The 55538-nt window shown below is 66.8% G+C and carries 53 protein-coding genes, 2 tRNA genes and 1 pseudogene; 15 read left to right on the forward strand and 41 right to left on the reverse strand.

All coding sequences use genetic code 11. The features are described from left to right. From ACK4S9_RS13785 to ACK4S9_RS13825, 9 genes and pseudogenes are all read right to left on the reverse strand, one after another. Window positions 1–362 (reverse strand): annotated as a pseudogene (locus ACK4S9_RS13785) (hypothetical protein); the annotation flags it as partial. A gap of 106 nt (window positions 363–468) precedes the next feature. Further along, entirely contained in the window at window positions 469–1458 is a 990-nt protein-coding gene (locus ACK4S9_RS13790; RefSeq protein ID WP_409726466.1) for an MBL fold metallo-hydrolase, read from the reverse strand. 107 nt (window positions 1459–1565) lie between these two features. Next, window positions 1566–1907, reverse strand: coding sequence for a DUF5710 domain-containing protein (locus ACK4S9_RS13795; RefSeq protein WP_409726468.1), 342 nt, complete (start codon window positions 1905–1907; stop codon window positions 1566–1568). A 30-nt stretch (window positions 1908–1937) separates the two neighbouring features. Further along, window positions 1938–2014 (reverse strand) — tRNA-Arg (locus ACK4S9_RS13800). 69 nt (window positions 2015–2083) lie between these two features. Beyond that, a tRNA-Pro gene (locus ACK4S9_RS13805) sits at window positions 2084–2160 on the reverse strand. A 70-nt stretch (window positions 2161–2230) separates the two neighbouring features. Then, window positions 2231–3571 (reverse strand): phosphoglucosamine mutase, encoded by a 1341-nt coding sequence (gene glmM / locus ACK4S9_RS13810; protein ID WP_409726470.1) that lies wholly within the window; start codon window positions 3569–3571, stop codon window positions 2231–2233. Between the two features lie 33 nt (window positions 3572–3604). Continuing rightward, window positions 3605–4453, reverse strand: coding sequence for a dihydropteroate synthase (gene folP / locus ACK4S9_RS13815; RefSeq protein WP_409726472.1), 849 nt, complete (start codon window positions 4451–4453; stop codon window positions 3605–3607). 76 nt (window positions 4454–4529) lie between these two features. Continuing rightward, window positions 4530–6413, reverse strand: a complete 1884-nt coding sequence (gene ftsH / locus ACK4S9_RS13820) for an ATP-dependent zinc metalloprotease FtsH (RefSeq protein ID WP_409726474.1) — start codon at window positions 6411–6413, stop codon at window positions 4530–4532. A gap of 216 nt (window positions 6414–6629) precedes the next feature. Continuing rightward, on the reverse strand, window positions 6630–7277 hold the full coding sequence (locus ACK4S9_RS13825; RefSeq protein ID WP_409726476.1) for an RlmE family RNA methyltransferase: 648 nt from the start codon (window positions 7275–7277) through the stop codon (window positions 6630–6632). 43 nt (window positions 7278–7320) lie between these two features. Between ACK4S9_RS13825 and yhbY the strand changes: the two genes are divergently transcribed. Further along, on the forward strand, window positions 7321–7791 hold the full coding sequence (yhbY, locus tag ACK4S9_RS13830; protein ID WP_258827947.1) for a ribosome assembly RNA-binding protein YhbY: 471 nt from the start codon (window positions 7321–7323) through the stop codon (window positions 7789–7791). Between the two features lie 64 nt (window positions 7792–7855). Here yhbY and ACK4S9_RS13835 read toward each other — a convergent pair whose 3' ends face one another. The 16 genes from ACK4S9_RS13835 to alr all read right to left on the reverse strand — a co-directional run bounded on the left by ACK4S9_RS13835 (window position 7856) and on the right by alr (window position 25127). Then, the gene (locus ACK4S9_RS13835) at window positions 7856–8338 is read right to left on the reverse strand and encodes a DUF4149 domain-containing protein (RefSeq protein WP_409726478.1); all 483 of its coding nucleotides are present in this window, start codon (window positions 8336–8338) and stop codon (window positions 7856–7858) included. After that, entirely contained in the window at window positions 8338–8817 is a 480-nt protein-coding gene (greA, locus tag ACK4S9_RS13840; protein WP_231057605.1) for a transcription elongation factor GreA, read from the reverse strand. The genes ACK4S9_RS13835 and greA overlap by 1 nt, the downstream gene beginning before the upstream one ends. 102 nt (window positions 8818–8919) lie before the next feature. Then, window positions 8920–12150: a carbamoyl-phosphate synthase large subunit gene (carB, locus tag ACK4S9_RS13845; RefSeq protein ID WP_409726481.1), complete on the reverse strand. Its 3231-nt coding sequence runs from the start codon at window positions 12148–12150 to the stop codon at window positions 8920–8922. Continuing rightward, the gene (carA, locus tag ACK4S9_RS13850; RefSeq protein ID WP_409726483.1) at window positions 12151–13314 is read right to left on the reverse strand and encodes a glutamine-hydrolyzing carbamoyl-phosphate synthase small subunit; all 1164 of its coding nucleotides are present in this window, start codon (window positions 13312–13314) and stop codon (window positions 12151–12153) included. A 329-nt stretch (window positions 13315–13643) separates the two neighbouring features. Next, the gene (locus ACK4S9_RS13855) at window positions 13644–14054 is read right to left on the reverse strand and encodes a GlcG/HbpS family heme-binding protein (RefSeq protein ID WP_409726485.1); all 411 of its coding nucleotides are present in this window, start codon (window positions 14052–14054) and stop codon (window positions 13644–13646) included. Between the two features lie 11 nt (window positions 14055–14065). Continuing rightward, window positions 14066–14983 (reverse strand): patatin-like phospholipase family protein, encoded by a 918-nt coding sequence (locus ACK4S9_RS13860; RefSeq protein WP_409726487.1) that lies wholly within the window; start codon window positions 14981–14983, stop codon window positions 14066–14068. A 94-nt stretch (window positions 14984–15077) separates the two neighbouring features. Beyond that, entirely contained in the window at window positions 15078–16370 is a 1293-nt protein-coding gene (gene phoR / locus ACK4S9_RS13865; RefSeq protein ID WP_409726489.1) for a phosphate regulon sensor histidine kinase PhoR, read from the reverse strand. A 17-nt stretch (window positions 16371–16387) separates the two neighbouring features. After that, window positions 16388–17074, reverse strand: a complete 687-nt coding sequence (locus ACK4S9_RS13870; RefSeq protein WP_409726491.1) for a response regulator — start codon at window positions 17072–17074, stop codon at window positions 16388–16390. Window positions 17075–17076: 2 nt separating this feature from the next. Beyond that, window positions 17077–17778: a phosphate signaling complex protein PhoU gene (gene phoU / locus ACK4S9_RS13875; protein WP_409726493.1), complete on the reverse strand. Its 702-nt coding sequence runs from the start codon at window positions 17776–17778 to the stop codon at window positions 17077–17079. Window positions 17779–17936: 158 nt separating this feature from the next. Then, window positions 17937–18743, reverse strand: a complete 807-nt coding sequence (gene pstB, locus ACK4S9_RS13880; protein ID WP_409726495.1) for a phosphate ABC transporter ATP-binding protein PstB — start codon at window positions 18741–18743, stop codon at window positions 17937–17939. 34 nt (window positions 18744–18777) lie between these two features. Further along, window positions 18778–19638, reverse strand: a complete 861-nt coding sequence (gene pstA, locus ACK4S9_RS13885; protein WP_409726497.1) for a phosphate ABC transporter permease PstA — start codon at window positions 19636–19638, stop codon at window positions 18778–18780. Then, window positions 19638–20570: a phosphate ABC transporter permease subunit PstC gene (gene pstC / locus ACK4S9_RS13890; protein WP_409726599.1), complete on the reverse strand. Its 933-nt coding sequence runs from the start codon at window positions 20568–20570 to the stop codon at window positions 19638–19640. Before pstC ends, pstA begins: the two co-directional genes overlap by 1 nt. A gap of 169 nt (window positions 20571–20739) precedes the next feature. Beyond that, window positions 20740–21777, reverse strand: coding sequence for a phosphate ABC transporter substrate-binding protein PstS (gene pstS, locus ACK4S9_RS13895; protein WP_409726499.1), 1038 nt, complete (start codon window positions 21775–21777; stop codon window positions 20740–20742). Between the two features lie 510 nt (window positions 21778–22287). Then, entirely contained in the window at window positions 22288–22617 is a 330-nt protein-coding gene (locus tag ACK4S9_RS13900; RefSeq protein ID WP_409726501.1) for a PilZ domain-containing protein, read from the reverse strand. Window positions 22618–22651: 34 nt separating this feature from the next. After that, on the reverse strand, window positions 22652–24028 hold the full coding sequence (gene radA / locus ACK4S9_RS13905) for a DNA repair protein RadA (protein ID WP_409726503.1): 1377 nt from the start codon (window positions 24026–24028) through the stop codon (window positions 22652–22654). Further along, the gene (alr, locus tag ACK4S9_RS13910) at window positions 24021–25127 is read right to left on the reverse strand and encodes an alanine racemase (protein WP_409726505.1); all 1107 of its coding nucleotides are present in this window, start codon (window positions 25125–25127) and stop codon (window positions 24021–24023) included. Before alr ends, radA begins: the two co-directional genes overlap by 8 nt. Window positions 25128–25275: 148 nt before the next feature. On the opposite strand from alr, the gene lplT reads away from it, so the two are divergent. Next, on the forward strand, window positions 25276–26526 hold the full coding sequence (lplT, locus tag ACK4S9_RS13915) for a lysophospholipid transporter LplT (protein WP_409726507.1): 1251 nt from the start codon (window positions 25276–25278) through the stop codon (window positions 26524–26526). Window positions 26527–26577: 51 nt separating this feature from the next. On the opposite strand, the gene ACK4S9_RS13920 is transcribed toward lplT, so the two are convergent. The 4 genes from ACK4S9_RS13920 to tsaB are packed head-to-tail and all read right to left on the reverse strand — an operon-like array spanning window position 26578 to window position 29617. Further along, window positions 26578–27534, reverse strand: coding sequence for a DUF1853 family protein (locus tag ACK4S9_RS13920; protein WP_409726509.1), 957 nt, complete (start codon window positions 27532–27534; stop codon window positions 26578–26580). Then, entirely contained in the window at window positions 27518–28423 is a 906-nt protein-coding gene (locus ACK4S9_RS13925) for a uracil-DNA glycosylase family protein (RefSeq protein WP_409726511.1), read from the reverse strand. Before ACK4S9_RS13925 ends, ACK4S9_RS13920 begins: the two co-directional genes overlap by 17 nt. A gap of 10 nt (window positions 28424–28433) precedes the next feature. Continuing rightward, complete coding sequence (rimI, locus tag ACK4S9_RS13930) at window positions 28434–28904, reverse strand: ribosomal protein S18-alanine N-acetyltransferase (protein WP_409726513.1); 471 nt, start codon at window positions 28902–28904, stop codon at window positions 28434–28436. After that, window positions 28901–29617: a tRNA (adenosine(37)-N6)-threonylcarbamoyltransferase complex dimerization subunit type 1 TsaB gene (gene tsaB, locus ACK4S9_RS13935; RefSeq protein ID WP_409726515.1), complete on the reverse strand. Its 717-nt coding sequence runs from the start codon at window positions 29615–29617 to the stop codon at window positions 28901–28903. The genes rimI and tsaB overlap by 4 nt, the downstream gene beginning before the upstream one ends. A gap of 91 nt (window positions 29618–29708) precedes the next feature. Between tsaB and ACK4S9_RS13940 the strand changes: the two genes are divergently transcribed. Further along, on the forward strand, window positions 29709–30128 hold the full coding sequence (locus ACK4S9_RS13940) for a thioredoxin family protein (protein ID WP_409726517.1): 420 nt from the start codon (window positions 29709–29711) through the stop codon (window positions 30126–30128). Between the two features lie 10 nt (window positions 30129–30138). On the opposite strand, the gene ACK4S9_RS13945 is transcribed toward ACK4S9_RS13940, so the two are convergent. Both ACK4S9_RS13945 and ACK4S9_RS13950 read right to left on the reverse strand, forming a co-directional pair. Further along, window positions 30139–32370: a molybdopterin cofactor-binding domain-containing protein gene (locus ACK4S9_RS13945; protein WP_409726601.1), complete on the reverse strand. Its 2232-nt coding sequence runs from the start codon at window positions 32368–32370 to the stop codon at window positions 30139–30141. A gap of 67 nt (window positions 32371–32437) precedes the next feature. Further along, window positions 32438–35629, reverse strand: coding sequence for an EAL domain-containing protein (locus tag ACK4S9_RS13950; RefSeq protein ID WP_409726519.1), 3192 nt, complete (start codon window positions 35627–35629; stop codon window positions 32438–32440). Window positions 35630–35806: 177 nt separating this feature from the next. Here ACK4S9_RS13950 and ACK4S9_RS13955 point away from each other — a divergent pair, with 177 nt between their 5' ends. Then, the gene (locus ACK4S9_RS13955; protein ID WP_409726521.1) at window positions 35807–36313 is read left to right on the forward strand and encodes a DUF1993 family protein; all 507 of its coding nucleotides are present in this window, start codon (window positions 35807–35809) and stop codon (window positions 36311–36313) included. 13 nt (window positions 36314–36326) lie between these two features. On the opposite strand, the gene ACK4S9_RS13960 is transcribed toward ACK4S9_RS13955, so the two are convergent. After that, window positions 36327–36539: a DUF1289 domain-containing protein gene (locus ACK4S9_RS13960; protein WP_409726523.1), complete on the reverse strand. Its 213-nt coding sequence runs from the start codon at window positions 36537–36539 to the stop codon at window positions 36327–36329. Continuing rightward, window positions 36520–37089 carry a DUF1415 domain-containing protein gene (locus ACK4S9_RS13965; RefSeq protein WP_409726525.1) on the reverse strand — a complete coding sequence of 190 codons (570 nt, stop codon included), beginning with the start codon at window positions 37087–37089 and terminating at the stop codon, window positions 36520–36522. Before ACK4S9_RS13965 ends, ACK4S9_RS13960 begins: the two co-directional genes overlap by 20 nt. Window positions 37090–37415: 326 nt before the next feature. Here ACK4S9_RS13965 and ACK4S9_RS13970 point away from each other — a divergent pair, with 326 nt between their 5' ends. Both ACK4S9_RS13970 and ACK4S9_RS13975 read left to right on the forward strand, forming a co-directional pair. Next, a complete protein-coding gene (locus ACK4S9_RS13970; RefSeq protein WP_409726527.1) occupies window positions 37416–38756 on the forward strand; it encodes a transglycosylase SLT domain-containing protein in 1341 nt (446 codons plus the stop codon). Window positions 38757–39148: 392 nt separating this feature from the next. Further along, window positions 39149–40801: a DEAD/DEAH box helicase gene (locus ACK4S9_RS13975; RefSeq protein WP_409726529.1), complete on the forward strand. Its 1653-nt coding sequence runs from the start codon at window positions 39149–39151 to the stop codon at window positions 40799–40801. Window positions 40802–40858: 57 nt separating this feature from the next. On the opposite strand, the gene ACK4S9_RS13980 is transcribed toward ACK4S9_RS13975, so the two are convergent. Next, window positions 40859–41833, reverse strand: a complete 975-nt coding sequence (locus ACK4S9_RS13980; RefSeq protein ID WP_409726603.1) for an IS1595 family transposase — start codon at window positions 41831–41833, stop codon at window positions 40859–40861. Between the two features lie 196 nt (window positions 41834–42029). Between ACK4S9_RS13980 and senB the strand changes: the two genes are divergently transcribed. Together senB and selD are read left to right on the forward strand one after the other, a co-directional pair. Further along, on the forward strand, window positions 42030–43052 hold the full coding sequence (gene senB / locus ACK4S9_RS13985; RefSeq protein ID WP_409726531.1) for a selenoneine biosynthesis selenosugar synthase SenB: 1023 nt from the start codon (window positions 42030–42032) through the stop codon (window positions 43050–43052). Then, window positions 43030–44091 carry a selenide, water dikinase SelD gene (selD, locus tag ACK4S9_RS13990; RefSeq protein ID WP_409726533.1) on the forward strand — a complete coding sequence of 354 codons (1062 nt, stop codon included), beginning with the start codon at window positions 43030–43032 and terminating at the stop codon, window positions 44089–44091. Before senB ends, selD begins: the two co-directional genes overlap by 23 nt. A gap of 20 nt (window positions 44092–44111) precedes the next feature. Here selD and ACK4S9_RS13995 read toward each other — a convergent pair whose 3' ends face one another. The 4 genes from ACK4S9_RS13995 to egtD all read right to left on the reverse strand — a co-directional run bounded on the left by ACK4S9_RS13995 (window position 44112) and on the right by egtD (window position 47583). Then, window positions 44112–44306, reverse strand: coding sequence for a hypothetical protein (locus tag ACK4S9_RS13995; protein WP_409726535.1), 195 nt, complete (start codon window positions 44304–44306; stop codon window positions 44112–44114). A 132-nt stretch (window positions 44307–44438) separates the two neighbouring features. Next, window positions 44439–45374, reverse strand: a complete 936-nt coding sequence (locus tag ACK4S9_RS14000; RefSeq protein ID WP_409726537.1) for a YihY/virulence factor BrkB family protein — start codon at window positions 45372–45374, stop codon at window positions 44439–44441. Then, window positions 45371–46612: an ergothioneine biosynthesis protein EgtB gene (gene egtB / locus ACK4S9_RS14005; protein ID WP_409726539.1), complete on the reverse strand. Its 1242-nt coding sequence runs from the start codon at window positions 46610–46612 to the stop codon at window positions 45371–45373. The genes ACK4S9_RS14000 and egtB overlap by 4 nt, the downstream gene beginning before the upstream one ends. Beyond that, entirely contained in the window at window positions 46612–47583 is a 972-nt protein-coding gene (gene egtD, locus ACK4S9_RS14010) for an L-histidine N(alpha)-methyltransferase (RefSeq protein WP_409726541.1), read from the reverse strand. The genes egtB and egtD overlap by 1 nt, the downstream gene beginning before the upstream one ends. A 164-nt stretch (window positions 47584–47747) precedes the next feature. Between egtD and ACK4S9_RS14015 the strand changes: the two genes are divergently transcribed. The 6 genes from ACK4S9_RS14015 to ACK4S9_RS14040 all read left to right on the forward strand — a co-directional run bounded on the left by ACK4S9_RS14015 (window position 47748) and on the right by ACK4S9_RS14040 (window position 52220). After that, window positions 47748–48635 carry a putative selenate ABC transporter substrate-binding protein gene (locus ACK4S9_RS14015; protein ID WP_409726543.1) on the forward strand — a complete coding sequence of 296 codons (888 nt, stop codon included), beginning with the start codon at window positions 47748–47750 and terminating at the stop codon, window positions 48633–48635. A gap of 31 nt (window positions 48636–48666) precedes the next feature. Further along, complete coding sequence (locus ACK4S9_RS14020; RefSeq protein WP_409726545.1) at window positions 48667–49485, forward strand: phosphonate ABC transporter ATP-binding protein; 819 nt, start codon at window positions 48667–48669, stop codon at window positions 49483–49485. After that, the gene (locus ACK4S9_RS14025; protein WP_409726547.1) at window positions 49485–50306 is read left to right on the forward strand and encodes a PhnE/PtxC family ABC transporter permease; all 822 of its coding nucleotides are present in this window, start codon (window positions 49485–49487) and stop codon (window positions 50304–50306) included. Before ACK4S9_RS14020 ends, ACK4S9_RS14025 begins: the two co-directional genes overlap by 1 nt. Then, window positions 50303–51094, forward strand: coding sequence for a phosphonate ABC transporter, permease protein PhnE (gene phnE, locus ACK4S9_RS14030; protein WP_409726549.1), 792 nt, complete (start codon window positions 50303–50305; stop codon window positions 51092–51094). Before ACK4S9_RS14025 ends, phnE begins: the two co-directional genes overlap by 4 nt. Before the next feature lie 19 nt (window positions 51095–51113). Further along, on the forward strand, window positions 51114–51758 hold the full coding sequence (locus tag ACK4S9_RS14035; protein WP_409726551.1) for an ABC transporter ATP-binding protein: 645 nt from the start codon (window positions 51114–51116) through the stop codon (window positions 51756–51758). 174 nt (window positions 51759–51932) lie between these two features. Continuing rightward, a complete protein-coding gene (locus tag ACK4S9_RS14040; protein ID WP_027864977.1) occupies window positions 51933–52220 on the forward strand; it encodes a hypothetical protein in 288 nt (95 codons plus the stop codon). 47 nt (window positions 52221–52267) lie between these two features. Here the strand turns inward: ACK4S9_RS14040 and ACK4S9_RS14045 are convergent, their stop codons facing one another. The 3 genes from ACK4S9_RS14045 to ACK4S9_RS14055 all read right to left on the reverse strand — a co-directional run bounded on the left by ACK4S9_RS14045 (window position 52268) and on the right by ACK4S9_RS14055 (window position 54604). Beyond that, the gene (locus ACK4S9_RS14045) at window positions 52268–52747 is read right to left on the reverse strand and encodes a hypothetical protein (RefSeq protein ID WP_409726553.1); all 480 of its coding nucleotides are present in this window, start codon (window positions 52745–52747) and stop codon (window positions 52268–52270) included. A 381-nt stretch (window positions 52748–53128) separates the two neighbouring features. Beyond that, window positions 53129–54313: a GGDEF domain-containing protein gene (locus ACK4S9_RS14050; protein ID WP_409726555.1), complete on the reverse strand. Its 1185-nt coding sequence runs from the start codon at window positions 54311–54313 to the stop codon at window positions 53129–53131. A gap of 15 nt (window positions 54314–54328) precedes the next feature. Further along, window positions 54329–54604: a hypothetical protein gene (locus tag ACK4S9_RS14055; protein ID WP_409726557.1), complete on the reverse strand. Its 276-nt coding sequence runs from the start codon at window positions 54602–54604 to the stop codon at window positions 54329–54331. Window positions 54605–54646: 42 nt separating this feature from the next. On the opposite strand from ACK4S9_RS14055, the gene ACK4S9_RS14060 reads away from it, so the two are divergent. Then, window positions 54647–55498 carry a transferase spermidine synthase gene (locus ACK4S9_RS14060; RefSeq protein ID WP_409726559.1) on the forward strand — a complete coding sequence of 284 codons (852 nt, stop codon included), beginning with the start codon at window positions 54647–54649 and terminating at the stop codon, window positions 55496–55498. The last annotated feature ends 40 nt before the right edge of the window (window positions 55499–55538 follow it).

Consider the following 55538-nt stretch of genomic DNA (forward strand, 5'->3'; position numbering starts at 1 on the left):
TGCACCGGCTGCGCGGGCGCGGCCGGCGGGGCCGGCTCGGGGCGCGGATCGAGCAGGCGCAGCCCGCCGGCCGGCGCCGCGGCGACCGGCGGCGCCAATGGCAAGCGTGGTGGCGTGACGCTGGGTTGCGGCAGCGGCGCGGGTAACGTCCGCTCCGACGGTGCGGATGTGGCCGGTGGCGGCGCTGGGGGCGCCAGCGTGACCTGGATCGGCCCGCCCGGACCTGCATCGACGCCGGGAATGCCGAACTGGAGCGACAACAGCAGGCCGTGCAACAGCGCCGAGACGACAATGCCGGTGACGAGCCGCCGGTCGCGCTGCGCGAGGGGATCGTTCGGGCTGGAGTCTTGCGCTCGATGCATGCCGTGGCTGGGAAACGATTATTGTCAGGCTGGCATCATAGCGTTTACTCAGCAGCAAGGCGAGCGCGCACGATTGAAGCAGGTCGGGCCCGTGCGGCCCGCTTTGCTAGCGTCGTACCCGGCTGAAGGTGTAGGTTTCGCCATGCGCGAGGTAGATGACGTCCTTCTCCAGGCCGGCCGCCTTGACTTCCCGCGCGAAGTCCTCGAGCGGCGACTTGAACACGTCGTAGTCATTGTAGTGGATCGGCACGGTCTTCTTCGGGCGCACGACCTGCATCATGCGCACGCCGTCCTTGCCGTCCATCGTCACCTTCAGCACACCCAGGATGCGGGTGCCGCCCAGGTGCAGCAGGGCCAGGTCGATGTTCGGGAAGCGCTGCGGGATGGCGCGGATGTCGTCGTAGACCAGGGTGTCGCCGCTGATGTACATGCGGTAGTCGGGCAGGTCCGGGTTGGGCCCGAAATCGAGCACCGAACCCATCACCTTGGGCAGCAGCACGGCCACGCCCGCCGGGCCATGGCGTCCGGGCGTGGCGGTCACGCGCAGGCGCGAAGCGCCCTTGCCGACTTCCAGCCGGTCCCAGCTGCTCAGGCCGAAGATGCGCGTGAATCCGAGGCGCTTGAGGCGCTCGCCGCCCTCCTTGGTGGTGACGATGGGCGTGGCGCGGTTGAGCTTTTCCTGCACCAATTGGTCGAAATGGTCGCCGTGGAAATGCGAGAGCACAACCAGGTCGATCGGCGGCAGGTCTTCGAAGCGGATTGCCGGGTTGGTCAGGCGCTGCGATTTCAGGCCGTAGCCGAGGTGGACGTGGTCGCCCTTGTGCAGGAAGTTGGGATCGGTGAGGATCGTGAAGCCCTGGTAACGGATGATGACCGTGGCGGTGCCGATGAACTGCACGGTGCCCGTATTCGCATCCGCAGCCTCCGCCACCGCGGCGCCATCCTCCGCCAGCTGCAGCCTGAAGGTCTCGCCCTGGGCCGGCGTGGCGGTCGCGTCGGCCTGGGCGGCCGGGACCATGGCGCATAGCGCGGCAAGCAGGAGCGACAGGCGCAGGCAAAGACGGATGCAGGGCTGGAACAGTCGAGCGAACGGCATGATCGGTCTCCGAAAGCGTGCCCGCCGGGACGGCGCGCACTGCTGCCGGAACGTTAACACGGCAGCGCCGTGGGCGTCGTTCGCTTGCCTGCATGCGGCTGCAGGGATTACAGCTTGGCGACCAGGCCGGCCAGGTGCTGGCGCGCCTTCTGCCATTCGGTGCCAAGCAAGGCCGCCGCGCATTGCGGGCAGGCCTCGAAGGGATTGCAGTCGTGCTCGAGCGCGACGTAGTTGGTGCCCGTTACCGTCTTGCCCTGGTAACTGTCGACGCGCCCGCCTGGCGCGGCTGGGCCGCCGGCAGCAGCATCGGCGCCCTGCCCGGCCCATTTGGCGAAGGCGGCGGTGGCGACGCCGTCGGGCACGTACCAGCGGCGTTTGGTGGGATTCCAGCGGGCGCCAAGGGCTTTCGCTTCATCCTTCTCGGCATAGGGAACATTGAGGAAAAGCATGCGATCAGAAAAAAGTAGTCACGCGACGGATGGCCTGCCCAGCTGGGTTCGAACCAGCGACCCTCAGCTTAGAAGGCTGATGCTCTATCCAACTGAGCTATGGGCAGTTCAGACGGCACGCATGAAACGGCCGGAAATGAAACGGGCTGTCGAACGACAGCCCGCGGAGGAAGCTTTGGTCGGAGTACAAGGATTCGAACCTTGGACCCCCTGGTCCCAAACCAGGTGCGCTACCGGGCTGCGCTACACTCCGATGTGGGCTTGATGATACTCCCGCAACGAAGGCGCGTCAAATTGGCGCGCGCCTCATGGCGCAGCGGCCTTCAGGCGGCCAGCTTGTCGGCGATGCGGCGCGCCATGTTTTCGGCGACATCGGCTTCCTTGGCCTCGACCATGACGCGGATCAAGGGTTCGGTCCCCGAGGCGCGGATCAGCACGCGGCCCGACTCGCCCAGCTCGCGTTCGACCGCTTCCTTCTCGGCCACCACGGCCCCGTTCTGGGTCCAGTCGAAGCCCGGCGTCACCTTCTTGTTGATCAGGGTCTGGGGATAGAGCTGCAGTTCGCTGCAGCATTCGGCCAGCGACTTGCCGCTGCGCTTGAGCGCCGACAGCACCTGCAGCGCCGACACGATGCCGTCGCCGGTGGTGTGCTTGTCCAGCGCCAGCAGGTGGCCCGAGCTCTCGCCGCCGAACAGCCAGCCGCGCTCCTGCATCACTTCCAGCACGTAGCGGTCGCCCACCTTGGCGCGCGCGAAGCCTACCCCCATCTGCTTGAATGCCACTTCCAGCGCCATATTGGTCATCAGGGTGCCGACGGCGCCCGCCACCGGGCCGGTCGACATGCGGTCGCGCACCATCAGGTAGAGCAGCTCGTCGCCGTTGTAGACGCGGCCGGTGGCGTCGACCATGATCAGGCGGTCGGCGTCGCCGTCCAGTGCGATGCCGAGGTCGGCCTTGTTGGCCACCACCGCTTCGGACAGCGCTTTCGGCGCGGTCGCGCCGACGCCGGCGTTGATGTTGAAGCCGTCGGGCGTGGCGCCGATCGACACGACCTCGGCGCCGAGTTCATGGAACACGTGCGGGGCGATGTTATAGGCCGCGCCGTGGGCGCTGTCGACCACGATCTTGAGGCCGCGCAGGTCCAGCTCGTTCGGGAAGGTGCTCTTGCAGAACTCGATATAACGGCCCTGGGCGTCGCGCAGGCGGGTGGCGCGGCCCAGCTTGTCCGAAGGCACGCAGCCCATCGGCTGGTCGATCGCCTCTTCGATCTCCAGCTCCACCGCGTCCGGCAGCTTGGTGCCGTGCTCCGAGAAGAACTTGATGCCGTTGTCCTGGAAGGGATTGTGCGAAGCCGAGATCACGACGCCTGCCTGCAGGCGCAGCGCACGGGTCAAGTAGGCGATCGCCGGGGTCGGCATCGGCCCGGCCAGCATTACGTCGACCCCGGCCGCCGAGAAGCCCGCTTCCAGCGCAGCTTCCAGCATGTAGCCGGAAATACGGGTGTCCTTGCCGATCAGGACGACAGGACGGCCGCTGCTCGACTTCGCCCCCTTGGCCAGCACCGTGCCGGCGGCATAGCCGAGGCGCATGACGAATTCGGGCGTAATTGGCGCTACCCCCACGAGGCCGCGAACACCATCCGTACCAAAATATTTCCGTGCCATTCTTTTACTCTTTCGCGAATTAATCTTGCTGTTTTAGTCTTGGGTGGCGGCGAGCCATACCTTCAAGGCATCGGCCGTCTCGGCTACATCATGCACACGCACAATTTTAGCGCCATGCGCCACCGCAGCCAATGCCCCGCCGATGCTGCCCGCCGCGCGCCCCTCCACCGGCCGGCCCGTAACGGCGCCGATCATGGACTTGCGCGACAGCCCCGCCAGCACCGGTAAACCGAGCTCGTCGCGGATGCGGCCGAGTTGGCGCAGCAGCGCATAGTTGTGCTCGACGGTCTTGCCGAAGCCGAATCCCGGATCGATGCAGATGCGTTCCCGGTCGATGCCGGCGCGCTCCAGGCTATCCACGCGCTCGCGCAGGAAATCGATCACCTCGCCCACGACGTCGAGGTAAGCCGGCGCCTGCTGCATGGTCTGCGGCGTGGCCTGCATGTGCATGACGCACAGCCCGCAGTCGCTGTCGCGCACCGCCTCGATGGCGCCCGGTGCGCGAAAGCCGTTGATGTCGTTGATCATGTCGGCGCCGGCGATGATGGCTTCCACCATGACTTCCGGCTTGCAGGTGTCGACCGACAGTGCGCAGTCGAGGGTACGCAGCGCATACAGGGTCGGTATCACGCGCGCCAGTTCTTCGGCCACCGGCACGCTGGGCGAGCCCGGGCGGGTCGACTCGCCGCCGACATCGATCATGGTGGCGCCGTCGCGGATCATGGCCTCGGCATGTGACAGCGCAAATTCGAGGCCCTGGTAGCGGCCGCCATCGGAGAAGGAATCGGGGGTGACGTTGAGGATGCCCATCACGACCGGGCGGGCGGCATCCGGGCCTTCCAGCGCGAAGCTGTACTGGCCGCATTGCAGATTCTTGGGCATGGAGAGTATGGGATGGCGTTAACGCGCAAAAGGCATCCGGGGATGCCTTTTGCTGGGGTAGAACTAGGCGCTCAAATCAGGCCGGTGCAGTGGCGTTCGGCGCCACGCCGCCGCCACTGTCGCTCGGCGGGTTACGCTTGGTGAGCAGACCGGTCTTCGGCTGGCGCGGCTCGCGGCCGGCCATGATGTCGTTGATCTGGTCGGCATCGATGGTTTCCCAGTCGAGCAGCGCCTTGGTCATCACTTCGACCTTGTCGCGATTCTCCTCCAGCAGGCGGCGCGCCAGCGCGTACTGCGTGTCGAGGATGTTGCGGATCTCGGCGTCGACCTTCTGCTGCGTCGCTTCCGAGATGGTCTTGGTGGCGCCGCCGAAGAAGCCTTCGTTCTCGCTGTCTTCGTAGACCATCACGCCCATGCTCTCGGACATGCCGAAGCGGGTGACCATCGAACGCGCCAGCTTGGTCGCGCGGGCAAAGTCGTTCGAGGCGCCGGTGGACATCTGGCCGACGAAGATCTCTTCGGCGATACGGCCGCCGAACAGGATCGAGATTTCTTCGAGCATCTTGTCCTTGTAGCCAGACAGGTTGTCGTGCTCAGGCAGCTGCCAGGTCAGGCCCAGGGCATAGCCGCGCGGCATGATCGTGACCTTGTGGACCGGGTCGGCCTTCGGCAGCAGCTTGGCGACCACCGCGTGGCCCGACTCGTGGTAGGCCGTGTTGCGGCGCTCTTCCTCGCGCATGACCATCGACTTGCGCTCCGGACCCATGTAGATCTTGTCCTTCGCGTCTTCGAAGTCGATCATCTCGACCAGGCGCTTGCTGCGGCGCGCCGCGAACAGGGCTGCCTCGTTGACCAGGTTGGCCAGGTCGGCGCCCGAGAAGCCCGGGGTGCCGCGCGCCAGGATGTCGGCCTTGACGTCGGTTCCGATCGGCACTTTACGCATGTGCACGTTCAGGATCTGCTCGCGGCCGCGGATGTCCGGCAGGCCCACCATCACCTGGCGGTCGAAACGGCCCGGACGCAGCAGCGCTTTATCGAGCACGTCGGCGCGGTTGGTGGCGGCGATCACGATGACGCCCGAGGAAGCTTCGAAGCCGTCCATCTCGACCAGCAACTGGTTCAGGGTCTGCTCGCGCTCGTCGTTGCCGCCGCCCATGCCGGCGCCACGATGGCGGCCGACGGCGTCGATCTCGTCGATGAAAATGATGCAGGGCGAATGCTTCTTGGCGTTCTCGAACATGTCGCGAACACGCGACGCACCGACGCCGACGAACATCTCGACGAAGTCGGAACCGGAGATCGAGAAGAACGGCACCTTGGCTTCGCCGGCGATGGCGCGCGCCAGCAGGGTTTTACCGGTACCCGGAGGACCGACCATCAGCACGCCGCGCGGAATACGGCCACCCAGCTTCTGGAACTTGGTCGGGTCTTTCAGGAAGTCGACGATTTCCGAGACTTCTTCTTTCGCTTCGTCGCAACCGGCGACGTCGGCGAAGGTGACGGTGTTGTTGGTTTCATCGAGCATGCGCGCCTTCGACTTGCCGAAGGAGAACGCGCCGCCCTTGCCGCCGCCCTGCATCTGACGCATGAAGAAGACCCATACGCCGATGAGCAAGAGCATCGGGAACCAGGAAATGAAGACCTGCTGCAGGAACGAGGGTTCCTCCGGCGGCTTCACGTCGAAGCGCACGCCGGCCTCGCGCAGGTCGCCGATCAGGCCGCGGTCGAGGATGGTCGCGGTGGCGCGGACCTTGGTGCCTTCCTGCGTGGTCGCGGTGATATTCGAACCCTCGATCACGACGTCCTTGATGCGACGCGCCTTCACCTCATCGAGAAGCTCGGAATAAGCGATGGTCTTGCTGCCGCCGGCGACGCTGTGGTTGTCGAACTGCTTGAACAGCATGAACAACAGCAGCGCAACGACCACCCAGATGGCGGATTTGGAAAACATATTATTCACGAAAACTCCTCCGATGCGGATTGCATCTCTACCGATTTCAGTATGACGATTTTAACCGCAATAAGCCGACGCTGCTACGCAAGCGACGCAATAGTGCTGAAATGTCATTTTTTCTTGCCAAACCGGCCACGCATGGCATGCGTAAGCGGCCTCACGCGGCTGATGTGCGGTTGCCGCGCCGAATATCAAGGGCAAAACGCTGGTCTGGATCGCTTTTTACGCTACTGGATTCTTCAGACCGCGCCCAAGCAGGAAAATTTCCGAGGATTTGTCCCGGCTCGCCTTTGGTTTGACCTGCTTGACGGTCTTGAATTCGGTTCGAAACTTTTCCAGTATCTGGGTAAATCCCATATCTTTAAAGCACTTGACCAGTAATGCCCCACCCGGTTTCATGTGCATTTGAGAAAACTCAACGGCCAGGTCGATCAGGTGTTCCATCCGCGCCGCATCCGCGGTCGGGATGCCGGACAGGTTGGGCGCCATGTCGGACAGCACCAGGTCGGCCTTGCGCCCCTGCAGCAATTCGTCGAGCTGGACCAGCACCTCTTCTTCGCGAAAATCGCCCTGGATATACTGGACGTCGGCGATCGGCTCCATCGGCAGCATGTCGAGCCCGATGATGATGCCGTGGATGCCGCCACCGTCGGCGCCGGCCAGCTTGCGCCGGGTGTACTGGGCCCAGCTGCCGGGGGTGCAGCCGAGGTCGACGATGACCTGGCCCGGCTTGATCAGCTTTTCGCTTTCGTCGATTTCCTTGAGCTTGTAGGCCGCGCGCGCACGGTAACCCTCTTTCTGGGCCAGTTTGACGTAGGGGTCGTTAATATGGTCGTGCAACCAGTTTTTGTTTAATTTGTTCTTGGCCATTCGCGTAGAATACTGCTTTTAAAGGTACATCCAAAAAATTATTATGCTTAAACTCACTCCGGCCGAGCGCAGCGCACTGCGCGCCGAAGCCCACGGACTCAACCCAGTCGTCATGATCGGCGAATCCGGCCTGACCGAATCGGTCATGAAGGAAATCGCTTCCAGCCTGGACGCGCACGGCCTGATCAAGGTGCGCGTGTTCGGCGACGACCGCGAAGCCCGCATCGCCATGTATGAACAGATTTGCGCGGAACTCGACGCGGCGCCTGTCCAGCACATCGGCAAGCTGCTGGTGCTCTACCGTCCAAAGAAGGAAGCCGTCAAGGAACGCAGCAGCAAGGCCGGCAAGGGCATGCGCGAGGTCACCATCGTCAAGGCCAGCGCCAGCGGCACCAAGAAGCCGAGCGTCACCAAGGTCATGCTGAAAGGAAACGAGCGCGTGACGGCGGGCGGCAACATCAAGCGCGCCAAGCCGCGCCAGGCTTCCACCAAGAAGAATGCACTGAACAAGTGATCGGCGCGCGCCGCGCGAAAACCGGGGTGACCCGGTTTTTTTTCGTCCACCGGCCGTGGACGGGTCAGCGGCTCTTGAGTACCAGCACGGCCGCCAGTACGCTCTCGATGACATGGAACAGCTGCGACACCCCGTGCATCACGGCGAACTGCGTCCAGTAGGGCGAGGCCCTCACCCCGCCCGGACCCGCCAGTTCGCGCATCTGCGCCATGCCCGGCTGCAGTCCGATCCACATCACCAGCGCGCAGGCCAGCATGGCCAGCACCAGCAAATTCAAAAAACGGCGCCGCCCGGCGTCGAGGTCGCCGGACCAGCGCAGCAACACCAGCATGGCGGCCGCACAGCCGAGCGAGATCCAGCCCAGGCGGTGCAGCAGGACGGCGACGACGTCGCCGGCCACGGTACTTGGCACCGCCGCGAACACCGCCGGCGCCGCGATGTAGCCAAGCACCCACAGCGTCCCCGCCCACAGCACCGCCACCAGGAGCCGTGCGGCCGCGATGCGGGAAACGGAACGGGACGGCACGGGCGTCCGGGCCTCGGTCATCAGACGTAGCGGACTTCGAGGATTTCGTATTCGCGCGGCCCCGACGGCGCCTGCACTTCGACCACGTCGCCGGCATACTTGCCGATCAGGGCGCGGGCGATCGGCGAGGTCACCGACACCTTGTTCAGCTTGATGTCGGCTTCGTCGAGGCCGACGATCTGGTAGCTCACCTTCTGGCCGTTTTCCAGGTCTTCCAGGTCCACGGTCGAGGCGAACACGACGCGGCCTTCCGCATCCAGCGTGGCCGGGTCGATGATCTGGGCGGCGCTCAGCTTGCCCTCGAGTTCCGCGATGCGGCCCTCGACGAAGGCCTGGCGCTCTTTCGCGGCATCGTATTCGGCGTTTTCGGACAGGTCGCCGTGCGAACGCGCTTCGGCGATCGCATCGATCACGATACGGCGCTCCTTGGTCTTGAGCTGGTGCAGCTCTTCCTTCAGGAGTTCGGCGCCGTATTTGGTCAGTGGTACGGTAGTGTTCATGTCGCTCTACGTTGATTCGTGATTGGACGCACCAAACCAAAACCACAGAGGCGCGCGGCGCAGGCCGCGCGAGCTCTGTGGTTGTTTGGTACTACGTGCTGCTTAGTTTAAGGTTTTATGGAGACCTTGTAAATCGTAGACGCGCAGCTCGTCCAGGCAGCGCATGCCCTCGATCGCGGCTTCCGCGCCGGCGATGGTCGTGTAGGTGACCACGCGCGACTGCAGGGCCGAGGTACGGATGGTGCGCGAGTCGGTGATCGCCGAACGCTTCTCTTCCACGGTGTTCACCACCATGACGATCTCGCGGTTCTTGATCATGTCGACCACGTGCGGACGGCCTTCCAGCACCTTGTTCACCTGGCGCACCGGGATGCCGGCCGCTTCGATGACGGCCGCGGTGCCCTTGGTGGCCACCAGCGAGAAGCCCAGCGCCACCAGTTCGCGCGCCACCGAGACGGCGCGCGGCTTGTCCGCACCCTTCACCGACAGGAATACCGTGCCCTTGGTCGGCAGGATGATGCCGGCGGCCAGCTGCGACTTCACGAAGGCTTCGCCGAAGGTCTCGCCCACGCCCATCACTTCGCCGGTCGACTTCATCTCCGGGCCCAGGATGGTGTCGACGCCCGGGAACTTCACGAACGGGAACACGACTTCCTTGACGCTGTAGAACGGCGGGGTCACCTCCTTGGTGACGCCCTGCTGGGCCAGGGTCTGGCCGACCATGCAGCGCGCCGCGATCTTGGCCAACTGCAGGCCGGTCGCCTTCGAGACGAAAGGCACGGTACGCGAAGCGCGCGGGTTCACTTCCAGCACGAACACGGTATCAACCGTCTTGCCGTCGACTTCCGACTGCTGGATCGCGAACTGCACGTTCATCAGGCCGACCACGTTCAGCGCCTTGGCCATCAGCGAAGTCTGGTGCTTCAGCTCGGCGATGGTCTCCGGCGACAGCGAGTACGGCGGCAGCGAGCAGGCCGAGTCGCCCGAGTGCACGCCGGCCTGTTCGATGTGCTCCATCACGCCGCCGATGAAGGTGGCTTCGCCGTCCGAGATGCAGTCGACGTCGACTTCGATGGCGTCGTTCAGGAAGCGGTCCAGCAGCACCGGCGAATCGTGCGAGACCTTGACCGCTTCGCGCATGTAGCGCTCGAGGTCGCGCTGCTCGTGGACGATCTCCATGGCACGGCCGCCCAGCACGTAGGACGGGCGCACCACCAGCGGGTAGCCGATCTCGTCGGCCAGCGCCAGGGCGTCGGTTTCGGTGCGCGCGGTGCGGTTCGGCGGCTGGCGCAGGCCGAGCTTCTGCAGCAGCTGCTGGAAGCGCTCGCGGTCTTCGGCCGCGTCGATCATGTCCGGCGAGGTGCCGATGATCGGCACGCCGTTGGCTTCGAGGTCGAGCGCCAGCTTGAGCGGGGTCTGGCCGCCGTACTGGACGATCACGCCTTCGGGTTTTTCCAGGTCGACGATTTCCAGCACGTCTTCCAGGGTCAGCGATTCGAAGTACAGGCGGTCCGAGGTGTCGTAGTCGGTCGACACGGTCTCCGGGTTGCAGTTGACCATGATGGTCTCGTAGCCGTCTTCGCGCATGGCGAGGGCCGCGTGCACGCAGCAATAGTCGAATTCGATGCCCTGGCCGATACGGTTCGGGCCACCGCCCAGCACCATGATCTTCTTCTTGTCGGTCGGGTTGGACTCGCACTCCTCGTCGTAGGTCGAGTACATGTAGGCCGTATTGGTCGCAAACTCGGCGGCGCAGGTGTCGACGCGCTTGTACACCGGGCGAATGCCCAGCTCGTGGCGGCGCGCGCGCACCGCTTGCGGCGTGGTCTGCATCAGGAAGGCCAGGCGGCGGTCCGAGAAGCCCTTCTGCTTGAGCTTGTAGAGCAGCGGCTTGTCCAGGTTTTCCAGCTTCTGGTGATCCAGCCACAGTTCGATGTCGACGATCTCCTTGATCTGCACCAGGAACCACGGGTCGATCTTGGTCAGGTTGTACACTTCTTCCAGGGTGAAGCCCTGGGCGAACGCGTCGCCCACGTACCAGATGCGCTCCGGGCCCGGCTCGCCGAGTTCCTCTTCGATCTTCTCGCGGTCGCGGGTCTTCTCGTTCAGGCCGTCCACGCCCACTTCCAGGCCGCGCAGGGCTTTCTGGAAGGATTCCTGGAAGGTGCGGCCCATGGCCATCACCTCGCCCACCGACTTCATCTGGGTGGTCAGGTGCTTGTCCGCGGTCGGGAATTTTTCAAACGTGAAGCGCGGGATCTTGGTAACCACGTAGTCGATCGACGGCTCGAAGGATGCCGGGGTCGCGCCGCCGGTGATCTCGTTGCGCAGCTCGTCCAGCGTGAAGCCGACGGCCAGCTTGGCCGCGACCTTGGCGATCGGGAAGCCGGTGGCCTTCGAGGCCAGCGCCGAGGAACGCGACACGCGCGGGTTCATCTCGATGACGATCATGCGGCCGTCCTTCGGATTGATCGCGAACTGCACGTTCGAACCGCCGGTGTCGACGCCGATCTCGCGCAGCACGTTGATCGACGCGTTGCGCATGATCTGGTATTCCTTGTCGGTCAGCGTCTGCGCCGGCGCGACGGTGATCGAGTCGCCCGTGTGGACACCCATCGGATCCAGGTTTTCGATCGAGCAGATGATGATGCAGTTGTCCTTTTTGTCGCGGACCACTTCCATCTCGTACTCTTTCCAGCCGAGCAGCGACTCTTCGATCAGGAGTTCGCTGGTCGGCGAGGCTTCCAGGCCGCGCTTGCAGATCTGCTCGAATTCTTCCTCGTTGTAGGCGATGCCGCCGCCGCTGCCGCCCATGGTGAAGGACGGGCGGATGATGGTCGGGAAGCCCAGCTCGCGCTGCACGCCCCAGGCCTCTTCCATCGAGTGGGCGATGCCCGAACGCGCCGAACCGAGACCGATCTTGGTCATCGCTTCCTTGAACTTGGCGCGGTCTTCGGCCTTGTCGATCGCTTCCGGCGTGGCGCCGATCAGCTCGACATTGTATTTTTCCAGCACGCCGTTGTGGTGCAGGTCGAGCGCGCAGTTCAGCGCGGTCTGGCCGCCCATGGTCGGCAGGATCGCGTCCGGACGCTCCTTGTCGATGATGCGCTCGACGACCTTCCAGGTGATCGGCTCGATGTAGGTGACGTCCGCCGTTTCCGGGTCGGTCATGATGGTCGCCGGGTTCGAGTTGACCAGGATGACCTTATAGCCTTCTTCGCGCAGGGCCTTGCAGGCCTGGGCGCCCGAATAGTCGAATTCGACCGCTTGGCCGATGACGATCGGACCCGCGCCGATGATCAGGATGCTTTTGATATCACTACGTTTTGGCATTTACTTTTTCTCCGCTGCTTGCATCAGGCCGATGAAGCGGTCAAACAGGTAGGCGACGTCGGTCGGGCCGGGCGAGGCTTCCGGGTGGCCCTGGAAGCAGAAGGCTGGCTTGTCGGTACGCTCGAAGCCCTGCAGCGAACCGTCGAACAGCGACACGTGGGTGACGCGGCAGTTGCCAGGGAGCGTCTCCGGATCGACCGCGAAGCCGTGGTTCTGCGAGGTGATCAGGACCTTCTTCGAATCGAGGTCCTGCACCGGGTGGTTGGCGCCGTGGTGGCCGAACTTCATCTTCATGGTCTTGGCGCCGGATGCCAGCGCCATGATCTGGTGGCCGAGGCAGATGCCGAAGGTCGGGATGCCCTTCTCGATCAGCTCCGCGCTTGCCTTGATCGCATAGTCGCACGGCTCCGGGTCGCCCGGGCCGTTGGCCAGGAAGATGCCGTCCGGGTTCAGTGCGAGCGCATCGGCGGCGGTGGCTTGCGCCGGCAGCACGGTCACTTTGCAGCCGCGCTCGGCCAGCATGCGCAGGATGTTGCGCTTGACGCCGTAGTCGAAGGCGACCACGTGGTATTTCGGATTGTCCTGCTTGCCAAAGCCCTCGCCGAGCTTCCACTCGGTTTCGGTAAAGACATAGGGCTCCTTGACGGACACGACCTTGGCCAGGTCCATGCCTGCCAGGCCCGGGAAGGAACGCGCCAGTTCCAGCGCCTGGGTGTCCAGCGGCTCCTTGCCCTGGATGCCGGTCAGGATGGCGCCGGCCTGGGCACCCTTCTCGCGCAGGATGCGGGTCAGCTTGCGGGTGTCGATGCCGGCGATGGCGACCACGTTTTCTTGCTTCAGGTAGTCCGACAGCGACTGAGTGGAACGGAAATTCGATGCCAGCAGCGGCAGGTCACGGATGATCAGGCCGGCGGCGTGGACCTTGGATGCCTCGACGTCGGCCGGGTTGACGCCGTAGTTGCCGATGTGCGGGTACGTCAGGGTAACGATCTGACGCGAGTAGCTGGGGTCGGTGAGGATTTCCTGGTAGCCGGTAATCGCGGTGTTGAACACCACTTCGCCGGTCGTGTGACCGGTGGCACCAATGGAAACTCCTTTGAAAATCGTTCCGTCAGCGAGGGCCAGGATGGCCGGGACGGCTGGGCCAGAAAAAAATGGCGGCAAGGGTAACTCCCAATAAAGTTACCGTAGCTTCGCCACGTCAGACCGGCATCCAACAAACCCGGGCGGAGACTGCTTGCCGGTAGCTGGACATCTAGTTGAATGAGGGATGGTGGGTAGGCGCTACGGCAAATGTGTGAATGGTTAAACTTCCGAATTATAGCGCGGAATGGACCTATTCGGCAATGCAGCAATTCTACAAAAGTGGCGCTGATTTTGCCCAAACGTGTGCGAAAGCGGCGCGCAAAAGGATGTTTTGCTGCTTCTGTGAAATAAAAGAAAAAGGCACCCGCAGGTGCCTTCGACTCACAGCAAGGTGACGAGCCCGGCGCTCAGGCGCCCGTCAAGGCCGCGATGCCGGCCTTGGCGATCTGCGCATCCTCGGTCGACTTTACGCCCGAGACGCCGACGGCGCCGATCACGTGGCCGTCGACCACCACCGGTACGCCGCCTTCCAGCATGCCTTCAAGCTCCGGCGCCGACAGGAAGGACACGCGGCCGTTGTTGATCACGTCTTCGTAGATCTTCGACTCACGGCGGCCAAGGGCCGCGGTCCGGGCCTTGGCCGGCGCGATATGGGACGAGGCCGGCGCGGCGCCGTCGAGACGCTGGAACCACAGAAGGTGGCCGCCGTCGTCCACGATGGCAAACGAGACCGCCCAATTGTTGCGTAGCGCCTCGGCTTCGGCGCCCGCGGCGATCTTCTTGACGTCTTCGAGGGTGAGGAAGGGCTTGGTTTGCATGATGAGTCCGTTCATTGAGGCTGTTGTTTGGCCTTGAGCTTGGCCTTGATCTGGGGCATGACGGCGGCGGCCGCCTGCTCGCCGGCGAGGATCGCCAGGTTGCGGTTGCTGAAGTCGGCACTGCCCATGTTGCCGAGGTTCGGCGTGATCACGACATCGGCTTCCTTCAGCTCGAAGTGATTCAGGCGCTGACCCATGATACTGAAGGTCTGCATCAGGACGTCAAGCGAACTGGCGGTGGCGGCCCCTTCTGTTGCACTCGAAATGTTGACCGCGATAATGAAATCGGCGCCCATGTCCTTGGTGAACTTGACTGGCACCGGGGCCACCAGGCCGCCATCGACATACGAATTAGCGCCGATCTTCACCGGCTGAAACACGCTCGGCACCGCCGAGGAGGCGCGCACGGCCATGCCGGTATTGCCCTTGTTGAAGAGGATCGGCTGGCCGGTCTTGAGGTCGGTGGCGACGGCGCCGAAGCGGATCTTCAAACGCTCCATCGGCACGTTGCCCACGGCCTTGTTGACGTAGTTCTGCAGCGCCTCGCCCTTGAGCACGCCGGTCGACTTGCCGAACAGCGGCAAGGCCCAGTCGGAAATCGTGGCCTCGTCCATGGCCAGCGCGGTCTTTTGCAATGCGAAACCGTTCAGGCCGGAGGCGTACAGGGAGCCGACCACCGAGCCGGCACTGGTGCCGACCACGATCTCGGGCACGATGCCCTGGGCTTCGAGCGCCTTGATCACGCCGATGTGGGCGAAGCCACGGGCGGCGCCGCCGCCGAGGGCGAGGCCGATCCTCACTTTGCGCGGCGGCGCGGGCGGCGTCACCTGCTGGGCGACGGGCGTTGCGGGAGGCTGGGTCGGGGTGCTGCCGCAGGCGGAAAGCAGGAGCGCGGCGCAGGCGATCAGGGAGCTACGACGAGAGAACATAGGGAGTGCCGAAAAGAACGAAACAAGATTGTACCCCGTGCACAGCAATGCGGGGCAAGGCCGCCCGACGGCGTGGTTCCCTTTCCGGGCCGGCTCAGCCCGGCAGCGAGGTATTCGGCAGCACCGCGGTGAAACTGCTCCCCTTCCCCGGCACCGAACTGATCTGCAATCGTCCGCCGTGCCGCAGCAGCACGTGCTTGACGATCGCCAGTCCCAGCCCGGTCCCCTGGGTTTCGCGCGAACGGCTCTTGTCGACCCGGTAGAAACGCTCGGTCAGGCGCGAAAGATGGATCGGCTCGATGCCGATGCCGCTATCCGTCACCGTGAAGCGCAGGGCGTCCGGGCCGCGGCTCCAGGCCAGCCGGATGGTGCCGCCGTCGGGCGAGTAGCGCACCGCATTCGAGGCCAGGTTGGCGAACGCGCTGCGCAGCTCTTCCAGGCTGCCCATCACGTCGGGGCCGTCGAAGGACACCTCGACCTGGTGCCGCCCGCCGGAGAGCGCGCGCGTCTCGGCCGCCACCGAGTCGACCATGGCGCGCATGTCGACCCGCTCGCGCTTGAACGGGAATTCGTCCGACTCCAGGCGCGACAGGGTCAGCATGTCACCGATCAGGCGCTGCATGCGCTGCGCCTGATCGGTCATCAGTTCCAGGTGGGCGGTGCGGGTGGCCACGTCCAGCCCCGGATCGGACATCGCGATCTCGAGGAAGCCGACGATGACGGTAAGCGGCGTGCGCAGCTCGTGCGAGGCGTTGGCGATGAAGTCGCGGCGCATCGCCTCGATGCGTTCGGTATCGGTGGCGTCGTGGGTCACCAGGATCTGGCGCCGGTTTTCGAACGGGATGATGCGGCATTCGAGCTTGCGGCCGCGGAAGGACAGCGTCAGCGGCTGCTCGTAGCGGCCCAGGATCACGTAGTCGATGAATTCCGGATGGCGCACCAGGTTGGTCACGCGCAGGCCCTTGTCGCGCGCCATGGTCAGGCCCAGGTGGCGCTCGGCCGCCTCGTTGCACCATTCCAGGAACAGGACGTCGTCCATGATGACCACGCCCTCCGGCAGCAGCTGCATGGCCTGGCGGAAGCGCGCCAGCCATTCGGCCATCTCGGTCTGGTGGCGCTCGTCCTCGCGCCGCAGGCGGTACAGGCGCGCGAACACGTCGGTCCAGGCGCCCCAGCCGTCCGGCAGCCGGCTCGAGTGCGGGTCGCTCAGCCATTCGTCCAGGTCGTGCAGGTAGCGCAGCTGCAGGAACAGCCCGATCACCAGCGCCGCCACGGAGAAGACCAGGGCCTCGACCAGGCCCGACATCCACCAGACGATGCCGGCGGCGGCGAACATGAGGCCCAGGCGCAGCAGCGCCGGCACCCAGAACAGCAGCTTCGGGTTCATCGAGCGCATCGCCACCTTTACTTCTCGGACAGCATGTAGCCGACGCTGCGCACCGTGCGGATCAGGCCATCGGCACTCTTCAGGGCCTTGCGCAGCCTCAGCACGTGCACGTCCACCGTGCGCTCCTCGATCACGGCATGGTCGCCCCATACCTTGTCGAGCAGCTGGGCGCGCGAGAACACGCGCTCGCGGTGCGCCAGCAGGAACTTGAGCAGCTTGTACTCGGCGTTGCCGATCTCGATCTGCTGGTTCTCGACCGTCACCGTGCAGCTGTTCGGGTCCAGCACCACGCTGCCGGCGCGCAGCGGCGCCTCGGCCAGGTGCGGGCTCTTGCGGCGCAGCAGCGCGCGTGCGCGCGCCAGCAGTTCGCGCGGCGAGAACGGCTTGGTGACGTAATCGTCCGCGCCCGTGTTCAGGCCCGCCAGCTTGTCTTCTTCCATGCTCTTGGCGGTCAGCATGATGACCGGGATTTCCTGGAAGTCGCGGTCGCTGCGCAGGCGCGACAGCAGGCGCAGGCCGCTCTGGTCGGGCAGCATCCAGTCCAGCAGCACCAGGTCGGGCTTGCCGCGCTTGATGCTGTCCCAGGCGTCGTTCACGCTGTCGGCGCTGCGGATGTCCCAGCCCGCTTCGCGCAGCGAGTACTTCACCAGTTCGACGATCGCCGGCTCGTCCTCGACCACCAGGACGCTCGTGTTGTCCGCCATGCCTACAGGCCCGCCTGGTCGATCGCGGGCGGCTTGCTGTGGCGGATGTCGCGCCCTTCCACCACGTAGATGACGTACTCGGCGATGTTCTTGGCGTGGTCGCCGATGCGCTCGATGGCCTTGGCCACCCACAGCGTGTCCAGCGCCGACGAGATCGTGCGCGGGTCTTCCATCATGAAGGTGATCACGTTGCGCATGATGGTGCGGAATTCGTGGTTGATCACTTCGTCGGCCGCGATCAGTTCGAGCGCCTGCTTCCCGTCCAGGCGCGCGAAGGCGTCCAGGGCGCCGTGCAGCATGTCCGAGGCGGCGCGCGAGATGGTGCGCACCGTGTCGTAGTGGGCAAAGGACCCGGCGCCGCGTTCGTGCAGGCTCTTGGTGCTGCGCGCGATCTTGGTGGCTTCGTCGCCGATGCGTTCCAGGTCGGTGATGACCTTGATGGTCGCCATCACGGTGCGCAGGTCGTTCGCGGTCGGCTGGCGGCGCACGATCAGGTGGCTGCAGGCGTCGTCGAGCTGCACTTCGAGCAGGTTGACGTTCTGGTCCTCGGCGATCACGCGCTCGGCGCGCGCCGCGTCGCCCACCCGGAAGCACTCCATCGCTTCGTCGAACTGGGTTTCCACCATACCGCCCATCAAGAGGACCTTGGAGCGGATCGCTTCCAGTTCCTGGTCATACTGCTTGGATGAATGCTCGCCAGTCATGAAACTCTCCTAATACTATTGTGTCTTGTTATCGTCACAGGGCCTCGAGAAACCGTAGCGAGCGGAAGGAGTGGCGTCCGAGAAGCGCAGCCGTACTTAAGGTACGGCGAGCATCGCAGGGCGCCAATCCGACGCGCAGTAGGTTTATCGAGGTCCCCTCATCCAAAACGGCCGGTGATGTAGTCTTGCGTCTCTTTACGTGCCGGATTCATGAAGAGCTGGTCGGTCTCGCCGAATTCGACCAGCTCGCCAAGATACATGTAGGCAGTGTAATCGGAACAACGGGCGGCCTGCTGCATGTTGTGGGTCACGATGGTGATCGTGTAGTCCTGCTTCAGCTCGCTGATCAGTTCCTCGATCTTGGCGGTCGAGATCGGGTCCAGCGCCGAGGTCGGCTCATCGAGCAGCAGCACGTCCGGTTTCACCGCCACGCCGCGCGCGATGCACAGGCGCTGCTGCTGGCCGCCCGATAGCGACAGGCCGCTCTTGTTCAGCTTGTCCTTGGCTTCTTCCCACAGGGCCGCTTTCTTCAGCGCCCATTCCACGCGCTCGTCCATCTCGCCCTTGGACAGGTTCTCATACAGGCGCACGCCGAAGGCGATGTTGTCGTAGATCGACATCGGGAACGGGGTAGGCTTCTGGAACACCATGCCGACCTTGGCGCGCAGCATGTTGACGTCCACGCCCGGCTCGAGGATGTTGCGGCCGCGGTATTGAATCGAGCCTTCGGCGCGCTGGCCCGGATACAGGTCGTACATGCGGTTCAGGGTGCGCAGCAGCGTCGACTTACCGCAGCCCGATGGGCCGATGAAGGCCGTGACCTGCTTGTCGTGGATGTCGAGCGAGACGTTCTTCAGGCTCTGCGTCTTACCGTAGAAGAAGTTCAGGCCGGCGATCTCGATCGTCTTGCCGATCTTCTTGCTGTCAGCAGCGCTCGGCACCTGGGTTTGCATGGCTTGGGTCATCACTTGTTCTCAGAATCGTCGGTTAAGCGTTGGTTCAACGCGGAGTCTTTTGGCTGAACAGGGTCCGCGACAGGATGTTCAGCAGCAGCACGGTAAAGGTCACCAGGAGCGCACCGCCCCAGGCCAGCGAACGCCAGTCGTCGTAGGGGCTCATCGCGAACTGGAAGATCACCACCGGCAGGTTGGCCATCGGCGCGTTCATGTCGTTGCTGTAGAACTGGTTGTTCAGGGCGGTGAACAGCAGCGGCGCGGTTTCGCCCGAGATGCGGGCCACGGCCAGCAGTACGCCGGTGACCACGCCGGCCTTCACGGCGCGCAGGCGCACCGTCATCGCCACCTTCCAGTGCGGCGCGCCGAGGGCGTAGGCCGCTTCCAGCAGGCTGTTGGGCACCAGGCGCAGCATGTTGTCGGTGGTGCGCACCACCACCGGGATCGCGATCAGGGCCAGCGCGATGCTGCCGGCGTAGCCCGAGAAGTGCTGGACCTTGGCGACGTAGATGGCGTAGACGAACAGGCCGATCACGATCGACGGGGCCGACAGCATGATGTCGGTCACGAAGCGCGTCACCTGGGCGAAGCGGTTGTTCTCGCCGTACTCGGCCAGGTAGATGCCGGCCAGGATGCCGATCGGGGTGCTGACCAGGGTCGACAGGCCGACCATCATCAGGCTGCCGACGATGGCGTTGCGCAGGCCGCCGCCTTCGCTGCCGGGGGCCGGGGTGTCGGCCGTGAACAGCAAGGTGGAGATGGCGCCGAAGCCGTTCACCAGCAGGGTGAACAGGATCCAGGCCAGGAAGGCCAGGCCGATGCCCATGGCGACCACGGACATGACGATGCCGACGCGGTGCGCCAGCAGGCGCTTGCGGTAGACCGGGTTTTTCGGAGTAGCTTGCATTATTTGGTCCCCTCGTTGCGGGCCATGCCGACCAGCATCAGTTTTGCGGCAGACAGCACGATGAAGGTGATGGCGAACAGGATCAGGGCCAGCGCGAACAGCGAGGACGAGTGCAGCGTCGTGGCGGCTTCGGCGAATTCATTGGCCAGGGTCGAGGAAATCGAGTTACCGGCCGAGAACAGCGACCAGGACAGGTCGTGCGCATTGCCGATGACGAAGGTAACCGCCATGGTCTCGCCCAGCGCGCGGCCCAGGCCCAGCATCACGCCGCCCACCACGCCGTTGCGGGTGTAAGGCAACACCACCTTGCGCACGACTTCCCATTTGGTGCAGCCGAGGCCGTATGCCGATTCCTTCAGGACGGTCGGCACGATCTCGAACACGTCGCGCATCACCGAGGCGATGAAGGGAATGATCATGATCGCCAGGATCAGGCCGGCGGTCAGGATGCCGATACCCATGGTCGGGCCCTGGAACAGCTGGCCGATCACCGGCAACTGGCCGATGGTGTCCTTCAGCAGCGGCTGGACGTGGTCGGCGAACAGCGGCGCGAACACGAACAGGCCCCACATGCCGTAGATGATCGAGGGCACGCCGGCCAGCAGCTCGACCGCGGTGCCCATCGGGCGGCGCAGCCACACCGGGCAGATCTCGGTCAGGAACAGGGCGATGCCGAAGCTGATCGGGAAGGCCACCGCCAGGGCGATGATCGAGGTAGCGAGCGTGCCCCAGATCGCGATCATGGCGCCGAACTGGTCGCCCACCGGATCCCATTCCACGCGCGTGATGAAGCCGGCGCCGAATTCCTTGAACGCGGGGGCCGCGCCGATCACCAGCGAGACGATGATCCCGACCAGCACCAGCAGCACCGAAGCGGCGAACAGCAGCGTGATCTTGTGGAAGAAGAAGTCCTGGATGCGCTGCTTGCGCATGGTCTTGCGCAGTGCCTCGGACTGGTGGGCTGCGTCGACCGCGGCCGGATCGGCCAGGTCTTGCAGCGTGGGGGATGCTTGTACGCTCATGGGTTTTTGTCAATCTTTTCGGCAAACGGATGGGCCGGAATACGCCGGCCCATCCCTGGCATTTCTTGTCGAGGGTGGTTTACCAGATCGGCTTGCCGGACGCGTCCTTCAGGTTGGCGCGCCAGGCATCCTGCACCAGCTTGCTCACGCTGTCCGGCATCGGCACGTAGTCCAGATCGGCGGCAGCGGCGCCGCCGTGCTTGAAGGCCCAGTCGAAGAACTTCAGCACTTCCTTGCCGGCCGCGGCGTTCGGCTGGGTCTTGTGCATCAGGATGTAGGATGCGCCGGTGATCGGCCAGCTTCCCTTGCCCGCCTGGTTCGTCAGCACCACGGCGAAGCCCGGGGTGCCGGCCCAGTTGGCGCCGCTTGCTGCGGCCTTGAAGCTGTCGTCGCTTGGTTGCAGGAAGACGCCTTCCCTGCTCTGCAGCTGGGTGTGCTGCATGCGGTTCTTCTTGGCATAGGCCCACTCGACGTAGCCGATCGAGCCCTTGATGCGCTGGACGTTGGCGGCCACGCCTTCATTGCCCTTGCCGCCCACGCCCACCGCCCACTTGACGGCGGTACCGGCACCGATCTTCGACTTCCACTCCGGGCTCACTTGCGACAGGTAGTCGGTGAACAGGAAGGAGGTGCCCGAGCTGTCGGCGCGGCGCACCACGGTGATGTCGGTGGCCGGGAGCTTGACGCCCGGATTGAGCGCGGCGATCGGCTGCGCATTCCACTTGGTGATCTTGCCCAGGTAGATGTCGGCCAGCACGGCGCCGGACAGGCGCACCTGGCCCGGGGCCACGCCCGGCACGTTGATGACCGGGACCACCCCGCCCATGATGGCCGGGAACTGGAACAGCCCGGCGGCGTTCAGCTCGGCGGCCGGCAGCGGCATGTCCGAGGCGCCGAAGTTCACCGTCTTGGCCTTGATCTGCTTGATGCCTGCGCCCGAGCCGACCGACTGGTAGTTCAGGCCGGTGCCCGTCGCCTTCTGGTACAGCTCGGCCCATTTCGCGTAGACCGGGTACGGGAAGGTCGCGCCGGCGCCGGTGATGTTGGCGGCCTGGGCGCTGGCAACGATGCTGGTGGCGGCGATGGCGACAGAGACGAACAGATGCTTCATGCGCATGATGAGTCCTTTAGAGAGGTCCGGGACAGGTCCCGTTATTGACGCTGCGAAGTCTACTGGCCGAATATGACAAGTTCATGACAGATGTAATAATCCGGCGGGCGCGCGTATATTGACCCAATTTTCGCCATCTTGTCACACGCTGCTGCGCCTCGGCTCGCCATGCCGGAAGGCGGCCGCGGGCAATACAAAAAAATTCAGGGCCGGAGTTTGCCCTCCCCTTGTAAATACGGCACCCTCTGCTAAGCTGGAAATGTGTTCTTCACAGGGAGGGGATGCTGAAAAGCGTTGGTCCGTATGTTCAGTGTCATGGTGTTTGGCATACTCAGCGGCTTGGCCGGGCTGGTCGCCTTCGAGATCTGGCAAGAGATCCGCGGGGGCTCGGAGAAGTTGCACGATCACTATCACGAATAGTGTGGGTCCGGATCGCCGGACCATGTCATACGACGAAAAAAAGCGGCGAGGCCACATTGGCGCTCGCCGCTTTGCATGCATGCGGTCCGGATCCGATCAACGCAGGAAGCGTGCCACCGCCGTCATGGCCGCCAGCTCCAGGTTCAGGAACTGGAAGCCGACCTTGAATTCGCCGCTGCTGAAGATGCAATACAAGGCTTTGGCGCGCGCGCTGATCGGCACGTTATTGCCGTCGACCAGCAAGTCGAAGCTGACCAGGCCGGTCTGCCCGACCAGCAGCGGGTCCGGCAGGTTGATGCTGACGCCGTTGGCGCCCAGGTCGCTGGTGCGGCCACTGACGGGCGCGCCGCCTTCCATGACGACGCGGGCGCGGGTGCGAAGCACCTTGCGTTCGGATTTTCTTTGTTCTGTAAACACGTGAACCACTGATAACGGATGAGCCAAGCGGTATTATAGATTCTCAGTCCAGTTCGCGCAGCTTGGTGAAGGCCTGATCGATGCGCTCGACCGCGACGATGGTCATGCCCTCGATTTTCTGCTTCGGAGCGTTCCCCTTCGGGATCACCGCGATCGAGAAGCCCAGCTTGGCCGCTTCGCGCAGGCGCTCCTGCCCGCGCGGCGCCGGCCGGATCTCGCCGGCCAGGCCGACTTCGCCGAACACCACCAGCCCGCGCGGCAGCGGCTTGTTGCGCATCGAGGAGTTGATCGCCAGCAGCACCGCCAAGTCGGCCGCCGGTTCCGTGATCTTGACGCCGCCCACCGCATTGATGAAGACGTCCTGGTCGAACGCGGCGATGCCGGCGTGGCGGTGCAGCACGGCCAGCAGCATCGCCAGCCGGTTCTGTTCCAGGCCCACCGACAGGCGCCGCGCATTGGGCAAATGACTGGCGTCGACCAGGGCCTGGATCTCGACCAGCAGCGGGCGCGTGCCTTCCTGGGTCACCATCACGCAGGAACCCGGCACCTGGCTGTCGTGCTGCGACAGGAACAGGGCCGAGGGATTCGAGACGCCCTTCAATCCTTTCTCGGTCATGGCGAACACGCCGAGCTCGTTCACCGCGCCGAAGCGGTTCTTGATCGCCCGCACCAGGCGGAAGCTCGACTGGGTGTCGCCCTCGAAATACAGCACCGTGTCGACGATGTGCTCGAGCACGCGGGGCCCCGCCAACGCGCCCTCTTTCGTCACGTGGCCGACCAGGATGATGGTGACGCCAGTCTGCTTGGCCACCCGGGTGAGCTGGGCCGCGCATTCGCGCACCTGGGCCACTGAGCCCGGGGCCGAGGTGAGCGCATCCGAGTACAGGGTCTGGATCGAGTCGATCACCGCCACTTCGGGCTTCAGGTCGGCCAACGTGCCGAGGATTTTCTCCAGCTGGATCTCGGCCTGCAGTTTCAATTCGGCCGAATCGACCGACAGGCGGCGCGCGCGCAGCGCGATCTGGGCGCCGGATTCCTCGCCGCTGACATATAAAGTGTTACGGGTGGCCGCCAGGTTGGCCAGCGCCTGCAGCAGCAGGGTCGACTTGCCGATGCCGGGGTCGCCGCCGATCAGCACCACGCCGCCGGCCACCAGGCCGCCGCCCAGCACGCGGTCGAACTCGTCGATGCCGGTGCCGAAGCGCGGCACGTCGAGCGCCTCGATGTCCTTCAGGGACAGCACCGGCGCGGTCTGCGCCAGCGCCTTGTGCGCCGTCTGCGACATGCGGTTGACGCCCTGAGGCTCGACCGCGGTCTCGACCATCGTGTTCCAGGCCTTGCAGTCCGGGCACTGGCCGCTCCAGCGGCTGGCGCTGGCGCCGCACTCGCTGCAGACGAAAGAGGTGCGTGTCTTAGCCATCGGTTCCCATTCTTCCTTCCATCACGCGCACCCGCGGGGCGAGTGCGCACATCAGTTCATAGCCGATCGTGCCGGCGGCATGGGCCACCTCGTCGATCGGCAAGCCGTCGCCCCACAGCGTCACCTTGCTGCCGATCCTGGCGTTGGCGACCGGGCTCAGGTCGACCGTCATCATGTCCATCGAGACCCGCCCCACCAGGGTCGTGCGCACGCCGTCGACGATCACCGGGGCGCCGTGCGGCGCGTGGCGCGGGTAGCCGTCGGCATAGCCGCAGGCCACCACGCCGATCGTCATCGGGCCGGTCGCCTCGAAGCGGCTGCCATAGCCGACGGTGTCGCCGGCCTCGATATGCTGGATGCCGATGACCTCGGAGCGCAGGGTCATGGTCGGCAGCAGGTTGTAATCGAAGGCCGAACGCCCGCCCGGGGTGCCGCCGTAGAGCATGATGCCGGGGCGGACCCAGTCGTTCGACAGGGCCTCGCCCAGGTCGCCCTGGTGCAGCACGCCACCGGAATTGGACAGGCTGCGCTCGCCCGGCAACTCGCCCGCGCCATACTTGAAACGGCGCACCTGCTCGGCGATGGTCAGGCGCGGGTGTTCCAGTTCGTCGGCATTGGCGAAGTGGGTCATGTGGGTGATGTGGCGCACGTCGGGAATGGCGCGCAGGCGCCGGTAGGCGGCTTCGTACTCGCCCGGCGTGAAGCCCAGGCGGTTCATCCCCGTGTTCATCTTCAGGTGCACGTCGATCGGGCCGACATGCCGGGTGTATTCCAGCATCTTGATCTGCTCGATGTTGTGGACCGCACTATTGATGTTGTGCTCGGCCAGCATCGGCACGTCGGCGGCATCGAAAATTCCCTCGAGCAGCAGGATCGGCTTGGTCCAGCCGATCTCGCGCAGCCAGAGCGCCCCCTCGGTCTCGACCAGGGCCAGGCCATCGGCCCCGGCGAAGCCGCGCATGCCGCGCTCCAGGCCGTGTCCGTAGGCGTTGGCCTTGACGACCGCCCAGATCCTGGCGTGCGGCGCCTCCATGCGGGCGCGCTGCAGATTGTGCTGCATCGAGTCGAGGTGGATGGTGGCGAAAAGCGGGCGTGGCATGGCAAAAACCGGCGTTTGGGCCGCGGTTCGGGAAAGGGTCTATTCTACCGGACCGGGCGCGGGCGCGCTTTTGACAGGGCTTGTTTTCTTTTAGACCGGTAGGCATTCATGGTATAAAGCAACTCGAACCAGTTTTTACTCTTTTCGAATGAACCGTGGCTTTTATACCATCATGGCGGCGCAGTTCTTCTCGTCGCTGGCAGACAACGCGCTCCTTTTTGTCGCAATCAGTCTGCTGACGTCGATGAACGCCCCGGCTTCACTGACACCCCTGCTGAAGCTGTCATTCGTCCTCTTCTACGTGCTGCTGGCCGCCTTCGTCGGCGCCTTCGCCGATTCGCTGCCCAAGGGCCGCGTCATGTTCATCGCCAACCTGATCAAGATCTTCGGGTGCGCGCTGATGTTCCTGGCCGTGCACCCGCTGCTCGCCTATGCCGTGGTCGGCTTCGGCGCGGCCGTCTACTCGCCCGCCAAGTACGGCATCCTGACCGAACTGCTGCCGCCCGAGAAGCTCGTTCCCGCCAACGGCTGGATCGAGGGCCTGACCGTCATGTCGATCATCCTCGGCACCGTGGCCGGCGGCGCCCTGGTGAGCGAGCGCGGCTCCACCTTCCTCCTTGGCCTGGACCTGCCGGGCGTGAGCACCGGCGCCGAGGCGGCGATGGCGGTGGTGGTCGGCGTCTACATCCTGGCGGCCCTGTTCAACCTGCGCATTCCCGACACCGGCGCCAGATACGAGCACCAGGAGCGCAACCCGGCCAAGCTGATCGCCGACTTCGCCAACTGCTCGGCCACCCTGTGGCGCGACAAGCTGGGCCAGATCTCGCTGGCCGTCACCACCCTGTTCTGGGGCGCCGGCGCCACCCTGCAGTTCATCGTCCTGAAGTGGGCCGAGCGCTCGCTGCACATGCCGCTCGACAAAGCCACCAACCTGATCGGCGTGGTCGCGATCGGCGTGGCACTGGGCGCGGCCCTGGCGGCGCGCATGATCCCGCTGCGCAAGTCGCTCACCGTGATCCCGCTCGGGATCATCATGGGCCTGGTGGTATGCAGCATGGTCTTCGTGACCACGGTGAACCTGGCCTACCCGCTACTGGCCCTGATCGGCTTCCTGTCGGGCTTCTTCGTGGTGCCGATGAACGCGCTGCTGCAGCACCGCGGCCACGTCTTGATGAGCGCCGGCCACTCGATCGCGGTGCAGAACTTCAATGAGAACCTGTCGATCCTGACCATGCTGGCCGTGTACGCCATCATGATCACCTTGAACCTGGACCTGGACATCATCATCGTCCTGTTCGGACTGATGGTGGCGGGCATCATGTTCTTCATCGGGCGCCGCCATGCGGCCAACCAGCGCGAGCACGATTCGCTGGCGCTGATCGGGGAAGAAAAGCACTGATTCATTTTACGTATCACAGATGCGTAAAGCATATGTGATACGTATCACCGTTCAGGGCAATGCCTTGACCATCCTGCGTGCGGCGGCGCGCTCGCGCCAATCGTTCGGCACGATGAAGCCGCGCTCGATTTCCTCGATCTGCCCGGGTGTGTGGCGCACCACCGCGACCAGCACCGGCGTCGACGAGGTCTCGAACTGGGCCGACAGTTCCGCGTGCAGCTGGGCGCGATTGAGCATCCAGGTGGCCGAGGCGGCGCGAAACGGCGCCAGCCACTGCAGGCGCGGCAGCATCAGGAATTCCTCGCCGGCCAGACCCTCAATCTCGTCCAGCGCGCACCAGAAGCCGCGGCAATGGCCGGCGGCGATCCCGCGCATCGCGGGCCAGCTCCCGGACGGATAGAACAGCCAGCCCTTGACCAGTGCCCGCGCCCGCGAGACGGGACGCGGCAGCAGGGCCTGCGCGGCCGGATGATCGCCCAGGCCGAGCTGGCGCTCGAACACCTTGCGCATCTTGAGGCCCAGGCTGTCGGCCAGGTTGGGGCCGACCAGGGCATCGAACTGTTGCCCGCCCTCCCCGTCCAGCAGATAGAATTTGGTGGCGAACTCGATGTGCTCGAGCGCGTCGGGCCCATCCTCCAGCAGGAAGTCGAATTCGCCGACGGTGTCGTTGCGGCTGGCGCGCACCTGCAGGCCATGGGCCACCAGGCGCCCTTGCTGTGCAAAATAGAAGGCCATCAGCTGCTCGGCATACAGGCCCAGGCGCGTGTGCAGCTTTGCGCCGAGCGCCTGGTCCAGCAGGGTGGGACCGTGGTCGAGGCGCGCCAGCCAGCCGGCCAGCTCCGGCCCTACCGGCCCGGTGCTGGCGATGCGGCCGGCCCACAGCGGGTCGTTCGCGTCCAGCAGGTCGGGCGCGTCGAGCAGCCAGGCCAGCGCCCGTACCCGGGCGCGCCGCAGGTGGCCCCAGCGGCGGTGAAAGCCTTGCTGGTAGGTCTCAGCCGGCGCGTCCATCTGATTGCTCGCCGGCGGCGCGCGCCCGGCACAGGTCGGCCCAGGCCAGCGCCTTGTCGGCGCCGCGCCGCAGCAGTTCGCCCGGATGCAGGGTGGCCACCAGCGGTATGTCGCCGAAGCGGTGCACCGCGCCGCGCGAACCGGCCAGCGGTTCGGACAGCGGCTTGCCGAGCAGGCCGTCGGCTGCCACCTGCCCCAGGGTCAGCACCAGGCCGGCCCCGCTCAGTTCGCGTTCGCGCTCCAGGAAGGGGCGGCAGGCTGCGACTTCGTCCAGCGTCGGGGCACGATCGCCACCCTTGACATTGGCGGGACGGCATTTCACCAGGGCGGTCACGTAGACATCGCTTTCGCGCGACATGCCGACCGCCGCCAGCATGTTGTCGAGCAGCTTGCCCGGCTCGCCGGTGAGCGGCTCGCCGGCCTTTTCGTCTGCCGCGCTGGCAGTGCCGGCGGCCACCAGCCAGCGTGCCTGGCGCGCGCCGGCGCCGAGCACCGGCTTGCGGCCTTCGCTGCAGGCGCTGCAATGGCGGCAGGCGGCGATGGCCTGGCGCAGGGCTGCCCAGTCCATGGTCGAGACGTCGGGGCGTGCCGGTTCGGGCTCGGCGCCCCAGGCGCTGTCCGCGCTCGGAGGCGGCGTCCATGCCTGACGCGCCGCCGGTTCGGCGACCTGGCGCGGCATCGGGGGCGGCGCCAGCGGCCGGGCCTGCGCCGGGGGCGCGGCTTGCTCCGGCACCGCCGGCGCGGCCTGGGGTTCGGTTCGAGGCGCGGCTTCGGGCGCGGCTTCGGGCAGCGCCTGCGCCGGGGTCTCCGGCACGGCGCGCAGGCTCCACAGCGGGCCGATGCCCATCTCGGCCAGGAAGGCCGCGTCGCGCTCGCTCAGACGATTCACAGCTGGGTCCTCACAGGTCGATCCTCATCACGATGGCATCCTCGCGCTGTCCCCCGTGCGCCGGGTAGTAGCCCTTGCGGCGGCCGATCTCGCGGTAGCCGTAGCGGCGGTAGACCGCCAGCGCGCGCTCGTTGGACGGACGCACCTCGAGCAAGACCGAACCCATGCCCTGCTCGCGCGCGCGCGCGCCGATCCGGTCCAGCAGATGGCGCCCCAGGCCCTGGCCCTGGCGGTCGGCGGCCACCGCCACGTCGAGCAGGTGGGCCTCGTCGACCGCATACATCAAGAGGTAGTAGCCGGCAAGCCGGCCTTGCGCGTCGCGCGCGGTCCAGGCGTCATAGCCGCTGGCAAGCGACTCGCTGAAGTTGGCGCGGCTCCAGGGGTGCGGGAACACGCTGCACTCGAGCGCATGCACCTCGTCCACGTCGCCGCCCCCCATCGGGGCGAAGCTCAGGCCGAAAACGTCTGGCAGGACCGTCATGCCTCGGCTTTCGCGGCATTGATGGCCTGGCGCTCGGCGCTGGTATAGGCCACCTTGTTGCGCAGGTAGAGCGGCTGGGCCTGGGCCGGCGGCACCGCCAGGCCGGCGGCCAGCGCCGGCGCGCCCAGCAGCGCCAGTTCGCGCGCGTGCGGCAGGATGTCGTGCAGCGCCCCCTGGGCGAAAGCCTTGCCGGCAAAGGCTTCCGGGTAGGCGGAAAAGCCGTTGCCGCAAGCCGCCAGGCCGGCGGCCGGCAGCGGCTGCAGGTCTTGCGGGGCGCACAGCGCGGGCGCCGCGACCTCGGTCCAGGCGCCGCGCGCGGGATCGTGCCGGTACTGCGCCCAGTACACCTCGCCCATGCGCGCGTCCAGCACCGCCAGCACCTCGCCGGCCCCGGTGCGGGCGCGGCAGGCTTCTGCCATCGCCTCCAGCGTTACCAGCGGCAGCACCGGCAGATTGGCGCCGAAGGCCAGGCCCTGGGCCACGCCGCAGGCGGTGCGCACGCCGGTGAACGAGCCGGGGCCGGCGCCGAAAGCGATCGCGTCGCAGTCGGCCAGGCGCAAGCCGGCTTCGCGCAGCAGTTCCTGCACCATCGGCAGGACCGATTGCGAATGGGTGCGCACGCCGGAAGTGGACCGGGCGATGACGTGGTCCCCGTTCTTGAGCGCGCAGGAGGCGACTTCGGACGAGGTTTCAATGGCGAGAATCGTGGACATGCCGGTATTTTACCTGCTCGGCCGGGGGCCTGGCCACGCCGCGGCGGCGCGAGAGCACATTCCCTGGTGAACACACGGTACAATCCGGCTCATGCAAAGCCTGACCCTGGATTCCGGCAACCGCGAGCGCATCGCGGCCGCCGTCGACAGCGACGCCCTGACGGTCGCCTGCCTGTGCGCCGCCTGGTGCGGCACCTGCTCGTCCTACCGCGCCACCTTCGAGGAACTGGCCCAGCGCCATCCCGACAAGACCTTCGTCTGGATCGACATCGAAGACCAGGCCGACATCGTGGGCGACCTCGACGTCGAAAATTTCCCTACCCTCTTGGTGCAGCGCGGCGACACGGTCGCGTTCTTCGGCACCATGCTGCCCGACGGCGCCGTGGCCGACCGCCTGGTGCAGGCCCAGGCCGAGGCCACGCCGGAAGAGCTGGCGCGCCTGGCCGCGTCCAGCGAGGAGCGCCGCGCCTGGCAGCGCGACTGCAACCTGCGGGTGCTGCTGGCAGCTTGATCGACCGGGATCAACCGAGACGTAGCGGCAGGCTGCGCAGCCGCTGTCCGGTCAGCTTGAACACGGCCGCGGCGACCGCCGGCGCGATCGGCGGCACCGCCGGTTCGCCCACGCCTTCCGGATGCGCCAGGCTGGGCATGACGATGGTGTCCACCACCGGCGCCTCGTGCATGCGCAGCACCGGATAGTCGCCGAAGTTCGACTGCTCCACCTTCCCATCCTTGATCGTGATCTCGCCGTGCAGCGCGGCCGACAGCCCGAACAGCACGCCGGACTCGACCTGCTGGGCGACGATGTTCGGGTTCACCGCCAGGCCGCAGTCGATCGCACATACCACGCGGTGCACGCGGATCCGCGCGCCCTCGACCGAGACCTCGGCCACCTGGGCCACGGTGCTGCCGAAGGAGCGGTGCAGCGCCACGCCGTGCGCGCGTCCCGCCGCCGGCTGCCCCGCCCGCGCCACCGCGGCGTCGAGCGTCGCCAGCGCGCGCGGATGATTGCGCAGCAGCGCGCGCCGGTAGGCGACGCCGTCGCGCCCGGCGGCATGCGCCACTTCCTCCAGGAAGCCCTCCTTGAAGAAGGCATTGTGCGAATGGCCGACCGAGCGCCAGTAGCCGAGCGGAACCGGGCTGTCGACGATCACGTGGGCGATGCGCTGGTTGGCGATCGCGTACTGCATGTCGTATTCGCCCTCGGCCGTGGTCTTGTCCGGCCCCACGCCCGGCAGTCCGAGGTTGCGCGGGAAGTACTGGTGGCCGATGGCGCCGCTGGCCGACTTGTTGTCCCAGGCCAGGATCTCGCCACCGGCGTCGAGGTGGGCGCGGAAACGCGCCAGCGCGGCCGGGCGGTAGACGTCGTGGGTGGTGTCGTCCTCGCGGCTCCAGACCAGCTGGACGGGCTTGCCCCTGACTGCCATGGCCACCGTCACCGCCTGCGCCACCATGTCGGTTTCCAGCCGGCGCCCGAAGCCGCCGCCCAGCAGCATCACCTCGATGCCCACGTCCTCGCGCTCGACGCCGGCCACGCGCGCCGCCACGTCCACCGCGATGCTCGGCACCTGGGTCGAGGCCCACAGGCGCACCCTGGCGCGGCCCTTGTCGTCCTCGACCAGGGCGGTGCAGTTGAGCGGTTCCATGGCCGCGTGCGCGAGATAGGGCGCCCGGTACTCGGCCGTCACCGTCGCCGCCACCGTCGCGGCCACCCTTTGCACGTCCTGGCTGCCCGCTTCGTGATAGACGTAGCCGCTTTCCTCGTCGAGCGCGCGCGCCAGGTCCTCGAACACGGATTCGCTGGAGAGTCCGGCCGTCGCGCCGGCCTGCCACTTGACCGGAAGCGCCTGCGCCGCCCGGTGCGCCTGCCACCAGGTGCCGGCCACCACGGCCACGCCCGCTCCAAGGCCGGCGCGCTCGTCCCCCAGGCCCGGCATCGTCACCACCTGCAGCACGCCCGGCATGGATGCCACCGCGCCCGCTTCGTGCCCGGCGAGCGTGGCGCCGATCACCGGCGCCATCTTCACGGCCGCGTACACCATGCCGGGCACGCGCGCGTCGATGCCGAAACGCGCGCTGCCGTCGGCCTTGGCGCGGCTGTCCAGGCGAGCAGCCGGAGTGCCGATCAGGCGGAAGTCGCGCGCCTGCTTCAGGCGCACGTCGCCGGCATCGATGCCGGCGCCGACCCGCGCCGCGTCGACGGCCAGCGCGCCGTAGCCCGCGCGGCGCCCGTCGGGATGCAGGACGAAGCCATCTTCCGTGCGCAGGCGCGCAAGCGGCACTTTCCAGTTTTCGGCCGCGGCCTTGAGCAGCATGGCGCGCGCCACCGCGCCGGCCTCGCGCATCGGCAGCCAGGCATCCTTGACGCTCGTCGAACCGCCCGTGAACATGATGCCCAGTTCGCGCCCGAGCTTGGCCATCAGCCACTGCGCGCCCTGGCGCGCGCTGCCGTCGTCGTCGGGATGGAAAGGCAGGTTCTCGCGCAGCACCGTGAGGTTGGCGTAGATGCGGTCGATCGGCGCCTGGGCGATGCGCACGCTGGACAAGGGCAGGTCAAGCTCCTCGGCCACCAGCATCGGCAGCGCGGTGTGCACGCCCTGCCCCATTTCGCTGCGCGGCACCACCACCGAGACCGCGCCGTCGGGTGCGATGGCGATCCAGCCGTTCAGGCCGACCGTGTCGGCGCCCAGCGCCAGCGGACCAGCCGCGTGCAGGCGCTGGCGCGGCGGCTGCACGCCCCAGCCGACCAGCATGGCGCCGCCGGCAAGCAGGCCGCCCAGCAGGAAGCGGCGGCGCCCGCGCGCGCTCTTGCCGCCCTCTTCATGTCCGGCTGCCGGCGGCCGCGCCGGCGTCTCCGTTCGCATCATCGTGTTCCTGCTCCTGTTTCCGTCCCCAGCGCGACAGTATATCGCCGGGCGCGACCGGCCGGCCGTAGAGATAGCCCTGCGCCTGGCGACAGCCGTGCCGCAGCAGGAAGGCGGCCTGCTCTTCGGTTTCGACGCCCTCCGCGACCACCGACATGTCCAGGCTCTTGCCGAGCTGGATGATGGCCACCGCGATCGCCGCGTCGTTGGCCTCGAGCGTGATGTCCTGGATGAAGCTGCGGTCGATCTTCAGGGTCTGGACCGGCAGCTGGCTCAGGTAGGCGAGCGAGGAATAGCCGGTGCCGAAATCGTCGATCGCCAGGCCGACGCCGACCGCGCGCAGGTCGTTGATGTGCTGCAGCGCGTCGCCGGTGTTCATGATGACCGACTCGGTCACTTCCAGCTGCAGGCGAGCGGCCGCCAGGCCGGTGTCCTGCAGCACCGCGGCCACCACCGGCGCGATGCTGCCGCGCTCGAACTGGCGCACCGACAGGTTCACCGCCATCTTCGGCACGGCAAGGCCGGCCCGGTCCCAGCGCCGCATCTGCGAGCAGGCCTCGGCCAGCACCCACTGGCCCAACTGGCTGATGAAGCCGGTGTCCTCGGCCACCGGGATGAAGCGCACCGGCGTCACCATGCCCAGCTCCGGGCTGTTCCAGCGCACCAGGGCTTCGACGCCGACCAGGCGGCCGGTGTCGATCTCGACCTGGGGCTGGTACTCGAGGAAGATCTCGTCCTTCTCGATCGCGCGCCGCAGCAGGGTTTCCAGGCGCAGGCGCATGGCGCCCTCGCCGCTCATCGAGGGCGCGTAGAACTGGTAGCCGTTGCGGCCGCGCGCCTTGGCCTGGTACATGGCGACGTCGGCATTCCGTATCAACATGTTGAGGTCGGTCGCGTCCTGCGGGAACAGGCTGATGCCGACGCTGCCGGTGACGAACAACTCATGGCCGGAGACGGTGAGCGGCTGCTCGAACAGGGCCATCAGTTTCTCGGCCACGTGGGCGGCGCCCTTGCCGCCGCCCACGTCTTCCAGCAGCACGATGAATTCGTCGCCGCCCAGGCGCGCCAGCGTATCGCCCTCGCGCAGGCAGCCGGACAGCAGGACCGCCACCTGCTTGAGCAGCTCGTCGCCCACGTGGTGTCCGAGGGTGTCGTTGACGTTCTTGAAGCGGTCCAGGTCGATGAACAGCACCGCCAGTTGCTGGCCGTCGCGCGAAGAACGCACCATCGCATGCTGCAGGCGGTCGTGGAACAGCAGCCGGTTCGGCAGGGCGGTGAGCGGGTCGTGATGGGCCAGATGGTCGAGCTTGTCCTGCGACTGCTTGAGCTCCGTGATGTCGCTGAACACGCAGACGTAGTGCGTGACCCGGTCGGCTTCGTCGCGCACGCTCGATACCGTCAGCCATTCCAGGTAGGCGTCGCCGTTCTTGCGCTGCTCCCAGCGTTCGCCGCGCCAGAAGCCGGCATCCAGCAGGTCGCGCCACATCTGCCGGTAGAGCGGATCGTCGTGGCGGCCCGGCCGCGTCAGGCTCGATTGCCGGCCGAGCGCTTCCATCTCGGTATAGCCGGTGATCTGGGTGAACGCGGGATTGATGGCCAGGATGCGGCCGTGCACATCGAGCACCGTGACGGCGTCGGCGATGTGCTCGAGCACCGTGGCCGACAGGCGCAGCTTTTCCTCGGCCAGCTTGCGCTCGGTGATGTCGGCGAATACCCAGATGCTGCCTTGGTCCGGACGCGCGCCGTCCAGCGCGGAGCCGCTCACCAGCAGCCAGAGCATGCTGCCGTCGCGGCGCCGGAACTGGATCTCCTCGCGGACCTCCGCGCCGGCGCCCAGGCCGCCCGCGCGCTGCAGGCACTTGTCCAGGCGCTCGTATTCGGCGCGCCCCGGGAACAGGGACTCGGCCGGCTTGCCCACCATCTCGGCCTCGCCGTAGCCGAACAGCTCCCCGGCGCGCCGGTTGGCCGACACGATGCGGTGCGCGCGCGCGAACAGGACGCCGAACATGACGTTGTCGAGGATCGCGCCCTGCTCGGTCAGCAGGGCCTCGATGCGCATCTCGTCGTGCTTGCGCTCGCTGATGTCGTAGATGATGCCGTCGACACGGAACTGCTCGCTGCCCCACTCGCCCCGCGGCTGGCCGCTCTCCAGCACCCAGCGCTCGATGCCGCCGGCGTTGACGATGCGGTATTCGACCTGGTAGGGACTGCCGGCCTGCAGCGCGCCCTTGGCCGCGTGACGGTGCATGCGCCGGTCCTCGGGATGGATGATGTCGGCCCAGTCGTCGGTGGTGGCCAGCATGAAGCGTTCGGCCGGGTAGCCGGAGATCTCCGCGATGGCGTCGCTGACGAAGTCGATGTGGCCGCCCGGGCGGGCACGGAACACGGCGCCCGGCACCTGGGCGACGATGGTGCGGAACTGCTCCTCGCGCCGGCCGATGTCGGCGAACAGCTGGCCGATCGCCGTGCGCATGCGCTCCATCTGGCGGCCCAGGCGCCCCAGTTCGTCGTCCACCGGCAGCGCCAGCGGGGTGTCGAAGTCGCCGCGCGCCAGCCGGTCCGAGAAACCCGTGAGCGTGCGCAGCGGCGACAGCAGGCGCCGGCGGATCAGGAGCGCGATCAGGAGCAGGGACACCGTCAACTGGGTCGCCAGCACCAGCGCGTAGTTGCGCTGCTTGGCGCGCAGGTCCTGCAGGCTGAGATGGTCGCTCATCTCGATCAGCACGTGGCCGATCGCCTGCCCGCGGACGATCACGTCGCGCTCGGCGCGGTAGATGCGTGCGCCGGGCGGAACCGGCGCATGGCGGTCGATCACTTCGGCCTGCGCCAGGTCGCGCACCGTCACGCGCACGATGGCCGGGTCACGCACGAAGGAATCGAGCAGCGAACCGGCCGCTTCCAGGTTCATGTCCCATAATGACTCCTGCACGCCGAGTGCGAGGGTGTCGGCATTGCGCTGCAGCGAATCGTTCAGGCCGCCGATTGCCGCTTCGCGTTCCTGCACGGCAATCAGGAACCAGCCGCCGGCCACGGCCGGCACGGCCAGGCCGACGAATACCACCAGCAGCAGGGCGCGGTAGATCGACCGACCGTACAGCTTGCGCAGCCGGGAAGGCAGGGCACGGAATGAAAAACGTGGCTGGAACATCGGATATCGACCTGTGCCCCGCCGCCGGCAGGGATTTACGTACGGCAATGGAATGTTCGATTATGCATGCCGGATGACCAAGAGTCATCACATTGCCCGCATTTGGCCGGATGCCCCGGCCCCGGTGTCGGCGGCGCGCGACAAGACTTGTTATGATTGAATCTTTCAGAGGAAACTATGAGCCTGTCCCTGTATTCCGCTTCGGTACCCGTATTCGAGAAGATGCTGCGCGCCCTCGCCGGGGTGCTGGAGAAAGCCGAGGCGCACGCCCAGCAGCACAAGATCGAGCCGGGCGCCCTGCTCCAGGCGCGCCTGTTCCCGGACATGTTCCCGCTGGCGGGCCAGGTCCTGATCGCGACCGATTTCGCCAAGGGCGCGAGCGCGCGCCTGGCGGGCGTGGAAGTGCCGCGCTACGACGACACCGAGCAGAGTTTCGCCGAACTGCAGCAGCGCATTACCAAGACCCTGGGCTACATCGGCAGCTTGCCGCGCGACGCGATCGACGGCGCCGGCGAACGCGCCATCACCCATGGCGCCGGCGAGCGGGCGCGCCACTTCGCGCGCGGCGACGACTACCTCACCGGCTTCGTGCTGCCGAACTTCTTCTTCCACGTGACGACCGCGTACGCGATCCTGCGGCACAATGGGGTGCCGATCGGCAAGCGCGACTACCTGGGCCTCTAATATAAAGGGATGCTCAGGTATTGCGGCGCGGGTAGCCCTGCGCCAGGATCCGCACCCACACCTTTTCCTTTTCCTCGGCGCTCATCGACACCCAGTGCGCCACCTCGACGTAGGTACGGCCGCAGCCGCGGCAGATCTCGTCGAAGGTGGTCGAGCATACCGCGACGCATGGCGTGTCCGGACGCTCGGGCACGGCGCCGTCCCGGTCAGCGCGCCGGTCCGACATCGAGCTTGTCCCAGCCTTCGTGGCCGAGCTTTTCCATGGTGTCGATATTCTTCTCGAAGATCTCGGAAGCTTCCGGGAAGGCCTCGACCGCGCGGTCGATGCTATCCTCGCGCAGCAGGTGCAGGACCGGATAAGGCGCGCGGTTGGTGTAGTTCGAAATGTCGTTCGGGTCGGTGTCGGCGAACTGGTAGTGCGGGTGGAAGCTGGCCACCTGCAGTTCGCCGTCGAGCCGCATGTCCTCGACCGCGGCATCGGCCACGTCCAGGAATTCGTTGTAGTCCTCGAAGTCGCCCAGCACGAAGGGGTGGATCAAGAGGGTCGTGTCGACCTGCTCGGCCGGGGTATCCGACAGGAATTGCAGCTCGTCCATGAGCTGCTCCAGCAGCGCTTCCGGCGTGGTCGCGGCGGAGACGACGTAGCGCACCTGCTCCTTTATATAAACCGATTTGGCGAATGGACAGAGATTCAGGCCGATGACGGCCCGTTCCAGCCAGCGGCGGGTAGCGGCGACGATCGCATCGTCGTCGGCATTCGGGTTTGCGGTACTCATGGATGACACATTTCAGGCGGTAGGCGGAAGCCGGATTGTACGCACACTTTGCGTCCCCTCATAGATTGACACCTTCCGCGAGCTAGGCTAGAAGCGGAATGGATGAGAAATCGGCGGCCCTACGGCGGGCCGGCTTCGGCGCCTTCCCGCGGCGATCAGGCACGCATCTTACGGCAATTTCCGTTTTCATGATGTCAATTTACATAAATGAACGCCGGAAATTATTTTGTAACGATGAGCCCGCATGCCTTGACTGACGCGAGCATGACTACGTACACTGCCCCCTTGACCAGTACATCCGTTCTCGGATGCAACATTGGAAAGCGATGCACGACATGATCCGCAAGACCGTAGCGACTGCCGCGCTGGCACTGCTGACCACCTCCCCGCTCAGTTCCCAGGCTGCCCATGCGATGGACAACGCACCCGTCGCTGGCGCCTTGAACGCCGCCGGAGCCTTGACCGCCCGCCCTGCCGCGCCACTGGCGCCCGGCCTGCTGAAGGTCGACGAATACAAGGAAACCGACGTCTGGGGCCGCATCCGCAGCGGCTATGCCATCCCCGACATCGACAACAGCCTGGTGACGCGCCACACCCAGGCCTACAGCGCCCGTCCCGACAGCCTCAAGCGCATCTCCGGCCGCGCCTCGCCCTACCTCTACCACATCGTCCAGGAACTGGAAAAACGCGGCATGCCGACCGAACTGGCCCTGCTGCCGGTGATCGAATCCGCCTTCAACCCGCAAGCCCTGTCGACCGCCGACGCGGCCGGCCTGTGGCAGTTCGTGCCGGGCACCGGCAGGGACTTCAACCTGAAGCAGAACATGTTCAAGGACGAGCGCCGCGGCGTGCTGGCCTCGACCGATGCGGCCCTGACCTACCTGCAGCGCCTGTACACCATGTTCGGCGACTGGCAACTGGCCCTGGCCGCCTATAACTGGGGCGAAGGCAACATCCAGCGCATCGTCAAGAAGAACCAGGCGCTCGGCAAGGGCACCGACTTCGAGAGCCTGGCCGAGCTGATGCCGGCGGAAACCCGCAACTACGTGCCCAAGCTCCAGGCGGTCAAGAACATCGTCGCCAATCCGATGCAATACAACGTGGCGCTGCCGGCGATCGACAACCAGCCCTACTTCACCGCCATCGACAAGACCAGCGACATCGACGTCGCCGTCGCGGCCCAGTTGGCCGAGATGTCGCTCGACGAGTTCCGGGCGCTCAATCCGCAGTTCAAGAAGCCTGTCATCATCGGCGGCGAAAAGACCAAGATCCTGCTGCCGAAGGAAAACGCCGAGAAGTTCCACCTGAACCTGGCCGGGTGGGGCCGCGAGCTGTCGACCTGGACCACGCACAAGATCACCAGCGCCCGCACTAGCATCAGCGCGCTGGCCTCGAAGTTCGGCACCACCCCGGAAGTCATCCGCCAGGCCAACAACATCCCGGCCAAGTCGACCGTCAAGGCCGGCTCGACCATCCTGGTGCCCAAGGTCTCGGCCTCCCAGGCCGGCGACATCGCCGAGAACATCATCGAGAACGCGGTGGTGGCCTTCGAAGCCGAACGCAGCCCGCGCGTGAAGGCCACCACCTCGCGCTACAAGGCCAAGGCGAGTACCTCGTCCAACAAGCGCATCGCACGCAACTCCTCGTCCAAGCGCAAGCAACGCTGACCAAAGCATTGATGCATCGCAAAGCCGGTGCTTAAGCCGGCCTTAAGCGCTTTTCGCAACGGCCATCCGGATGGATGGCCGCGTGCAGTTTTTCCCAATCTGATGTATGATGTCGTTTGTGCGCTGCAATAACAGGTCCGAACAGACAGGACCGCAGCGATGAACACAGCAGTACAACAAGCAGCATCGCAAGCCTTGGCGACAAACGATCGCCCTTCTTAAAAGCCCTCCCGCCCTGCGTGTCAGCATCCAGACACCGTCCCGGCGCAAAGCTTTTGTGCCGAAATTTCTTTCATTTCTGAGTCATTTCGTAGTGTTGGTTCGCGTTGCTATTTTGCGCTCGTCATTTCGATACGCGCGATCATGATTTAATTCCGAAAGTAAAAGTACACATGAGTTTTGAAGCACTAGGTTTACACGCGTCGCTCGTCAAGGCAGTTGCCACCGCCGGCTACACCAAGCCGACCCCGGTGCAGGAGCAGGCCATCCCCGCCGGCATCGCCGGTCGCGACCTGCTGGTCTCTTCGCAGACCGGTTCGGGCAAGACCGCGGCCTTCATGCTGCCGTCGCTGCACAAGCTGGCCGGCATGGAAGCCGCGCCCCAGAGCCGCACCCCGGCGCAGAACGCGCAGTCGGCGCGCGCCCGTGGCGAACGCGTCCGCTTCACCCCGGCCCAGCCGAAGATGCTGGTCCTGACCCCGACCCGCGAACTGGCACTGCAGGTGACCACCGCGACCGAACAATATACGACCGACATGCGCCGTATCCGCGCCGTGTCGATCCTGGGCGGCATGCCTTATCCGAAGCAGATGCAGCTGCTGTCGAAGAACCCGGAAATCCTGGTGGCGACCCCCGGGCGCCTGATCGACCACATGGAGTCGGGCAAGATCGACTTCTCCCAGCTCGAGATCCTGGTGCTGGACGAAGCCGACCGCATGCTGGACATGGGTTTCATCGAAGACATCGAGAAGATCGTCGCCGCCACGCCGGAAACCCGCCAGACCATGCTGTTCTCGGCCACGCTCGACGGCGTGGTGGGCAACATGGCGCGCCGCATCACCAAGGATCCGCAGACGATCCAGATCATGAGCGCCGCCAACCGCCACGAGAACATCGTGCAGAAGGTGCACTTTGTTGACGACCTGTCGCACAAGAACCGCCTGCTCGACCACCTGCTGCGTGACGAGTCGATGGACCAGGCCGTGGTGTTCACCGCCACCAAGCGCGACGCCGACATGATCGCCGACCGCCTGAACATCGCCGGCTTCGCGGCCGCCGCGCTGCACGGCGACATGCACCAGGGAGCGCGCAACCGCACCCTGGACAGCATGCGCCGCGGCCAGGTGCGCGTGCTGGTGGCGACCGACGTCGCCGCGCGCGGCATCGACGTGCCCACCATCACCCACGTGGTGAACTACGACCTGCCGAAGTTCCCGGAAGACTACGTGCACCGCATCGGCCGCACCGGCCGTGCCGGCCGCAATGGTCTCGCGATCTCGCTGGTGAACCACGCCGAGAACATGAACGTGCGCCGCATCGAGCGTTTCACCAAGCAGACCATCCCGGTCGACGTGGTGGAAGGCTTCGAGCCGAAGCGCGCCGCCCCGACCCGTTCGGCCAGCCGTCCGGGCTGGAAGCCGGGTGACGGCCGCAACGGCCACAAGCCGGGCCAGCGCAGCTTCGCCAAGCCGGGTTACGGCGCACCACGCGAAGGCGGCTACGCCGATCGCGCCCCGCGCGAAGGGGGCTATGCCCGCCCGGCGGATAGCCGCCCTGCCGAAAGCCGTTACGCCGACCGCGGTCCGCGTGAAGGCTACGGCGCGCCGCGCACCGGCGGCTACGGCGATCGTCCGCAGCGTGAAGGCGGCTACCGCCGCGACGCGGCCCCGCGCGAAGGCGCACCGACCGGCGCCCCGCGCGAAGGCGGCTACCGCGGCAACCGCCCGGAAGGCGCGCGCTATGGCGAAAAACGTGAAGGCGGCTACAACAAGTCGGCCCATCCGCGTTCGCCGGACGGCGCACGCCGCAGCTTCGGCGACTACTGATCGCTGAGAGTTTCATCCCAAGTGGCTGCCTTCGGGCAGCCATTTTTTTGGGCGCTGTCACCGTTCGCTATGGATGACTCCGATCGCAATGCGCAGTAATTGCTCCGCCGTCGTGATCCGTCCTCCATCGAGCGCCCGGCGCCATCCAAGATAGTTCGGCAAGTAGCGCGAAGCGACACCGCGGAAGCGGCTCAGCCATTGCCGGAAGCGCTGGTGGTAGGCGTTCACGTTTTGGACATGGATGGCGCCGGCAAGGCCGGGGCGTACGCGCACCCCGGCGCGCAGGTTCACCGCCTCGTGCGCAATGCCGTGCTTGCGGGCGAAACTGCGATAAGCGGCGTGCGCGTCGCTGACCAGGAGCACCTGCCGCTCGAGCCGGGGCAGCAGGTGGCGCTCCAGCTGCGCTGCCGTCAAGGCACCGCGGCCGACCACGGCATCGACGGTCTGTCCACTGCGGTCGCGCGCGACCAGAATGCAGTCGAGCTCGCGTGAGATGCCGCGCTTGCCTGCGCGCCCGCCGCGCCGGCGTGCCGGACGGTCCAGCTTGCGCGCGCCCTTTTGCGATTCCAGCATGAACATTTCGTCGGCCTCGGCAATGCCGCCCAGGCGCTGTGGCTGATCCTGCTGGGGACCTTTCAGGAAGCGGTGGCGCCAGCGAAAGGCGTTGTTGCGATGCACCCCGACTTCCTTGGCGGCGGCGCGTACCGACGTCGAGTCGAGCACGCTTGCCAGGTAATCGAGCCATTTATCTCGCAGCCGCAGCCGCGCCAGCGGTGTGCCGCTCAGGTCGTTATAGGTGCGGCCGCAGGCGCGGCAGCGGTAGCGCTGCAGGCCGTTCGCTTGCCCATGCCGGTAGTAACGTTCGCATGCGCAACTGGGGCAGCGACGCATCGCGCCGCCGATCTGGCCGATGAGGGCAATCACCTGGTCCAGCCCGGCAGCGGGATGCAGGGCGGCCAGCGTCTGCAGGCGCTGGGGCAGGTTCAGTGCAGATAGTTTGGCAAACCACTTCTTGAAATGCTGTGCGCGCATGGTCGTTCCCGTCTGTGGTGACAGGCGTTTGACCATGGAGCAGCTCAGCAGTTCGGCGCTCATCCATAGTTAAGGTTGACAGCGCCTTTTTTTGTCCGGCCAGCCGCTGCTTGCGCCGACGCGGTGCGCGAGGCGGGTGCACATGCATACGCCGACGGCATCGTATAATCGCCTCCCCGAATCCAGGAAGGTGGCCGTGCGCAAGCACATCCTCATCGTCAGCCCCGCCAGCGCGCGCGAGAACAACGGCAACTGGCAGACCGCCAGTCGCTGGGCGCGCTTCCTGCGCGCCGTCCACCGCGTCGGGATCGCCGGCGCCTGGCCGGGGCCGGACCATGGCGCCGCCCCGGACCTGATGATCGCCCTGCATGCGCGCCGCTCCGCCGCCTCGCTGGCCGCCTTCGCCGATACCCATCCCGGCCGCCCCGCGATCCTGGTGCTGACCGGGACCGACCTGTACCGCGACATCGGCATCGATCCCCTTGCACGCGCCTCGCTCGAGCGCGCCGATGCCCTGGTGCTGCTGCAAGCGGCCGGGCTGGCGCTGCTGCCGCAGCCGCTGCGCGCCAGGGCACGCATCATCTATCAGTCCGCCCCGAGCCTGCGGCCCGTCGAACGCAGCGCCGCGCCGCGCTTCGCCGACATCTGCATGGTGGGCCACCTGCGCGAGGAAAAGGATCCGCTGACCTTCATCCGCGCCGCCGCCATGGTGACGCACCCGGCCGCACGCTTGCTGCACATCGGCGGCGCGCTCGACCCCAGGCTGGGCCGGGCCGCCCTGGAGGCGCAGGCGGCCAATCCGCGCTACCGCTGGCTCGGCGCCCTGCCCCACGCGGCGGCGCGCCAGCGCCTGAAACGCTGCCGCGCGATGGCGATCGCATCAACCATGGAAGGCGGCGCCAACGTCATCATCGAGGCCGTGACCTGCGGCGTGCCGGTGCTGGCGTCCGATATCAATGGCAACCGCGGCATGCTGGGCGAGGACTACGCCGGCTACTTCGCGCCCGGCGACGCGGCCGCACTGGCCCGGCTCATCGACCGGATCATCGGCGAGCCCGACTTCGAGGCCCTCCTGCTGCGCCAGTGCGCGGCGCGCGCGCCGCTCTTCGCCCCGGCCGCCGAGCAAGCGGCGGTGCGCGACTTGGTGGATAATCTGCTCTTTCACGCGCCAGGCGCGGCCAACAACACGAAAGACCATGATGAGCACCAGCACGACTGAGCAACCGATCAAACTGACTTCGTTCTCGCACGGCGGCGGCTGCGGCTGCAAGATCGCACCCGGCGTGCTGTCCGAAATCCTGAGCAAATCCACCGGCTTCCCGGTGCCGAAAGAACTGATGGTCGGCATCGAGACGGCCGACGACGCCGCCGTCTACCGGCTCAACGACGAGCAGGCCCTGATCGCCACCACCGACTTCTTCATGCCCATCGTCGACGACCCCTTCGACTTCGGCCGCATCGCCGCGACCAACGCGATCTCGGACGTGTACGCGATGGGCGGCATGCCGATCATGGCCCTGGCCCTGGTCGGCATGCCGGTCAACAAGCTGCCGCTCGAGACCATCGGCCAGATCATCCGCGGCGGCGAGTCCATTTGCGCCGAGGCCGGCATCCCGATCGCCGGCGGCCATACCATCGACTCGGTCGAGCCGATCTACGGCCTGGTGGTGATGGGCCTGGTGCATCCCTCGAAAGTCAAGCGCAACGCCGATGCCAGAGCCGGCGACGTGCTGGTGCTCGGCAAGCCGCTGGGCGTGGGCGTGCTGTCGGCCGCGCTGAAGAAGGATGCGCTCGGCGCCGAGGGCTATGCGGCCATGATCGCCAACACCACCAAGCTGAACAAGCCCGGCCGCCTGCTGGCCGACATGCCCGGCGTGCACGCCATGACCGACGTCACCGGCTTCGGCCTGCTGGGCCACCTGCTGGAACTGGCGCGCGGCGCGCAGCTGTCTGCCACGGTGGAGATGGACAAGGTGCCGCTGCTGCCCGGCGTGCTGCAACTGGCGCAGGATGGCTTCTTCACCGGCGCTTCAGGGCGCAACTGGGACGCCTACGGCAAGGACGTGGAGCTCGCGGCAGGCATCACGCCGGCCCAGCGCGCGCTGCTGACCGACCCGCAGACGTCGGGCGGCCTCCTGGTGTCGTGCGACTCGGCCAGCGTGGACGAGGTGCTGGCGCTGTTCGCCCGCGAGGGTTTTGGCGAGGCGGCCGTGATCGGCCGCGTGGAAGCAGGCGCCCCGCGCGTCAGCGTCGCCTGAGTCGCGTTCCCAGACGCGGCTCAGGGCTGCGCCGCCTCGAAGCCGTCGGCATCGTCGATGCCGGGGTGGCCGCCCTCCCCGCCCGGCGGATAGCACACCGGCGCCGCCGCGTGCAGGGACAGTGCGACCGCGCTCAGCACCAGCAACACGAGCAACAGCACCACCAGCGCGAGCACGACCGGCAGCGGAAGAACGATAGCGATATTCTGGCTCATGGCATCTCCCGATTTCTATGAACTTGCGCACGCTTGAGCCAAGCCAAGGCGGGTGCGCAAGCTCATACTGTGCCATTGCCTTCGATAAAGAAATTGACGAACCGCAAGGGCACCCCGCGCGGCGTGAACAGCTCAGGCCGGTGGCTCCGTATGCATCGGCTCCGGCGGACGGTCGACCAGTCCGTGTCCCACGCGTTCGTACTCGGCGATCACCTGGGCGCCGAGCAGCAGCAGCGTAGCCGCGATCTCGAGGCTGAACATCACGACGATCGCGGTCGTCATCGAGCCGTATACGAGATTCACCTGCGACAGGGTCGAGAAATACCAGACCAGGATGCGCCGTGCGATTTCCCACAGCAGCGCCGCGCTGATGCCGCCCACCAGCGCATGCCATAGCGACAGGCGGCCGACCGGCATCACCAGGTAGATCGAGGTCAGCACCAGGATTTCTCCGAACAGGCCGAGCAGGTAGAGCAAGGCGCCGGAGACGCCACCCAGCGACCACTGGACGCCGAACAGCCAGATGCTTTCTTTCCCCAACACTTCGAGCGCGCCGGCCACCAGGGTGACGATCATGACGCCGACGCCCAGCGCCAGGATGTAGCAATACGGGAGCACGGCCGACACCAGGAAATGGCGGCGCCGGACCGACACCCGGTGGATGAAGATCACGCTCATCGCGTTCTCCAGCACCGTGAAGGCCAGGGAGCTGAAGAACAGCATGGTGCCGCCCAGCACCCAGGTGATCAGCTCGCGGTTCTCGAGGAAATGCGCCACTTCGTCCACGATCGGCTGCGACTGCCCCGGCACCAGCATGCCCAGGTAGCGCTCCAGGGTCTCGAGCAGTTCGGCCTGCTCGATGAAGTGGGACAGCGCCACCACCGCCAGCATCAGGAAAGGCACGATCGACAGCAGCGCGTAATACGCGACGGCGCCGGCCAGCAGCAGGCCCTGGTTGGCGCGGAAGCCCCGGATCACCTGCAGGCTGAAGTTGAGGGGGTGCGCCAGGATCCAGGCATTGGCGCGCTGGTCCAGCAGGCGCTCGCGCCAGCTCCTGCGCCGCGTCATCGGGCCAGCCTGATCCCGGTGAACTGCCAGCGCGCCCCGGCCGGGAAGAAGTTGCGGTAGCTGGCCCGCGCATGGCCCTCGGGCGTGGCGCAGGACGAGCCGCGCAGCACGTACTGGTTGACCATGAACTTGCCGTTGTATTCACCGATGGCGCCGGCGGCCGGCGCATAGCCGGGGTAAGGCGCGTAGCTGCTGCTGGTCCACTGCCAGCAGGCCCCGAACATCTGCAGCAGGCCGTCGCCCTCGGCCGCTTCCGGATGCAGGGCGCCGCCGCCGAGCGAGGCCTGGCGGGCGGCGAATTCCCACTCGGCTTCGGTCGGCAGGCGCAAGCCAGGCTCGTGCATCGCGCGCCAGCGCGCATAGGCGTCGGCCTCGTACAGCGAAACATGGGTGACCGGGCGCGCCGGGTCGAGCGCCTGCACGCCGTGCAGGGTGAATTCCTCCCAGCCGCCGTCTTCCCGGGCGATCCAGTACAGCGGGTGCGCGAGTTCGCCGCTGCACACCCGGTCCCAGCCCTCGGCCAGCCACAGGGAGGGATCGCGGTAGCCGCCGGCCTCGACGAATGCCAGGTATTCGCCATTGGTGACCAGGCGCGAAGCCAGCGCGAAAGGCGCGACATAGGTGCGGTGGCGCGGCAGTTCATTGTCGAAGCAGAATCCGGCGCCGCCGTAGCCGATCTCGGCCAGCCCGCCGTCGTACTCGATCCATGCGGTCGGTTCCGGCGCCGTGCCGGCCTCCATCTCCTGCGGCGAATAGGCCGGGTACAGCGGGTTCTGGGCCAGCAGGTGCTTGAGGTCGGTGAGCATCAGTTCCTGGTGCTGCTGCTCGTGCTGCAGCCCCAGTTCGAGCAGCGCCGCGACGCCGGGGCCGGCGCCGGATGCCAGCAGCCTGGCGATGCGCCGGTCGACGTCCTGGCGGTAGGCGCGCACTTCGTCCAGCGAGGGCCGGGTGAGCAGGCCGCGGCGCGGGCGCGGATGCTTGTCCCCGACCCCGTTGTAGTAGGAGTTGAACAGCACCCGGAAGGCCGGGTGGAAAGGCGTAAATCCCGCTTCGTGCGCTTCGAGGATGAAGGTTTCATAAAACCAGGTGGTGTGCGCCAGGTGCCACTTGACGGGGCTGGCGTCCGGCATCGACTGCGCGCAGCAATCCTCGCTCGAGAGCGGCGCGGCGATCTCGAGCGAGCGCCGGCGCACCCGGTCGAAGGCGTGCAGGAGGTCTTCGCGTTGTCCGATGCCCATCAACCGATCGCCTGTGCGTGGATCACCGCGAACCAGCGCTGCGGATCGGTCCACACGCGGGTGGCCTCGAATCCGGATCGCTCCAGCAAGGCGATCGCATCGGCCTGCTGGTACTTGTAGCTGTTCTCGGTGTGGATGCGCTCGCCCGGCTCGAACACCCGCGCGCAGGCCTTGCCGCCGCAGTTCCAGTGCACTTCTTGCCGGCGCACCGCCTCCAGGTGCATCTCGACGCGGCCGCGTTCGGGGTGGTAGAAGCCGTGATGGCGCCAGGCGCGGATGTCGAAGTCGGCCCCGACCAGGTGGTTCACGTGGCGCAGCACGTTCAGGTTGAAGGCCGCGGTGACCCCGAGGGCGTCGTCGTAGGCGGCGTCGAGGGTGGCCTTGTCCTTGGCCAGGTCGACGCCGACCAGCACGCCGCCATCGGCGCCGCACTGGGCGCGCAGGCGGCCGAGAAAAGCCAGGGCCTCTTCAGGGGTGAAGTTGCCGATCGAGGAGCCGGGGTAGAAGAACAGGCGGCGCGCGGCGCGCACCTGCGGGGGCAGCTCGAAGCGGCTGGAAAAATCCATGCCCAGCGCTTCCATGTCGATGTGCGGGAAGCGCTGGCGCAGGCGCTCGAGGGCCTCGCACAGGAAGCTGGCCGAGATGTCGACCGCCACGTACTGGGCGGGGTTCAAGAGCGGAAACAGCGAGGCGGCCTTGGCGCAGTTGCCCGCGCCCAGGTCGACCAGGGTGGTCCCGGTGCCGGCCACGCGGGCGATCTCGGCGCCGTGGCGAGCGAAGATGGCGGCCTCGGTGCGGGTCGGATAATACTCGGGCAGTTCGCAGATGGCCTCGAACAGTTTCGAGCCGAGCGCGTCGTAGAGGAACTTGGGCGAGATCCAGGCGCCAGGGGCCTGGAGACCGGCATGCAACTCGTCCGCCACATGGGCATTGGCGGCGCGCGGGCGGTCTTGCGTGCAGGAGATGTGCATAAGCGTTATCATTCGTGCCGCCACACCGCCGGATGCGCCATGGCATAGGGTTGAGTTGCTGTTTTTACCATAATAGCGGATTCCCGATTTTCGCCGCTTCCCGCAGCCGTGCTGCCGTGACGTCCCCGGTTCACCACTTCCAATACTTAATAAGAATGCCAACCATGACTTCGTTCTCGTCTTCGCGTGTCCTGAAAACCATGTTCGCCGCCGCTACGGCAGGCCTGATGTTTGCTGCCGCCGGCGGCGCCTATGCCCAGAACACGCCGGGTGTGCTGCGCGTCTCGGCCATTCCCGACGAGGCGCCGACCGAGCTGCAGCGCAAGTTCGAGCCGCTGGGCAAGTACCTGGCCAAGGCGACCGGCCTGAAGGTCGAGTTCACGCCGGTGACCGACTACGCCGCCTCGGTCGAAGGCCTGATCAACCGCAAGATCGACATGGTCTGGTTCGGCGGTTTCACCTTCGTGCAGGCGAACGTGCGCAGCAAAGGCCAGGTGGTGCCGCTGGTGCAGCGCGCCGAGGACGAAAAGTTCCGCTCGGTCTTCATCACCACCAAGCCGGACATCAACAAACTCGAAGACCTGAAAGGCAAGACCCTGTCCTTCGGTTCGGAATCGTCGACCTCGGGCCACCTGATGCCGCGCTCCTTCCTGCTCGGCGCCAAGGTCAACCCGGACACCGACCTGAAGCGAGTCGCCTTCTCCGGCGCGCACGACGCCACCGTGGCCGCGGTCGCGGGCGGCAAGGTCGATGCCGGCGCGCTCAACATCTCGGTGTGGGATAAACTCGTGGAAACCAAGAAGGTCGACCCCAAGGTGGTGCGCGTGTTCTACACCACCCCCGGCTACTACGATTACAACTGGACCGTGCGCAGCGACATGAGCCCGGCCCTGCAGAAGAAGATCACCGACGCCTTCCTGGCGCTGGACGCCTCGACCCCGGAAGGCAAGCAGATCCTGGACCTGCAGCGCGCCACCAAGTTCATCCCGACCAAGACCGCGAACTACCAGGCGATCGAAGCGGCCGCGCGCAACGCCGGCCTGCTGAAGTAATCCGGGAGCACTGCAAGGTAGAACCAGCGCGATGACTTTCCGGCTCGAGAAACTCACGGTACGCCACTTGGGGGCGGCGGCGCAGGCGAGCGCCGCCCTGCATGAACTCGACCTGGACGTCGCGCCCGGCGAGCAGCTGGCCCTGATCGGCCCTTCGGGGGCCGGCAAGACCACCCTGCTCGCCACCCTCGCCTGCGCCCACCGCCCGGCACAGGGCGGCTTCTCCGTGTTCGGGCAAGACCCCTGGGCCTTGCCGCAAGCGGCCCGGCACCGCCTGCGCGCGCGCCTGTTCCTGGCGCCGCAGACCCCGCCGCTGCCGCCGCGCCCGCGGGTGGTCACCGCGGTGCTGGCCGCGCGCCTGCCCCACATGAGCCTGTGGCAAGCCTTTGCCTCCCTGGCGCGCCCGAGCGACCCGATTGCTGCCCATGCGGCGCTGGCGCGCTTCGGCCTGGGCGACAAGCTGTATGCGCGCGTCGACCGCCTGTCGGGCGGCGAACGCCAGCGCTGCGGCCTGGCGCGCCTGCTGCTCTCGAGCGCCGAAGCCTTCCTGGTCGACGAGCCGATTTCCGCGCTCGACCCGGCGCTGGCCCGTCACACCCTGGCCACGCTGCAGCAGGAAGCGAGCGCGCGCAAGGCCACGCTGGTGTGCAGCCTGCACCAGGTCGAGATGGCGCGCGCCCACTTCCCGCGCCTGGTCGGGCTGCGCGCCGGGCGCATCGTGTTCGATGCCGCAACCTCCGCGGTGAGCGACGCCATGATCGCCGCCCTGTACGAGAACGAGGCTGTCGAGGCGCATCCGCCGCACCCGCTCGAGTCGCCCGAGCGGATCGCCGTCGGCGCCTGCTTCTGATGAACGCTGCCCATCCGGACCCGGCCTGGCGCGGCCGCGTCAGCGCGACCCTGGTCTGCCTGCTGCTGCTGTGGCCGATGCTGGCGGCGAGCGAATTCAAGCCCTGGCTGCTGTTCGACCCGCAAAGCCTGGCCGCGGCCGGGCATTTCCTGTCCGACTTCCTGCGCCCTTCGCTCGAGGGCGAGTTCCTGGCCATGGTGCTGCGCGAGACCTGGCAGACGGTGGCGATCGCCACCGCCGGCCTCTCCCTGGCCCTGCTGGGCGCGATCCCGGCCACGGTCCTGATCAGCGAGCGCCTGTCGGTTTCGCGCCTCGGCACCGGGCGCATGCATCCGCTGGCTGCCTTGGTGCGCCAGCTGCTGCGCTGGGTGCTGGTGCTGCTGCGCAGCGTGCCGGAACTGGTGTGGGCGCTGCTGTTCGTGCGCATCGTCGGCCTCGGGCCGACCGCCGGGGTGCTGGCCATCGCCCTGGCCTATTCCGGCATGCTGGCCAAGGTCTATGCCGAGATCCTCGAATCCTCGAGCGCCCACGCCACCGACATCCTGCTGGCCAACGGCAGCGGGCGCCTCCCCGCGCTGCTGTACGGCGCCCTGCCGGAATCGAGCGCCGAACTGGTGTCCTACACCGTCTACCGCTGGGAATGCGCGATCCGCGGCTCGGCGGTGATGGGTTTCGTCGGCGCCGGCGGCCTGGGCCAGCGCATGGAGGAGTCGACCAAGATGATGGCGGGCGGCGAAGTGTCGACCATCTTGATCATGTTCGTGCTGCTGGTGGCGCTGGCCGACCTGGTCTCCAAACTGCTGCGCCGGAGGCTGGGATGAAGCCCCGGCTGCCGCCGCCGCCGCCGCGGAACTGGGGCACCCCGGCGCTGTTGCTGGCGCTGGCCGCCCTGGTGGTGGCGAGCTTCGCCTCGCTGCCGCTGCAATGGTCGGCCTTCTTCACGCCCGAGGCGCTGGCGTCCAGCGCGGAATTCCTGGCCGGCTTCACGCCGCCCGAGACCGCCCGGCCCTTTCTCATGAAAACCGCCGCGGCGCTCTGGGAGACGCTGGCGATGTCCCTGGTCGGCACGCTGCTGGCGGTGGCCGGCGGCATGCTGCTGGCCCTGCCCGCCGCCGGCCGGCTCGGCCGGGGCCTGCGCGGCCTGACCCGCGTGCTGCTGAACATCCTGCGTTCGATCCCGGAACTGGTGTGGGCCGCGCTGCTGCTGGTCGCGGCCGGCCTCGGCCCCTTCGCCGGCACCCTGGCGCTGGCCGCACACACCAGCGGCGTGCTGGGACGCCTGTTCGCGGACGCCCTGGAGAACGTCGAGCCGCTGCCGGAAGCGAGCCTGCGCACCAACGGCGCCGCGCCCCTTGCCGCCTTCCTGTACGCTACGCTGCCGCAGGCCCTGCCGCAGATGCTGTCGTATACCCTGTACCGCTGGGAGAACAACATCCGCGCCGCCGCCGTGCTGGGCGTGGTCGGCGCCGGGGGGCTGGGGCAGATGCTGAAGTACCATTTATCGCTGTTCCAGATGCAGAGCGCGGCCACGGTCGTGATCGCGATGCTGCTGCTGGTGGCCAGCGTGGACGCCCTCAGCTTCGCGCTGCGCCGTGCCCTGACCCGTTAATGCCAAACACAGGATCGCCATGCTCGTCCTCGACAACCTGACCAAATCCTACGGCGAGCGCACCGTGCTCTCCAGGCTGTCGCATGCGTTTCGTCCGGGCGAGTTCGTGGCCATCATGGGCGAGTCCGGGGTCGGCAAGTCGACCCTGCTGAACATCATCGCGGGCCTGGACGCGCCCAGTGAAGGCCAGGTGATCGTGGACGGCACGCCGATGTCGGCGCTCGACGACGCGGCGGCGACCCGCCTGCGCCGCACCCGCATGGGCTTCATCTTCCAGGCCTTCCACGTGCTCCCGCACCTGACGCTGCGCCAGAACGTGGCGCTGCCGCTGCTGCTGAACCGCGCACCCGACACCCGCGCCGACGAGATGCTGGCCGCGGTCGGGCTGGCCGGGCGCGGCCACGACTTCCCGCGCCAGCTGTCCGGGGGCGAACTGCAGCGCGTGGCGATCGCCCGCGCCCTGGTGCACCGCCCCGCCCTGCTGCTGGCCGACGAACCGACCGGCAACCTCGACCCCGAGACCGCCGGCGGCATCCTCGAGCTGCTGCGCCGCGAAACCCGGGCGAACGGCGCCGGGGCCATCATGGTTACCCACTCCCACGCCGCGGCCGCCATGGCCGACCAGGTCCTGTTGCTGACACGTTCCGGATTGAAATTAGCTTAAATTCCGCGAAGAAAGACCCATGTTACGGCCTGTTACGTTCAATTCGTAAATCGCGTGCAGCGCAATCGTAGTAATATCACAACGACCCCACCACATAAGTAGTGACAAAAGGGGGTTATTTCCAGAACAAGCCGATCTGTCCCGAATTATCGTTTTTATATTCGGAGAAGCACCATGAGCGTACGACAGAAAAAACAGGAAATGCTCGCCGCGATGCACCGGGCCCGCGCCCTGGAGCCGTCGAGCTTCGTGCCCAACAAGCTGCTCGACACCCTGATCGAGCGCATGCAGCTGAAGAATGATGCCGAGCTGTGCCGCGTGCTCGAGGTCCAGCCCCCGATCATCAGCAAGATCCGCCACCGCAAGCTCAACGTCGGCGCCACGATCCTGCTGCGCATGCACGAGAAATCGAACATCCCGATCCGCGAACTCAAGGAACTCACCAGCGCCTCGGTCCACTGAGGCGCGCCGGCGCCGGCCGCTTCGCGATCCGTCAGCGCAGGACGCCGCTACGGAGCAGCCGGGGGCCGCCCGGTCTTGAGTTGCGGGAGCGCCGCCAGCACCGACTTGAGCGTGGCGACGTCGACCTGGCCCAGCAGGGCCACGCCGATGCGCAGCAGCTCGCTCTTCTTGACGTCGATGCCGGCGCGCAGGCAGGCTTGCTTGACTTCGGCAAGCACGGCGTATTCCTGCTCGGGCATGGTGAAGCTGTCGCGCACCAGCACCGGGCGCGCGGTGTCGGCCCCGCGGACGGCCGCCGGCGCTGCGGCCTTGCGCGGGGCGCGTTTCGCCGCTGGCGCGGCCAGCGACTTCGCCGCCGCCTTGACGGCGGCCTTGACGGCCGGTTTGGCGGCTTTCGCCGGCGCGGCCTTCACGGCGGGCTCCCTGGCGGCGGGTTTCGCGGCAGGCTTCGCTGCCTTGGCGGGCGCGGCCTTCGTCCGGGCGCTTCCCTTGGCTGCCGCCGTGACGGCAGCGGACTTCCTGGGCATTACTGACTCCATCGTTCAACAAGCTAAACAATATAGTCGATTTGCCCGTGGAGCGCCAACGTGAGAATGGCGCTCAGTTCGGGTATGAACCTCATGCGCGCCACTGGCGCCCATGACTTCCGGCGAAGGCCCGCTGCTGTCCGGGATAATCGCTAACGCTACATTAATAGAGGTTCAGGGAAACGGTGGCGGTGTAAAAGTAGCCAACAAGCAAACTTTATCCCGGACGGCAGTGGGCGAAGGCCGGCATCCAGGTTCGGCGTACGCTATCGAAGCGCTCATCCTGGGCTCCGGCCTTCGCCGGAGCGACGTTTTTTCTGCTGACTGAACGGGGTGACATCCGGGCGCCCCTGTCCCGGCGACGCTCGCACGCCGGCGAAACTAGGTATCGGCAGCCGCGGCCACCGCCTGGCTGACCCGGTTGCGCCCAGCCTGCTTGGCCGCGCGCAGGGCGTCGTCGGCGCGCTGGAACAGGGTCACGGTACTGTCTTCGGGACGGATCACGGTGACGCCGAAGCTGGCCGTCATGGCGATCATCGCGCGCTCGCTCTTGACCGGGGAACTGGCGATCGCGGCGCGGATGCGCTCGGCCACCAGAACCGCTTCGTCGAGCTGGGTGCGCGGCAGCAGGATCGCGAACTCGACGCCCACCAGGCGCCCCACCAGGTCGGAATCGCGCAACTGGCGCTTGCACAGTTCCACCACGTGGCGCAGCACGGCGTCGCCGGCCGGGTGGCCGTAGCCGTCGTTGACGCGCTTGAACTGGTCGAGGTCGAGCACCACCAGCGCGGTCGGCAGCCCGGGGCGGCGCGCCAGCGCCATCCAGGGCGCCAGCGCATTGAAGAAGCCGCGCCGGTTCGGCACGTCGGTGAGCGGATCCACCACCTCGAGTCGGGCCAGCTCGCGCCCGGCCCGCTCGCGCCCCAGCAGCAGCACGCCGAAGGCGTTGGCCAGCATCAGGAGATACAGCGCGGCGCTGGAAAACTGGCGCAGCAGCTCGCTCGAGAGCCAGCGCCAGCCGCCTGGCAGCAGCAGCACCGACAGCCCGCGCGCCGCCACCAGGAGCGCCAGCACGGCGGTCACCAGGGCCAGGAAGCGCTGCAGCAGGCTGGCCTGGCGCCAGCCGGCGGCCAGCGCCGCTGCGCCGTTCAGGTACAGGGCGCCGAGCAGCAGCGAGGCGGCCAGGCTGCGCAAGCCCTGCTCGTCGACCAGGTAGCAGAGAAGAAAGACCAGGATCGCCAGGCCGCCCGCCAGCAGCGTCGGACGGCGCCAGCCGTCGTGGCCGGCCTCCTGCCAGGACGCGCCGCCCTCGATGGCGACCCCGGCGAACAGCAGCGCATAGCCGCCGGGCAGCGCCAGCGCCTCGGGCACGATGCCGGCCCCGCCCAGCGCCAGCAGGGTCCAGGCGCCGGCCTGCACCTGTTTCGACAAGCCCCAGGCGCTCAGTGCGGATTGCCCGAAACCCTGGCGCACTGGGCCATGGTCGAAGAAGGTCAGCAGCGCGCACAGGGCCAGGTTGCCCAGGGCCAGCACCAGCACCATCGTGGTCGCGTCCAGGTTCGTCATGTGTCGGTTCTACTGTCAGTATTCGTGTTCGACCAGGGTGGTGCCGTCGCCGACCCTGCTGGCCCAGGCGCGGCTGAAATAGTCCTGCTCCTGCGCGGTCGGGGGCGCGTGCCAGAACACGATCAGGGTGCCCTTGTGGTCGTGCAACTGGGTCAGCTTGTCGACGAAACCGGGGTTGCCGGCGCTGTCGGCCAGGGCCATCGCATAGCCGTACACGCGCTGCAGGCGTTCGAGCCGGTCGGGCTCGGTCTGGGCATTGGTGGCGGTGATCGAAGGATGGTCCAGGAACATGGGCGTCGGTCTTGGTTCGGGTGGTCAGCTTATCAGAAAGCGATGCCGCAGAACAAGCCGCCTTGCCGCGCCCCGGGGCTGCCCTATACTGGCGCCATGTCCGCTTCGCCCGACCAGCCGCCCGCCCTCCCCCCGCCGATCGTCACCACCCGGGGCGACCGCCGCACGCTGGAGTTCACCCCGGGCGACATCCAGAGCGAGATGCGGTTGTCGCGCCCCTACGCGCTGGTGCTGCCGTACGCGCGCGCCATGATGTGCTTCGCCCTGCTGGCGCCGCGCCCGCGCCATATCCTGATGGTGGGCCTGGGAGGCGGCTCGCTGGCGAAGTTCTGCCATCGCCATTTTCCCCGGGCCCGCATCACGGTGCTCGAAGTACGCGCCGACGTGATCGCGCTGCGCGCGCAGTTCGGCGTTCCTCCCGACGATGCGCGCCTGCGCGTGCTGCATTGCGACGCGGCCGACTGGCTGGCGCGGGCCGGCGCCGCCGGGGCCGAGGCGTGCGGCGACGTGGACGTGCTGCTGGTCGACGGCTTCGACGCCGCCGGCCTGCCCGCGGCGCTCACCAGCGCCAGCTTCTATGCGCATTGCCGGCGCGCGCTGCGTCCCGGCGGCGTGCTGGCGGCGAACATCTTCACCTACGATCCCGGCTATGTGACAGCGGTGCAACGCCTGCAGGCCGCGTTCGACGGCCATGCCTGCTGGCTGTCCGGTATCGCCGGGAACAACCAGATCCTGTTCGCGCAAGTCCCCGCCCACCCGGGCGCCGCGCCCGGCAAGGCCCTGCGCCTGCTGCGCGACACGCTGCGCAACCGCGGCTGCGGGGTGGGTCTCGCCAACCGCCTGCTGGCGCGCCTGGTCCTTGCCTGGCTGTCATGGCGGCGCCATCCGGATTGAGGCCGGAGGGCGCCGGCATGGCGTGCTTGCGACATTTCGT

Source organism: Massilia sp. (assembly GCF_046293535.1).
Lineage (GTDB): Bacteria > Pseudomonadota > Gammaproteobacteria > Burkholderiales > Burkholderiaceae_D > Telluria.

Excerpts from the sequence above, each read along its gene's own strand:
- ACK4S9_RS13790 (WP_409726466.1), bottom strand. The coding sequence starts at position 1,458 with ATGCCGTTCGCTCGACTGTTCCAGCCCTGCATCCGTCTTTGCCTGCGC.
- ACK4S9_RS13795 (WP_409726468.1), bottom strand. The coding sequence starts at position 1,907 with ATGCTTTTCCTCAATGTTCCCTATGCCGAGAAGGATGAAGCGAAAGCC.
- glmM (WP_409726470.1), bottom strand. The coding sequence starts at position 3,571 with ATGGCACGGAAATATTTTGGTACGGATGGTGTTCGCGGCCTCGTGGGG.
- folP (WP_409726472.1), bottom strand. The coding sequence starts at position 4,453 with ATGCCCAAGAATCTGCAATGCGGCCAGTACAGCTTCGCGCTGGAAGGC.
- ACK4S9_RS13825 (WP_409726476.1), bottom strand. The coding sequence starts at position 7,277 with ATGGCCAAGAACAAATTAAACAAAAACTGGTTGCACGACCATATTAAC.
- yhbY (WP_258827947.1), top strand. The coding sequence starts at position 7,321 with ATGCTTAAACTCACTCCGGCCGAGCGCAGCGCACTGCGCGCCGAAGCC.
- ACK4S9_RS13835 (WP_409726478.1), bottom strand. The coding sequence starts at position 8,338 with ATGACCGAGGCCCGGACGCCCGTGCCGTCCCGTTCCGTTTCCCGCATC.
- greA (WP_231057605.1), bottom strand. The coding sequence starts at position 8,817 with ATGAACACTACCGTACCACTGACCAAATACGGCGCCGAACTCCTGAAG.
- carB (WP_409726481.1), bottom strand. The coding sequence starts at position 12,150 with ATGCCAAAACGTAGTGATATCAAAAGCATCCTGATCATCGGCGCGGGT.
- ACK4S9_RS13855 (WP_409726485.1), bottom strand. The coding sequence starts at position 14,054 with ATGCAAACCAAGCCCTTCCTCACCCTCGAAGACGTCAAGAAGATCGCC.
- ACK4S9_RS13860 (WP_409726487.1), bottom strand. The coding sequence starts at position 14,983 with ATGTTCTCTCGTCGTAGCTCCCTGATCGCCTGCGCCGCGCTCCTGCTT.
- phoR (WP_409726489.1), bottom strand. The coding sequence starts at position 16,370 with ATGAACCCGAAGCTGCTGTTCTGGGTGCCGGCGCTGCTGCGCCTGGGC.
- ACK4S9_RS13870 (WP_409726491.1), bottom strand. The coding sequence starts at position 17,074 with ATGGCGGACAACACGAGCGTCCTGGTGGTCGAGGACGAGCCGGCGATC.
- phoU (WP_409726493.1), bottom strand. The coding sequence starts at position 17,778 with ATGACTGGCGAGCATTCATCCAAGCAGTATGACCAGGAACTGGAAGCG.
- pstB (WP_409726495.1), bottom strand. The coding sequence starts at position 18,743 with ATGACCCAAGCCATGCAAACCCAGGTGCCGAGCGCTGCTGACAGCAAG.
- pstA (WP_409726497.1), bottom strand. The coding sequence starts at position 19,638 with ATGCAAGCTACTCCGAAAAACCCGGTCTACCGCAAGCGCCTGCTGGCG.
- pstC (WP_409726599.1), bottom strand. The coding sequence starts at position 20,570 with ATGCGCAAGCAGCGCATCCAGGACTTCTTCTTCCACAAGATCACGCTG.
- pstS (WP_409726499.1), bottom strand. The coding sequence starts at position 21,777 with ATGCGCATGAAGCATCTGTTCGTCTCTGTCGCCATCGCCGCCACCAGC.
- radA (WP_409726503.1), bottom strand. The coding sequence starts at position 24,028 with ATGGCTAAGACACGCACCTCTTTCGTCTGCAGCGAGTGCGGCGCCAGC.
- alr (WP_409726505.1), bottom strand. The coding sequence starts at position 25,127 with ATGCCACGCCCGCTTTTCGCCACCATCCACCTCGACTCGATGCAGCAC.
- lplT (WP_409726507.1), top strand. The coding sequence starts at position 25,276 with ATGAACCGTGGCTTTTATACCATCATGGCGGCGCAGTTCTTCTCGTCG.
- ACK4S9_RS13920 (WP_409726509.1), bottom strand. The coding sequence starts at position 27,534 with ATGGACGCGCCGGCTGAGACCTACCAGCAAGGCTTTCACCGCCGCTGG.
- rimI (WP_409726513.1), bottom strand. The coding sequence starts at position 28,904 with ATGACGGTCCTGCCAGACGTTTTCGGCCTGAGCTTCGCCCCGATGGGG.
- tsaB (WP_409726515.1), bottom strand. The coding sequence starts at position 29,617 with ATGTCCACGATTCTCGCCATTGAAACCTCGTCCGAAGTCGCCTCCTGC.
- ACK4S9_RS13940 (WP_409726517.1), top strand. The coding sequence starts at position 29,709 with ATGCAAAGCCTGACCCTGGATTCCGGCAACCGCGAGCGCATCGCGGCC.
- ACK4S9_RS13945 (WP_409726601.1), bottom strand. The coding sequence starts at position 32,370 with ATGCTGGTCGGCTGGGGCGTGCAGCCGCCGCGCCAGCGCCTGCACGCG.
- ACK4S9_RS13950 (WP_409726519.1), bottom strand. The coding sequence starts at position 35,629 with ATGTTCCAGCCACGTTTTTCATTCCGTGCCCTGCCTTCCCGGCTGCGC.
- ACK4S9_RS13955 (WP_409726521.1), top strand. The coding sequence starts at position 35,807 with ATGAGCCTGTCCCTGTATTCCGCTTCGGTACCCGTATTCGAGAAGATG.
- ACK4S9_RS13960 (WP_409726523.1), bottom strand. The coding sequence starts at position 36,539 with ATGTCGGACCGGCGCGCTGACCGGGACGGCGCCGTGCCCGAGCGTCCG.
- ACK4S9_RS13965 (WP_409726525.1), bottom strand. The coding sequence starts at position 37,089 with ATGAGTACCGCAAACCCGAATGCCGACGACGATGCGATCGTCGCCGCT.
- ACK4S9_RS13970 (WP_409726527.1), top strand. The coding sequence starts at position 37,416 with ATGCACGACATGATCCGCAAGACCGTAGCGACTGCCGCGCTGGCACTG.
- ACK4S9_RS13975 (WP_409726529.1), top strand. The coding sequence starts at position 39,149 with ATGAGTTTTGAAGCACTAGGTTTACACGCGTCGCTCGTCAAGGCAGTT.
- ACK4S9_RS13980 (WP_409726603.1), bottom strand. The coding sequence starts at position 41,833 with ATGCGCGCACAGCATTTCAAGAAGTGGTTTGCCAAACTATCTGCACTG.
- selD (WP_409726533.1), top strand. The coding sequence starts at position 43,030 with ATGATGAGCACCAGCACGACTGAGCAACCGATCAAACTGACTTCGTTC.
- ACK4S9_RS13995 (WP_409726535.1), bottom strand. The coding sequence starts at position 44,306 with ATGAGCCAGAATATCGCTATCGTTCTTCCGCTGCCGGTCGTGCTCGCG.
- ACK4S9_RS14000 (WP_409726537.1), bottom strand. The coding sequence starts at position 45,374 with ATGACGCGGCGCAGGAGCTGGCGCGAGCGCCTGCTGGACCAGCGCGCC.
- egtB (WP_409726539.1), bottom strand. The coding sequence starts at position 46,612 with ATGGGCATCGGACAACGCGAAGACCTCCTGCACGCCTTCGACCGGGTG.
- egtD (WP_409726541.1), bottom strand. The coding sequence starts at position 47,583 with ATGCACATCTCCTGCACGCAAGACCGCCCGCGCGCCGCCAATGCCCAT.
- ACK4S9_RS14015 (WP_409726543.1), top strand. The coding sequence starts at position 47,748 with ATGACTTCGTTCTCGTCTTCGCGTGTCCTGAAAACCATGTTCGCCGCC.
- ACK4S9_RS14020 (WP_409726545.1), top strand. The coding sequence starts at position 48,667 with ATGACTTTCCGGCTCGAGAAACTCACGGTACGCCACTTGGGGGCGGCG.
- ACK4S9_RS14025 (WP_409726547.1), top strand. The coding sequence starts at position 49,485 with ATGAACGCTGCCCATCCGGACCCGGCCTGGCGCGGCCGCGTCAGCGCG.
- phnE (WP_409726549.1), top strand. The coding sequence starts at position 50,303 with ATGAAGCCCCGGCTGCCGCCGCCGCCGCCGCGGAACTGGGGCACCCCG.
- ACK4S9_RS14035 (WP_409726551.1), top strand. The coding sequence starts at position 51,114 with ATGCTCGTCCTCGACAACCTGACCAAATCCTACGGCGAGCGCACCGTG.
- ACK4S9_RS14040 (WP_027864977.1), top strand. The coding sequence starts at position 51,933 with ATGAGCGTACGACAGAAAAAACAGGAAATGCTCGCCGCGATGCACCGG.
- ACK4S9_RS14045 (WP_409726553.1), bottom strand. The coding sequence starts at position 52,747 with ATGCCCAGGAAGTCCGCTGCCGTCACGGCGGCAGCCAAGGGAAGCGCC.
- ACK4S9_RS14050 (WP_409726555.1), bottom strand. The coding sequence starts at position 54,313 with ATGACGAACCTGGACGCGACCACGATGGTGCTGGTGCTGGCCCTGGGC.
- ACK4S9_RS14055 (WP_409726557.1), bottom strand. The coding sequence starts at position 54,604 with ATGTTCCTGGACCATCCTTCGATCACCGCCACCAATGCCCAGACCGAG.
- ACK4S9_RS14060 (WP_409726559.1), top strand. The coding sequence starts at position 54,647 with ATGCCGCAGAACAAGCCGCCTTGCCGCGCCCCGGGGCTGCCCTATACT.